The organism is Alkalibacillus haloalkaliphilus, from assembly GCF_007991275.1.
GTDB lineage: Bacteria > Bacillota > Bacilli > Bacillales > Alkalibacillaceae > Alkalibacillus > Alkalibacillus haloalkaliphilus.
This window is the reverse complement of record NZ_BJYA01000010.1, coordinates 57,672-115,342: the sequence shown is the minus strand read 5'-3', so window position 1 is coordinate 115,342 and position 57,671 is coordinate 57,672. Positions and strand designations below refer to the sequence as shown.

Here is a 57,671-nt window from a genome sequence, read left to right as displayed (position 1 = left end):
AGAAAATGACATAAAATACACACTCTTAGCTCACAATATAGGTGAGTGAAAGGGTGTGTTTATTATGAGAATCTTTTTTTATATTTTGATGGCATTAGTCACTATGACCATTGTTCAAATTCATCCTTCTGAACAAAGCCACGCTGATTCAGTAGATATATATACTGTACAACCAGGTGATACGTTATGGAAAATATCTCGCACTTATCAAATTGGGTTAAGTGAGATTATTAATGCGAATCCACAATTTGATAACCCAGACCTCATTTATCCTGGGGATGATGTAACAATTCCACTTAAAACTGAAGTGAAGTCTATAGAAGATGAAGTCATTCGCATTACTAATGAAATGAGACAACAACACGGGCTCCAACCGTTAGAAGGTGATTGGCAATTATCTCGTGTTGCAAGGTATAAATCACGAGATATGCGGGATCAAAACTATTTCTCTCATCAATCACCAACATATGGTTCACCTTTTGAGATGATTGAGCAATTTAACGTTTCATATCAAAGAGCAGCTGAAAATATAGCCGCTGGTCAACAAAACCCCCGATCAGTTGTCGATTCGTGGATGAATAGTCAAGGTCACCGAGAAAACATATTAGACCCTAATATGACACATATTGGTGTTGGGTATGCAGAAGGTGGTCAGTACAATAATTATTGGACACAAATGTTCATTGCGCGATAACCATTTTAACCCTGCTTTTGCCTGTGAAACCAGTAAATTACTACGTTTGTCGAAATGCCATATTTTTTCTTGAAAATTTATTGTATGATGATTGCGTTTTCATAAAGTACTTGGTAAAATGCAATAGCGTCAGTCAAAAAATATATAACTCTTATGGGGTAGGGGGACTAGAAAATGGATATTATTTTAGGTTTGTTAGCGATTGCATCTGTTATTGGACTAGCAATGCTAATGTCTAACAACCGTAGCAATATTCCTTTTAAAGGTATCGGAATCATGCTATTGCTACAAGCATTAATTACATGGTTCATGTTCAACACTGAAGTCGGTCGCATAATTATTGAAGCGATTGCAGTAGTTTTTGATAAGTTAATTGAGTTTGGTCGTAACGGTGTAGAATTCGTTGTTGGCGGAATTACAATAGTAGATCCAGAAGAAGGCGTCTTCTTTTTTGATGTATTATTAATCATTATTTTCTTTGCAACTATTCTTTCTGTATTAACTTACTTGAAAGTGCTTCCATTTATCATCAAATATGTTGGTGGTGCACTATCTAAAGTAACAGGTTTACCGAAGATTGAATCATTCAATGCTGTAAACAGTATGTTCTTTGGTCAGTCTGAAGCGTTAATTGCAATTAAATCACAGTTCCACAGAATAACAGAAAACCGTTTATATATCGTATCAGCTTCAGCGATGGGTTCTGTTTCAGCATCCATTATCGGTGCTTATATGACAATGATCCCACCAGAATATGTATTAGTGGCTATTCCGCTAAACATGTTCAGTGCACTAATTGTTGGTTCAATTATTGCTCCTCCTGATGTTGAAGATGAAGATGACGAAGTAGATGTGAAGAACGTATCTGAATCTAAGAGTATTTTCGAAGCGATGGCAAATGGTGCGATGGACGGTGGTAAGATCGCGCTAATCGTAGCAACAATGTTAATTGCTTTCTTAGCAGCTCTTGAATTAGTTAACTTCATTGTCGGTGCTGCTATTCCTGTTGAAGGTGCTTCATTAGAAGCAGGTTTAGGTTACCTATTACTACCACTAACTTTCTTAATGGGTATTAGCCCAGGCGAAATGCTTGAAGCAGGTAGTTTAATGGGACTAAAGATTGTAACAAACGAATTCGTAGCAATGGGACTATTTCAGGATATGATGGATGAAGGTGTGTTCTCTGATAAGACAGTTGGTATTGTATCTGTATTCTTAACAAGCTTTGCGAACTTCGGTTCAATTGGTATTGTAGCAGGTACAGTAGCTGGTATTGATGCAGAGAAAGGTAAGACAGTATCTCGTTTCGGTATGAAGCTTCTAGTTGGTGCGACATTAGCATCAATCCTATCTGCAACAATCGCAGGTTTATTCCTATAAGTTAAATAAACAAAATCCACAATCAGATTTTAACTCTGATTGTGGATTTTTTTATGGACTAGCTTCAAGTTTTAATCTTTGAATTAACCGTACAATCAAGATTATAGCTCCAGTCGCTAAGCCGATAATTAGTCCTACCCAATACCCAAATGGTCCCAAACTCGTAAATTGAGCGATCAGTATGCCAGATGGTAAACCAATAATCCAAAAAGAAATAAAGGCAATGACTAAAGTGACATTAACATCTTTATAACCTCTTAAAGCCCCTTGAATTGGTGTACCAAAACCATCGGAGAGTTGGAAAAAGATCGCATAAATTAAAAAGTGTTGCATGAGTTGGATAACGTCAGGATCATTACTGTATAGTTGTGATACTTCTTCCCGAAATACAAAGATTAATACGCCACTTAATATTGCAAAAAATAAACCTGAACTAATGCCAATTAAGCTGTAAACCTTTGCATCATGAATACGTTTTCCACCAACTTCAAATCCGACTGAAATCGTTAATGCCATTGCAATAGCAAGTGGCAGCATATAAAAGATTGAAGCAAAATTCATTGCGGCTTGGTGAGCAGCAATCGTAATAGTGTCATAGACGCTAATGAACAACGTAACAGCAGCAAAAATACTCGTTTCAAAAAAGATCGTAAAACCAATCGGAACGCCGATTTTTAGTTGCTCTTTCCAAGCTGAAAGCGATGGCCGCACAAACTGCTTAAATACTTGATAACGTCTAAATGGCTGTACGTTGTGTACAATGATAACTGATAGGAAAAATGAGATCATGTACGTAATCGCTGAAGCAACACCAGCCCCAACACCACCAAGTTCAGGTGCACCAAAATTTCCGAAAATAAACATATAGTTAAAAAATGCATTTAAGGGTAACGCAAATAGTATAATGAGCATGGAAGTCTTTGTTTGACCTAAGGCGTCGATAAAAGAACGCATTAAGTTAAATGAAAATAAAAATACCATCCCAACCCCGAGTGCTGTTAAGTAATACTTTGCGACATGATAAACATTAGGATCTATTGATAACAGTGACAAAATCGAATCAAGGAAAAAGAAGCCTAACATAAACATAGTAAATGAAATTGCTATCGCTAAGTATAATCCTTGTTTAACAGCAAAAGGAATACGTTCTCGCTTATTTGCTCCAGTTAACTGTGCGACAATAGGTGAGATCGCTAATAAAATACCATTAATGCCAGTTAAGACAGGTATCCAAATGGAAGAGCCAATTGCCACACCAGCTAAATCTTCGGCTGAAGCTTGACCAGCCATAACTGTGTCGAATACATTCATTAAATAAATCCCAACTTGTGTTATTAGTATGGGAATTAAGACTTTAGTAAAAAGTGCTATTTTCTCTTTCATCGTTTGAGTTTGATACATTTTTAACGCCTTCCCTATACTCTAACGTGTAATTGTTTGCTAATATGTCATTATAGCGTAAATTGTATGAACTAGACAGAAAGGAAGTTTAATAAATATGAGTCAGAATAAATTAGTTTTTACAGGCGGTGGGACAGCAGGTCATGTTGTCGTTAATTTAGCATTAATGCCACAGTTCATTAATGAAGGGTACGAAATACATTATATTGGATCCTATGAAGGAATCGAGCGCGAACTAGTAGAAGGAATGAATGGCGTTACTTACCACGGCATAGCAACAGGTAAGCTGAGGCGTTATATGTCACTAGAAAATATGAAAGATCCATTCAGAGTACTTAAAGGGGTCATGCAAGCTCGTAAAATTATTAAACAAGTTAAACCAAGGCTTGTCTTCTCTAAAGGTGGCTTTGTATCAGTACCAGTTGTTATGGCTTCTCGAATGGCTGGTGTTCCATCAATTATTCATGAATCAGACTATACACCTGGATTAGCGAATAAGATCGCTACTAATTTTGCGAAGTATATTTTAACGACATTTCCTGAAACGAATGAACATTTACCACAAAAGAAAGCGATAAATATTGGCGCCATTGTGCGTGATGAGTTGTTTGATGGCGACTTAAATCGTGCAGAAGAGTTTACGGGATTCACACGAGAAAAACCAACATTGCTTGTGATGGGTGGAAGTGCTGGTGCGCAAAGCATCAATGAAGCTGTTCGAAGCGCGTTACCTCAATTATTAAATCAATATCAAGTAATCCACTTGTGTGGGAAAGGTAAATTAGATGATTCAATTAATCAAGAAGGGTATGTTCAGTACGAATATGTAACCGATGAATTAAAAGATTTATTAGCACTATCCAACTTTGTTATATCACGAGCTGGTGCTAATGCTATATTTGAATTTTTAGCTTTAAAGAAACCAATGGTGTTAATTCCGTTATCTAGCCAAGTAAGTAGAGGAGATCAAATATTAAACGCTAAGTCATTTGAAAAACGTGGCTATGCTCAAGTGCTAGAAGATGAGGAAGTGACAATGGATTCATTGGTTCATGCTATACAAGAACTTAAACAAAATGAAACGACATATAAACAAAATATGGAAGCTTACCAACCGTTAAAAACTAAAGATGATGTCGTCGATTTAATTAAAAATACAATGATTTAACAAGAAGGTGTTGCCTAATTATTGGCAACACCTTTGTTATTAGGCAGATATTAGAGTTATTTAGTATGATCTTGCTATTTTCATATGTTAACTATAAATAATAGAAATATTTGTACAAATATAGCTGAATATCAAGCTAAATCGAAATTGATAGAATATTACCAACAAAATATAATGAAATGTGGTTTCGACAAAATGTACAAAACTTCGTCCGATCAAGGACTTTAAAAAGGGAGAGTTATTGATGAAAAAGTGGTTTAGTTTAGTCATCATGACAAGCTTACTTGTACTTGCTGCTTGTGGTGATGATAATGGGGAGTTAGATGAAATTGTTTTAGCGGATGCTGATTGGAACAGTATCAAAGTTCATAATGCAATTATGCAAAACATTATCGAGCATGGTTACGGTTATGAGACGGATACAATGAGTGGTTCAACAGCTAACACTGTTCAAGGTTTAAGAGATGGTGATATTAACGTTTACTCTGAAGTTTGGACAGACAATATTCGCGAAGTGTATGAAGAAGCAATTGACACAGGTGAAATTATCGAAGTATCTGTAAACTTTGATGATAATGAACAAGGTCTTTACGTTCCAACATATGTTATTGAAGGTGATGAAGAGCGGGGTATTGAGCCACTTGCGCCTGGTTTAGAAACAGTTCAAGACCTAGCAGATTATCCAGAAGTATTTGAAGACCCAGAAGACGCTGAAAAGGGACAAATCGTTAACGGTCCTTCAGGTTGGGCAGTAAATGAAACGATTGTTGAGAAGATCGAGTATTATGGTTTAGATGAGATGTATAACATTATGTCACCAGGTTCTGATGCAGCATTAGTATCTTCGCTAGCTTCAGCTTATGAATCAGGTGAGCCTTGGGTTGGTTATTACTGGTCTCCTACTTGGGTGACAGCTTCATATGACTTAACTTTACTTGAGGACGAGCCATTCGATGAAGAAGTATGGCAAGAAACACGTGGTACAGAGTTTCCACCAAATGATGTAACAGTAGCTGTTCATGAAGACTTTCCTGAACAAGCGCCAGAAGTTAATGAGTTTTTAGAGAACTATGAAACTTCTACTGCACTAACAGAAGAAGCTTTAGTTTACATTTTGGAAGAAGACGCTTCTCCTGAAGAAGCAGCAGTTTACTGGATGGAACTACACGAAGATCTTTGGACAGATTGGGTTCCTGAAGATGTGGCTGAAAGCGTGAAAGAAGAGTTAGGTATTTAAATTCTCTATAAAAGGTAGTTAGCCACGGTTGAAGTGGTGGTTAGCTGCCTTTTTTCCATTTATGCCGTATTGAAGTGATCAATAATATTTATTTGAGGTGAAATGATGCAAGATTTTCCCGATATATCAATTCCGTTAGGTGATGGAGCCGACTTTATTGTTAATTTTTTGGATGACAATTTAGGGCCATTTTTTGACTTTATATTTTGGTTAACATCAAGTACGATATCTACATTTGATGACTTCTTGAACTTTTTACCATGGTGGTTAATTTTAATAGTAATATTTGTAATTGGTCTATACTTTCAAAATTGGAAGTCTGGTTTACTATTTAGTACGTTTATCTTTTTAGTAGGTAGTTTCGGTTTTTGGGAAGAGTTAATGATAACAGTGGCCATAGTTATAACCGCCGTTGTAATCTGTATATTTATCGGTATACCAATAGGAATTATAATGGCGTTGTATAAACCTTTCTCCGTATTTATGCGCCCTATTTTAGATGCGATGCAGACGATGCCGAGTTTCATTTATTTAATTCCGGTAATTTTCTTCTTTGCATTAGGTAATGTGCCAGCTGTATTTGCAACAATTATTTATGCAGTTCCACCAGTTATTCGCTTAACTGAGTTAGCGATCCGTAATGTAGATCAAGAAGTCGTTGAGTCAGCAGAATCATTCGGTTCGTCAAGGAAGCAGATTTTGTTTAAAGTTCAATTACCACAAGCTATTCCGACGATCATGGCAGGAATTAATCAAACAACTATGATGGCGTTAGCGATGGTTGTTATTGCATCAATGGTTGGTGCTGGCGGTTTAGGTGAACAAGTCTTAATCGCGATTAACCGTCTTGATATTGCACTAGGTTTTGAAGCAGGTATTAGTATCGTCTTCTTAGCAATTATTATTGACCGTGTGACATCAGGAATCGGTGATAAGTTCCAACGAAATAAGGGGGATCATTAAATGAGTGTAAAAATGAAAATAAATAATGTATCCAAAATATTTGGTCCAAAGCCAAAGTCCGCGATCCCTTTAGTTGAACAAGGAAAATCTAAAGATGATATTTTAGCTGAAACAGGTAATACAGTTGGGGTATACAATGCTAATTTAGATATTGAAGAAGGCGAACTGTTTGTCATTATGGGACTATCAGGTAGTGGTAAATCAACATTGATTCGTTGTTTAAACCTTTTAAATAAACCGACGACAGGGGCAATCGAAGTTGATGGAGAAGATGTCGTTAAGTTTAAAGGTGAAAAGCTTAAACATTATCGTCAAAAAAAGATTGCGATGGTGTTCCAACATTTTGGTTTGTTTAGCCATAGAACAGTGCTAGGTAACGTTGAGTATGGCTTAGAGATTCGTGGTGTACCGACAGAGGAACGTCGTAAAGTGGCAAGAGAAAACTTAGAAAGTGTAGGCTTAAAAGGTTGGGAAGATAAATATCCTGATGAGTTGTCAGGTGGAATGCAGCAGCGTGTTGGTTTAGCAAGAGCGTTAGCAAATGACCCTGACATTCTCCTGATGGACGAACCGTTTAGTGCACTTGACCCACTCATTCGTCGTGAAATGCAATTAGAATTATTAGATTTACAAGAGCGATTACAGAAGACGATCATTTTCATTACACACGATATTAACGAAGCATTTAAAATTGGTGATCGTGTAGCGGTTATGAAAGATGGAAAAGTTGTTCAAACCGGGACTCCGGAATCTATCCTTGAAGAACCGGCTAACGATTATATTTCTGAGTTTATTAAAGATATTGACCGTTCAAAAATTATCCAAGCAGAAAATGTTATGATAAAACCTAATGCTGTTGTCTCTTTGAAAGATGGTTTAAACGTTGCTGTAAGAGAGATGGAAGCAAATGGATTATCGAGTGTGTTTGTTACCGATCGTAGCCGCAAGTTACAAGGCATCGTGACAATCGATGATGCGATTCAAGGGATTAAGGAAAAAAGATCGCTTGAAGATGTTATGGTTAAACAAGTTGAGTCGGTTACGAAAGAAGCTTATTTAGAAGAAATCATTCCTAAAGCAGTTGAAACGAAGTACCCAATTGCTGTAGTTAATGATGAAGAACGTTTAGAAGGTATTATTTTACGTGTACACGTATTGTCTAGTTTGATTTCTGAAGATGGTTAAAAAAAGGTTAAGGCTTTGCCTTAACCTTTTTTATTGAACAATCCCAAATCGTTTAATTTCGACATCAATGTTATAGTTAACATTAATATTTGGAAATAAATCATGCCAGTCATCTGTTGTTAACGATTGACCACGTGTTGCGTTATTATACTGAACACCGAAGCCAAAAATATCTGAACCTAATTCTTGTGATCTCCCCACTACTTCAATTAAGTTCTCTTCAATTTGTCTTTCAATTTCACTTTCCATTTTCTTTAATGGACCGGGTTCGTCCAAGTTAATACGTTGTGACAATTCAATCACTCGACCATTAAGCTTTATGTCAACTTCAAAATTTAAAGCCTCAGTATCTGTGACATTTATTGAAGCTCTACTTCCTAATTGATCTATTACGACGTGCAAGTCATCTTCACTTCGTGGGTCATTAACATACTGTGTAATATACTCGTCAAAGTCATCTAAATTCATCGTCAATTCGACTCTACCTTCCTTAAATCGATCACGAAGTAACCTTGCATAAAATATTTCATCCATCGATAAAGTACCGACAAGAACGTCATTTTGCATCATTCCAATGGCATTAACTTCTACTTTATTATCTTCAACTGTTAAGATGGGTACGACAGGGTCTAAGCCGACGCGAAAGTATGACCGCATAAACTCATGAAACGTACTACTAACAATGACTTCACTTTTAACAGCTGTTTCAATTAATCGGTGTAAATAAATGCCTATATTCGGAGCTTCTTCATAGTTTGAAGCAGACATAAGGTCACGAGTAGGTTGATCTGCGACAGCTACATATAACATGTCTGATACAGCAGCATTACGCTCGATTGTATCTAAGTATGGGAAAATCCCTTCTTCTGAAATAGTAGGTCCGAATATAAGGGTTTGTAGCTGGCCATTTACAATTTGATAACCTGATTGTTTGTTTGCATTAGCTCGAATTGTATCAAATGTTGCACCAGAACTATGAATGATTTGTGATGCATCGGTAATGTCAGGGTTGAATTGGTATAATACGACAGTGCCGTCAATTTCTTGTGTGTCTGGGTTTTGGTCAAAACCGTATGCAGTTACAATACCTAACTCTTCAATAATGTTAGGCTCTATACACGACGACGAAGTTATAAGTATGAAAAAGCTAAGTATTATACCTAAGCAATTAGTTTTTCGCATTAGCTTTTTTCTTCCCTTTCACCCGTTTATAAATTGCAAACGGTAATAATAAGAATGGAAATAGAAACCCTAAATACATTCCAGCCTGACCTACATAGTCAGTAAACATATTAACGTAATGACGATTATCAAAATGGTACTGACAAATAAACGCAATTAAGACAAATAGATATAAGAAGTATTTCTGTTTCCAGCCGAAAACCCGCTTTGAGCTTATACTTAACATCCAAGCAAGCAAGATCAAGTTAGGTAATATAATAATCATCCACAATGCAACAGCTAAAATATCAAATCGTTCAAACATCGGAAATGAGATAATCTTCATCATTGAAAGTAGTGGCCATATTTTAGACTCTAATTGTCCTTGGGCGTAAAAGCCGATTGAGACCATGGTGATGACTGTAATCATAGCAATCGTAAAAGCCATAGCTAACTGGCTATATCTGTGGACCTTTGACTTATCGTGAATATAAGGGTACAAAAACCATAGTAGTTCAAAGCCTAATATAGTGAAGGATGTAATCTTTGCTCCTTCTAAGATAGCACGCATATCTGCTTCGAACATCGGAAAGTAACCATCATAATCTAATAAAGCAATTGGTTCAGTAAGTAGCCCAAGCATCCAAATCGACCCAAAGAAGAATACAATCGATGCTCCAACTGCAACCCGAATTCCCCCTAAAACAGCATATAGAACAAGTGTTAATAAAGCAGCTGATATAAACCAAGATGACATTTGTGGGAAGATGAACACTTGAACAAACTCAATGTAATTTAACATGACACTCAAAAACATAATGAAGAAATAGACAATAAAAACTAATGTAATTAACTTTCCAATAAAGCTACCAAACCAACTTGTTAATATCCCATGTAAATCCGTATCTTTATGTGTGTTTAATATAAAAACGATACATGCAATGGTTAAGTGCAAAACAATAGCTGCAACAATAATGGAAATCCAACTGTCACGTCCTGCCTCCATAAAAACGAGCCGAGGATATCCTGCAATCCCAACACCGATCTGCATCGTGTGTAGGACGATAAATAAATAAACAGCTTTTATTTTTTGATCTAGTGGAATCTGCAGTTGTGACATAATAGCACCTATTCGTCAATATCGGATTTTTTTGGTTTCTTAGGCTTAGGGAAGCGTTGGATCTTTTTCGGCTTGTTTGAGTAAGCGCGCTTATTGCTGTGTAGAAAAGGTATTCGAAATATTGAATTGTCAAGATCTCTAGGTTGAAATGGGTACACAGGTACAAAATATGGTCGATTTAAAGAACGTTGTTTCACTAAGTGAATGGCAATAAATGCAAAGCTAAACACTAAGCCGACAAACCCCCAAAGTCCAGCGAAGATCATAAGCGGGAAGCGGATGATACGAATAGCTGACCCCATTAAATAACTAGGTGTCGTAAAGGATGCTAAAGCACTTAAGGCGACAATGATAATTAAAATGTTACTTGTAAAACCGGCTTGTACGACAGCTTGCCCAATAACGATTCCACCTACGATACCCATTGTCTGACCGACCTTTGTCGGTAATCGTGCCCCGGCCTCACGGATTAGCTCGATTAAAAACTCTAGTATGAGTGCTTCCAATAGAGGTGGAAACGGTACGCGTGTTCTTGAATGCCCTAGAGATACGAGTAGTGCATCAGGTATAATTTCATAATGATACGTGAGAGCTGCGACGTATGTAGGTGTTAAGGTAATCGAAATGAACATGGCGATTATACGTAATAGCCGTGTAAAAGCCCCCATATTCCAACGTGTATAGTTATCTTCTGTTGTCTGGAAAAAACTAAAAAAGGAAGCTGGAGTTACAACCCCTGATGCACTCTTGTCTACTAAAACACCTAACCTTCCTTCTTTAAGTGAATAACAAAAACGATCGGGCAATTCGGTTGTGATAAATTGTGGAAATATAGAGTAAGAATTGTCTTCTATATATTGAGTTAATGTTGAGGCATCGAGTACATCATCAACATTAAGGACGCTAAGTCGGTCTCTTAACTCTTTAACATTGTCCCCATTAGCGATATCTTCTAGATAAACTATTCTTACTTCGGTAGGAACAGTGTTTCCAATGACAAATTTCTCAACTTTTAGTGAACTTGTATCCATTCGTTTGTGAACCAAGTTTAAGTTCGTATCCATCGACTCTGTAAAAGAAACTTTCGGACCGAATATGAGTGATTCAGTTTCTGCTCGATCAGGTTCACGTTTTTCTACACGAGGTATGAGGAAGGTTAAACAATCTTTTTCGCCTTCAATGTATACACAAGCAGCACCTTCTAATAACTCATCACCTATTGGATTTAGTTCTGTATGTTGTTTTGAACCTGTAATTGGAATCGTATCTTTGAAAGTCTCATGATCCCAACTTGGCGTATGTTGAATCTCACCAACTACTTGATCATATAGGTGGTCTTTATCTACTAAGTAATCAATGAAAACAACTATACATCTTTTCCCATCGTGATGGATGATCTTAGAAGCCAAATCTGGTGATGCTTGAAAGTATTGGTTTTTCAGATCTTGTTCTAGCTGTTCTAATTTGCACGGAAAATAGCATGATTTTTTGAACCGACGTTTCATAGATTTCTCCCTCACAAACGTTTAAACATAGTATGCGATTGTTTGGTGAAAATATGTAAATACTAAGGAAAACATTGTGAGGGGAATGAAACGACAGGATGAGTATGCAATTAATAGAAGTTTATATCCCGAAGCATAAGTATGAAGATGTAAAACCTGCTTTAGACAAGTTCTCTCAAGAAAGTGTCTGGAAGGAATATGAGATTAACGACCGTGTATTAATGCGAATGATTGTAGCTGAGGAAGAAGTAGAAGAGGTGCTTGACTATTTAGAAGCCGTTTCAAGTATGTCAGAAGGGTTCGAAACTATTCTTTTCCCAGTTCATACTTACTTTTCTCGTGAAACGATTAAAGAAAAGGAAACTGAAGAGAAGAGTAATAAGAAAAATGTGAGTAATGAAGAGAAAGGTAGGTTGCTGAGGGCAAGTCGCCAAGAGTTAACGCATACGATTGATAAAAAAAGCCACCTTACAATGAATTACACTTTACTAATAATATTTTCTGCTATAGTTGCAGCCGGCGGTTTTATTAATGATAGTGAAGCGGTTGTGATTGGGGCAATGGCAATTGCTCCATTAATTGGTCCTGCAATTTCAGTCTCTTTTGCGGCGGTACTAGGTGACTTAAAAAAATTGTGGCAAGCATTTTCAACATTAATGATCGGTTTTGCTATAATTGTGGGTATTGCAAGTTCTTTCGGTTACTTTTTTGAAGAAGGAACTCAAACGACACAATATACGTCTAGAACAACTGTGTCGATTGCGGATATATTTATTGCATTAGCCTCTGGTGCAGCAGGAGCTCTTGCATTGCTTAACCGTGTATCTAGTGGCATGGTTGGTGTTATGGTCGCAGTCGCCTTACTTCCTCCAACAGTCACATTTGGGATATCAATTGGACAAATGTTATGGGTAGATACGTATTGGTCTTTCTTACTTATTATGACCAATGTAACGTGTATTTTCTTAAGTGGCATTATAATCTTTTTTGTTAGTGGTATACGACCAGTTAAATGGAAAGAAGAAGTTACAATTAATGTCTCTCGAATTCTTTCTACTGGTATAGTAGCTTTATTGTTTATCACCTTAGTCGTGGTGCTAATTTTGAGTATGTAATCATTTGTAATCTAATTGTTATTAAAGGCTAGCTCATCCTTTGGTATAATGCATATGTTAAGGTATTGCGTCGAAATCGTGTATACTATATGATGTAACAAACGACGTGGGACCTTAATTGAGGGGAATATAAATGACTGATGAATATAAGCGACCTGAAACAGAAGATGAAGTTGATTTATATGAAGACCTTGAAGAAGAAGAGATTGAAGAATTACTAAATGAAGAAAAAGAACGAATCAATCAAAAAAGAAAAGAAGAGAGAATGGAGCCGAAGCGTCCGTTTCCAAAATGGGTGTTTTGGCTAATTGCTATTTTTCTATTTTTTAATATAGCTGCGACATTACCAGCAATGTATCCTATTCCAGCGATCGATTTTTTAAGAACGTCAGCACAGCTCATGATGGATGAGGAAGTCCAATCTTATCGAGAATCGGTTGTAACAGTTGATACAGGAATCGGGAGAGGGACTGGTTTTGTCATTTCAGAAGATGGTTATGTCATTACTAATGAGCATGTTATTAGTGAACGTGAACGGTTATGGATTTATTTTGATGGAGATGGACCTTACGGCGCAACGATTGAAGAAGCGGTACCGGAAATAGACTTAGCTTTATTAAAAGTTGACGGAGAAGGATTCCCAGAACTTGAATTGGCAGAAACTGCGAGTTATCAACCGAATGAGCCTTTCTATTTTATCGGTAGTCCGCTAGGGTTTAGTGGCATTGCTAATGAAGGAACAATTATTGGTGAATCTGCGGTAGGAAATATCGAAGGAGATGTGCTTGTTTTAGACGCACCAATTTACAGTGGTAATAGTGGTAGCCCAGTTATTAACCAATCAGGAGAAGTTATAGCGATCATTTATGCTACAAGAACAGAAGATGAACATGGGCGCGTAGGCTTAGCAGTGCCGATTGATTTATTTTATGAACATTTAAATGAATAACGACGGTCAAATATTACAATTTGATTACGAAAAATATTAATAGTTGGGGGTGATGAGGGGTGTTACAACGTCTGAAAAACAGAAAGGACGTTCCCCTCGAAGAACAGGTCCGTGCTGTTCAGCATGGGGATGAAGATGCCCGTCATCATCTGTTGTCGAGCTATCAACCTTTCATAGCAACATCAGTATCGAAGGTTTGTAAACGTTATATAGACCCTGAACGTGACGATGAATTTAGTGTAGGTTTTATGGCTTTTAACGAAGCGATTGATTCTTACTCTGAAGAGAAGGGTAGTTCCTTTTTAACGTTCGCACGTCTCGTTATTACACGAAAGGTTATTGATTACATTAGAAAAGAATCAGTTGATGTAACAACAGTCTCGCTTGATCAATCAGATGATGAAGAAGAGCAAACGAATGCAGCTGATTGGAGGCTTTCTCAAGTTTCTAAAGATGCATTTGAAGAAGAGCAAGTAGCTTGGTATCGTCAAATGGAGATCGAAGAGTATAATCGTAAATTGGAAGAATATAAGTTATCTTTCTCAGAATTAGTCTCTGTCTCTCCTAAACACCAAGATGCTAAAGAATCGGCTAAAGAAGTTGCTCGATTCGTCTATGAGAATAAAGAGTTTAGGGAATATGTCTTAACTAAAAAACGATTACCTATTAAAAAGATTGAACCCCATGTTAATGTCAGCAAAAAGACAATCGAACGTAATCGTAAATATATTCTCGCTGTCTTTGTTTTACTTGTAGAAGACTTTACTTATTTAAAAGAGTATGTACAGGGGGTGAATGAATGAAGAAGGGAGTTGTCGTTGAAGCGAAGCGAAGACATTATATTATGCTGACGCCGGATGGGTCTTTTTATAAGGCTAAAATTGACCAAGGAGTCCAAATTGGTGAAGAGGTTAGTTTTACGCCGATAGAAGAAAAGTCAGTTGTGGCTTCAGCTTTAAACTTACTTCAGTCGCGAAGTCAGTGGAAAGCACTAGCAATGGTAGTATTATGTCTCGCTTTGATTTTCCCATTCTTTACTTGGTTCAACCAAAATGAAACTCATGCCTATGCTTATATTAATTTAGATATTAATCCGAGTATTGAGTTTACGGTTGATGATTCATACGACATTATTGATGCTGAACCTTTAAATGATGACGGTAGTAGTATGCTGAGTGAAATAGGTGATTATAAAGGGGAATCGCTAGAAACAGTTTCATCAAGTGTCATTTCGTTAAGTCGAGATTTAGGATACTTAGATAATGACCGACAAGTCTTACTAGGCGTTAGTTATGTAGATCAAGTTGATGAGAGGCAATTATTAAATTCATTATCCAATCAATTATTAGATGAATTTGATCAAGACATAAATATAGCGTCGTTTGAAGTTTCAAAAGACTTAAGAGATGAAGCGATTAAGGAAAATACCTCAATGAATGTTATGTATGCAACTGAAGTACTATACGGAGATTCACGTGAAGAACAAGAAGACCAAGGTGAAGCAGTAGTCTCTGAACAAGTTAGTACAGATGACGAAACTGGTGAGCAAGAAAATAAGTCTGAACATAATGAACGGATTGAAGAAGTTTTGGCACGATTTTTAGATCGAACAAATCGTGATGAGTTACCACCAGGGTTAAAGAAAAAAATCGATGAAGATCGCTTAGAGAAACTATTAGAAGAAGCTGATCGCGAACAAGATGATGAGCAAGAAGATCGTTCAAATGAAGAAGATTCAAATAACGATGAGCGAGAAGAACAAGCAGATGAGAAAAAAGAAGAAAAAAGTAATAATGGAAATAATGGAAAGCAACAAAGAAATGAAAACCAGGGAAATGGAAACGGAAACGGAAACGGTAATAATAATGGACAGTCACAAGATGAAGATGAGTCCAATAAAGATGACGAACACCCTGTATTTGGAGAAGATGGTCCTCCCGGTCAACGTGACGGGGATGACCACCCTGGCCAAGGGAAAGGCAATAATGGTTTCACACCACCAGGGCAAGATGATAACTTTGTCCCACCAGGTCAACAAAAAAAGAATGATGATTAATGAGTATATGAGTAATAAAAACCACTGGATTCACTAGAATTCAGTGGTTTTTAGTGTCATGGCGAGAATTTGATGCTTAACTGTCGCTAACTTTAATAGTATAATATTAACAATATTAATCGTCAGGAGAATACTATGACACGTAACCAAAAGTTAAGGGAACGTTTTTTAAAAACACGTTTTCAAAAAGTGCTATTAGGGGTATGTATACTTATTATACTTGCTGTAATAGCGGTCTATTATTTTTATACAAATCATCCTGCTATGCAATACGCAGAAATTGAACAAAATACCGTTGAACAGCTAACACAATACACTGATCAATATACGCAAGAAGAGCATAAGCTAATGAACTCATTATCAAATACACCTTCAGAAGCAGGTTTTGTTATAAAAGGTAATGTCAACTCAAGTAGTGGAGGCCGCCAACTAGATACGATCAGAAGTCTGTTATTATCATCAGAAATAAGTGGGACACGCTTTTTGTCCCCAAATACAAGTGAAGTTGGTTATAATTTTCAGTTGGAAGCAATGGGGATTCACTTGATGGATGGTATACTTTATCAAAATGACAGTTACACACAGTTAAAAGCTGATTGGCTTCCTCGTGTTTATGGAGTGAAAAACCGTCTTGAACTCCCTAATGCTGAGGACTATTTTTTAGAAGTTCCTAAATGGTATGACGCACAAAGTAATTGGTTTGAACGTCATTCAATAACTCAAAGTTCTGATCGATATGGTCTCATGTTTGCTCAACTCATTAGTAATTTAAATTTTGATGTTGAAGACTTATCAGGGGATCAACGAAAACTTACAGTTGAATTGCCTGAACAAGAAGCAAATTCGTTTTTATCAGAAGTCGTTGAGAACGTTGAAGCAAATGATGAAGTTAACCAAGACTTGTTAAATACAATTGAAAAGGTTCAAGTAAAAGATGATGTACTATACGAAGCAACGTTTAGCGATCAGTTCGTTGAAAATCGAGAGTTATTTGCTGTCATTCAGTATGAGGAAGACTTATATGACGTTCATTTAAGCTTTAATACCTTCTTACAGAATCACAGCTTCGAAACTGAACTTGTTCTAAAAGTTCAAAGTCAGGATCGTCAACAAGACTTTGAAGTTCGTCACACATCAAGCGGTGTTGAGGAAGGCAATCAGCTAAACATTGAGCAAAACGCCTTCGTACAATACGAATTTAACGGAGAGTATGATGCAGCAAGGTTAAATTGGCATACAATTCACGAAGACGGATTAAAACAAACAAATTTTGAATTATATTTAGCTGATGACACGACCCAAAATCCGTTACAAGGTAAGTTGACGAATGAGTATCAACATAGTGACCAAAGAGGTGTGCATAACACATACATTAATTTAATTATTGATGAAGAGTTGTTAGGGCAACGGGACATTCCATTTAACGAAATCGAATTATCAATAGAAAGAGATATAAACTTTGTAGACAATGTTGATGTACCAATTATAGAAGAAGAGGAAACACAATGGATTGAATGGGACACTCTATATGAACTCGAAAGGCTGTATCAACAAGCTAAGTCAATCGCGACTGACGAAGTTGATGAACTCATTAGAGAAATGTGGCCATTTTAGTATAGAAAGGGGAGGGGAACTTGATCTTTACTTACAGTTTGTTTGAGTTAAAACGAATATTAAAATCACCCGTTCTCCTCCTTTTTGTCATTAGTTTGCCGATTGCTATAGTTTTAATTGTTGGGATGGTGATCTATCAGTCTGTTCAATCAGAGTTAGAAGACGTTTCGTTAATCGTTATAGATGAAGATCAAACGTTTGAAACAAATACGTTAATACAACAATTAGAAAATGATGAAACTTTAGCTGAACATGTTGAATTTCTTCGCAAAGATGGAGTTGTAGATGATTATGTCGGTCAGCAAAATGTCGCAGCGATCATCCGTGTTCCTGAAGGCTTTACTTCACAGTTAAGAAGCGGTGTAAACGAACCTATAGATGTTTATTTAAATGAGCGTCAGCCATTTGCTTCACAACTTGGTTACTTACTGTTAAAGAGTGGACAAGATTATATTACAGCTGCCCAAAGTGGTGTTAATACGGTTAATCATTATTTAGGTTCACAGATGTCTGATGATGAACGTCGTGATCTAGTACAACAAATGACTGTACATTTCACTCTATTAACATTAGGTAGAAACAGTTTATTTGTTGAGCATAATTTAGCTGAAATGAACACTTTATCTTGGGAGCAACAAGCCTATGTGGGAGTAGTATCGCTTTTATATGTTTTAACGCTTCTCTTCTTTAACTTTCTTTTCAAACCTAAGGCTTGGCACGGGATTGAAGAAAGGTTTACTATAATTCGATTAACCGAATGGAAACGGTCCGTATCTGAATTCATTGTTCTATTTAGCATGAGTATTTTGTACATGATTATATTTGCTTTAATTATTCCAAACTTAGTAACGGAAATAAACATGTTTTTATTGCTTGTGCAGTGGGGGACGATTGCAGCTATTTTTTGTCTTTTATACTTACTGTTAGATCGTGTAATTAAAGTGCCAGCCTTCACATTAATGATTTTTAGTTTCCTTAGTATAGGCTTATTATTTATTAGTGGTCTTATTTTGACAAACGCCTTTTTACCAGAATGGGCACAGAGCAGTGTAGCTTATATTATGAACCAATCGTTTTATACCATAATTAATGTAGGCGAAATTCCGATCATTGAATGGCTTGTAATGGGAGCAGTAGTCTTTTTACTGTTTATACTGTTATGGCTTGGGACAAGAAGGGGTGAGGCTTTAACATGATCTTATGGAAATCGATATTAACGAAAAAAACGACACTGTTACTCCTCATTCTAATGCCAATCATATTGTTAATTAGCATCTCATTGTTTCAGCAAACAGCCGACGATTTTCGTGTATCGGTACAAGTTGTAGACCCTTATGAACAGAGTGAGTTCAATGAGTTGATGGAAAGAGTAGATGAACCAGAGCCTTTCTCAGTTCAAGTAAATAATGAATTAGACTTACAAAGCTTGGCAAGGGGTGATGTAGAGGCGATTTTTGTTGTTGAAAATAACTTTGAGAAGAAAGTTCAAAACGGCAACATAGATGAGTTGTTCACGTGGTATCGATATGATCACAGTATTGTTGACGGTCTGTTTAAGGAATATATTGCGGCGACGTTAATGGAAACAGTTGTTCGTCATGAAGCAGCACGTTATGTAACAGATGAACTTGAGCAAGTTAGTAGGCAGGAAGTGTTTGATTTTGGACTTCGTTATTTTGAACCGGATCCATTATTCCAAATGAACTTTCAATCTTATGGGCATGGCAGTCAAGTTGATGAGCGTCATGAAGTGAAACATGGTCCTATACTTTTATTTATTTGGGCATACATATGGCTACTTATAATTTATTTTACATCGTTTATTGACCAATATCGTGAAACACAATTACTGAACCGATTGTCGGTCTATACGTTTGGAAAGGTGAAGTTATATCGAAGCTGGTTGACGTTAATGCTTGTGCTGATTAGTGTTTTATTAAGTGGAGTCGGTCTAATAAGTTCACAAATGAACATTCAATTGGAAACAAATGCTCTTATGAGTTTATTTTTCCTTTGTATTATTTCTGTGTTATTGTTATTAATCTTTAATTTGCTGTTAAAGAACCGTAAGACGTTTTTAGCGTTAACTATTATGTATTGGATCGTCTCTATTGTAATGTTTATGTTAGTCGATTGGCAGATCGTTGATGAAGCATGGTGGGGTTATTTCTTAATTCCAGTGTGGCTAAGTTGATGGAAAGAGGTGTAAGTTTATGCTTCAATTAAATAACATCATATATAAAAATAAGAACAAAATGATATTGAATGGTATATCAGCTGAAGTAAAGCAAGGAGATTCAATTTGTTTATTCGGCCCAAATGGTGCAGGGAAATCAACATTATTAAAAATGTTGGCTGGTTTAATTGAGCCGGATCAAGGTGTTTATAAACAAGACAAACTCACGTCTAAGCCTGTTGGATATATCCCACAACAACTAGCGCTCTTTCCTAATATGACAGTAAAAGACCACTTATCCTTCTACAAAAAAATGACGAAACAAAAAGACCGTGAATTTATCGAAGCGATGTCGAATGCGCTAAGTTTAAATGAGATAAAAAAGAAAAAAGTTGAAGAGTTAAGTGGAGGGATGGCTAGAAAATTAAATTTAGCAGTCGGATTAATTCATGAACCTGATATCATCTTTTTAGACGAAGCATTTGTCGGTGTAGACTTAGCAGCGAAACATGATATGTTGCAATGGTTACGTCTACTTAATGAAGATGGGGTGACAATTGTTTTAATTACACATGATTGGCACGTCATCCATCATTTAGCTAAAACGTTGTGGGTATTAGAAGATGGACGAATGGTTGATCAATTCTCAATTGAAAACTTACCACAAAAAGCTGAGGAATATAAGTTGGTTGATAGCCCATTAAACAAGATGTTTGCAGTACAAAATTAATATAGTAATAAATGGTAATATAACTTCGACACGAAGAAGCATATTATTTTACGTCCCTTTCCATACTAAGACTAGATTAATGAGGAAAGGAGGCTGGAATATGCGCTTTTGGGTAGTTCCGTTCATGCTTGTATTATTTTTAGCAATGGCTGCTTGTCAACCTGGAGATACTAACTTAATGGGTGACAATCAAACAGGTAACCAACAATCAGGTGACAGAACAGGTCAACAAGATGGTCAAATGAATGTAACTGATCGTCAAGGACAAATGGATCGCCAAGGCGACCGTATGGGTCAACAAGGTGGTCAACAAGGCAACCAAATGGGGACTGGAACAGGTACAACTGATCGTAATAGAGGTCAAGATGGTATGATGCGTTTTGACGTTGCAGAAGAAGCAGCAGATGATGTAACAGACCAAGTTGATGAAGTGAGTCAAGCATATGTAATGACTGGAGATAACAATGCATATGTGGCAGTTGTACTTCATAATAATGATAATGGTACTGACGATTTAAGTGATGAAGTAAAAGAAGAGGTTGCAGACGTTGTTAATTCGACTAAGCAAGATTTAAATAATGTATACGTCTCCGCTAACCCTGATTTCTTCAACATGGTCAATGATTATACGCAACGTGTCAATGAAGGGGATCCAATTGAAGGATTCTTCGAAGAGTTCAATGCGATGTTAGATCGTGTTTTCCCTAATTTAGAACGTTAATAATTTTTAGAAGATGGAGCTAATAAGTAGCTCCATCTTTTTGCATACTTGAGCGCTGATTAATTCGATCGAGCGCCGATAAATTTGTCTGAACGCTGATAAAAGTTGACGAGCGCCGATAAAGTTCATCTGAACGCTGATAAAATTTTGCAAGCGCTGATAAATCATTCTGAGCGCTGATAAATTCACCACATAAACAATCGTCAAAAAAGGTGGAGGTTTCATTGAATAGCTCTTATGAAAAATTGAAGGAAAGTTGCTCACTTGTTGGCTTGGAGCCTGAACCATTTAAAATAATTACAATTGATCGTGAAGAACTTGACTTATTACAGGCAAAAGGTTATCAAAAACGACTGTACCAGCCTAAGAAAACAAGTCGTGAGCACTACGTAGCAGAGATGTTCGATCAAATAGATAAGACCGCATACATAAATGAAAGCAACGATCAAATACTTAATTTACTGATTTTAGCTCACTCATTTGGGCACTCTCACTTTTCACACTATAACAAGTACTTAAAGGACCAGGCAGAAAATATGAGGAAGAAACTTTTCCACCATCGCCGTATATTTGATGAGGCAATAAGAATATATGGTTATGCAGAAGTTGTTTCATTTTTATCTAAAATGAATGAGCTTTTTGATTTAATTCATGTGACAACATTAAATTTAGACAGCTTAATCAACAGACTGAATTTATGCAGACACAAAAGAGAGCTTGCTAATATGGTGGCTAATGAAGCGAAATACTTTGAAGCAGTAAGTCAAACGAAAATCATGAACGAAGGCTGGGCTACGTATCATCAAATACCATTAATTAAAAAGGCAGGATTAATGAATTTAGAAATTGGTTTAACCGAGTTACAACTTTATGAGCGGCCACGTTATGGGTTGAATTTATATAAATTAGGTAAAGCGATGTGGGAGGAGGTTGATCCTAACAAAAGTGGGAATGTTGTAAAAACTTATCGTGACGCACATTTTATTAATCGCTATTATAGTGAAGCTATACATAATGAACAAAAAATCGCCTTTGTTAAAGGGAAGCAAATCGAATCAGACTATATTAAAGTAAAACAGCAACTTATTCATTCAGCTTTATACAACGGAAAGGTCAGAGTGCAGGTCGATGATGCTTTATCCGATTCAACCGAAAGCTTAACGATTAGGTTTCAACCAAGCCCAAATAGTAGTAAGCAAATATCTAAGTTGAAAGGTGTCATGCGGAATTACTTTAAAACTAAATTATATATAAAGCCAAATCCTGTAAAGATATAAGTCAAAAGGTTGATTAGGAAACGAGTTACAGTAAGGTTTTGGTTAATTATAAGTCATTTATACTGTGAATCAAGACTTAATTTTTATGTAAATATTGATAATATAACGTTGTTTTTTGTCGAAGCCTATGCTAATCTAAAATTAATATTTTATTGTGAAAATTCATGTAAATAAGGAAACTCTTGTTGGATTTTAGGGGGATTAGCATGGGAAAGAATGGGCAGAAGAAAGTGAAGTTACCAAAGGATAAAAAAGAGAAAAAGAGTCAAAAAAAGTCAAAACGTAAAGGTACCTTACTTAACATGTCAATTGGAAAAAAGTATGGTCTCGTTTTTGCTATCACATTATTATTATTTTCTGCAGCTTCAGGGCTTGTTTTTCTACAAGCGTACTTGTCTGACCAGACGATTAATGAGCAAGTAGAGTTAAGTGAAGAAGCGATTACCGTAGGGGAAATGGCTTCTGTCTTTAATGAAAAAGATATAATGATTAGTGATTATGTGCTTTTGAAAACTAATAATTATGTCAATGGTTATAGAGATCTAAATGAAGAGTTTATTGCTTTAGAAGAACAGGTGCGCCCTGGTTTAAGTAGTGAACAAAACGCCATGATGGATGAAATTATGACTAACAATGAACGCATTACTGAAATAGTTAATGATGAAATTGTTGTCGCGATCGGTAACCGTGATGAACAAGATGCATTAGGTTCAAGGGCTGTAGTCACAAGCCTTCGAGGAGATACAGTGGACATGCTTCAGGAACTTAGAGGTATGGTTGTGCAAGACTTTAATGCTTCTGCTGTTGAGACGAGAAATGCGATGTTTCAAATTCAAGCATACTTAGTCGCTGGCTTAATTGCCTCTGTCATTATAGCGATTATTTTACTAACGATTATAAGCCGTAACGTTAAAAAGAATATTAACTCTGTCGTTAAAGTTGCAGACCAAATTGCAGAAGGTGACTTATCAGTAAATGATGTGAATTACAAAGGCCATGATGAAATTGGCAGTCTTGCTAACTCAATGAACACAATGAAAGCAAACCTTCAAAATATTATTGGTAAAGTTTCAGACGCTTCTGGTTCACTGACGAACCAAAGTGAGTTAGTAAACCGTTCGGCTCAAGAAGTGAGTGAAGGTAGTGAACAAATTGCATCAACTATGCAAGAGTTATCATCAGGTTCTGAAACTCAAGCTCAAAGTGCTTCATCCATTTCTGAAATGATGGATCAATTAGTGAAAAAGGTGCAAACGTCTTATGAAAATGGAGACAATGTGTCACATGCCTCAGAAGAAGTCTTGTCAATGGCTGACGAAGGCCGTGAGCTAATGACGCAGTCAGTATCACAAATGCAACAAATCCACTCTATAGTTGAAGATTCAGTTGAAAAAGTTAAAGGGTTAGACAAGCAATCTAATGAAATTTCAAAACTTGTACAAGTAATTGAAGATATTGCTGAACAAACAAATCTACTTGCGTTAAACGCTGCAATTGAAGCAGCAAGAGCTGGTGAGCACGGTAAAGGGTTTGCAGTTGTAGCGGATGAAGTGCGCAAATTAGCAGAACAAGTAAGTCACTCAGTTGGTGATATTACAACTATTGTAGATTCAATTCAAACTGAATCGAAAGAAGTGACGAAATCATTAGAGTCAGGATATACAGAAGTAGAAGAAGGTTCTGAACAAATTAAAAATACACAACAAAGATTCATTAAAATTAATGATTCAATTAACGAAGTTGTTGGTAAAATTCAAGAGATTACATCTAGCTTGAAAGAAGTTATGAACGATAGTCAAGAAATGAATAAATCAGTAGAAGAAATTGCTTCAATATCTGAAGAGTCAGCAGCTGGTGTTGAAGAAACCGCTGCATCAGTAGAGCAAGCTCATAGCTCAATGGATGAGATCACAAGAGCAGCTAACGATTTATCTAAACTAGCAGACGACTTAGATGGTCAAGTTCAGAAGTTTAAACTATAATTAAACAAGTAAACATCAATATAGCATTATAAGTTTTTGCAAGATATAATGAAAAGAGGCTGTATAAATATGCAGTCTCTTTTCTTACATTTAATATAAACAAGATTTAATAATTGGGGGATCTTAGTTGGAACGGTTATCAAGATACATAGAAATTTTCTTAATTGCAACCCGCTTAGGTTTCACATCTTTTGGTGGACCAGTCGCTCATTTAGCCTACTTTCAAGAAGAATATGTCCAAAGGCGTAAGTGGCTTTCAGATCAAATGTATGCCGACCTCATAGCATTATGTCAATTCCTACCTGGTCCAGCTAGTAGTCAAGTTGGTATATCTATTGGAATGTTACGTGGAGGTTTAATCGGTGGTTTATTAGCGTGGATTGGCTTTACTTTACCATCAGTGCTTATACTTACGATCTTTGCTTGGTACGTTATTCAACTAGACCTAGCTGATGCAGTATGGATCGGTGCTCTAAAAGTTGTAGCAGTAGCGGTAGTGGCACATGCCGTTTTGAATATGGGGAAAAAGCTTGCACCTGATTTACCCCGTATAGCCTTATTAGTAGGTTCTGCTACGGTGTTACTCTTATTTCCATTTGCAATAACACAATTAGTCGTAATAGCGTTAGCGGCATTAATCGGTGCGATTTATTTTAAAAATATAGCTAAGCCTAATGAAGCAGAAACGGTTATGACCTTCTCTAAGAAGTTAGGCGCTATTTCTTTATCAATTTTTGTAGCGTTATTGGCGTTGTTGCCAATTATTAATCACTTTTATAACCATATTTACATAGAGTTGTTTGATATCTTTTACCGAGTAGGTTCAATTGTTTTCGGTGGAGGTCACGTTGTCTTACCATTGCTTGAGCGTGAACTTGTCCCAAGCGGTTTAATTAGTGAAGACATGTTTTTAGCAGGTTATGGTGCAGCTCAAGCGATTCCAGGACCACTCTTTACATTTTCGAGCTACTTAGGAACGATTATTCATGGTATACCAGGTATGTTAGTAGCAACGATTGCTATTTTCTTACCATCCTTTTTACTGATTATTGGAATACTGCCGTTTTGGCAACAGTTACGTCAGATGAAATATGTAGGAGCTGCACTACTTGGGGTTAATGCTGCTGTTGTTGGTATTTTAATAGCTGCGTTTTATCATCCGATCTTTACGAGTGGAATTATGACAGAGTTAGATTTTGCTGTTGCTTTGTTAGGTTTTAGTTTATTACAATTTTGGAAACGTCCAGCTTGGCTTGTCGTAATTATCGTCGTTGTCGTATATATTTTATTAAGTCTCTTAATGTAGGGGTGTTAACATGCGTATTGTATCGATTTGTCCAAGTAATACTGAGATTTTAGCTTATTTAGATGCGATCGATTTACTCGTTGGTGTAGATGATGATAGTGATTGGCCACAGTCGATTACTAAACTTCCAAGAGTGGGGCGGGATTTAAATATTGATATAGATAAAGTGAAAGCATTACAGCCAGATTTAGTGTTAGCCTCTTTAAGTGTTCCAGGTATGGAGAAGAACATTGAGCGGTTAGAAGAAGAACAAATGCCGTATATCATTTTAGATCCTAATTCATTAGATGAAATAGCAGATGACCTTTTAACAGTAGGGAAGAAAATTGGAAAAGAACAAAAGGCGCAACAAGCTTATGATGATTATTATCAAGTGATTAATGAGTACCGTACAATTGCTAATTCAATTCCTAATAAAAAGAAAATCTACTGGGAATGGTGGCCGAAACCGATTTTTACACCTGGGCAGAAAAACTGGCTGTCTTATATAAGTGAGTTAGCTGGGGCGTCAAATGTCTTTTCAGACTATGAAGAAGCTAGTATTCAAGTTGAGTGGGATGAAGTCATTCAAAGAGATCCTGATGAAATTTGTATGGTGTGGGTTGGGGTGCAAGAGAAGAAAATGAACCCAGACATTTTGAAAAAACGTGAAGGAGCAAACCAGCTTAGAGCGGTTCAGAGTGATCAAATTCACATATTAGAGGAGTATTTGTATTGCAGACCATCCCCTCGCTTGTTAGAAGGATTAAAGAAACTTGCTCACTTACTGCATCCAACATATTATCCAGCGTCTTGATCAACTGTAGAGGAATAACAAGAGAGAAGGTATAAGCAGTGGGAAATATAGAAACAGCAGTTAACTATTCAGAAGAACAGACGAGATATACAGCCATTAAAAATGGCGCTGTAGCTGGCTTTCCAATCTTTCTAGGGTATTTACCGATTGCCATTGCTTACGGCGTTCTAGCAAAGCAATCAGGGTTAACCACCTTTGAAACAACGATGATGAGTGTGCTTGTTTTTGCTGGGGCCGCTCAGTTTATGGCAGCGAATATGATTGCACAAGGAGCCTTGTTTTTACAAATTGTTGTGGCAACGTTCGTGCTAAACTTTCGTCACTTTGTCATGAGTATGTCGTTTATGAATAAAATACGAACATTGCCTCTTAGGTCAAAGTTTGGTCTATCATTAGGTCTTACTGACGAAACGTTCGCTGTCTCATCTTTAAATGGAGAGGAATCAAAAAAACAACACGGTATGTATTTCTTTGCTTCACTAATTTTAGTTGCTTATTTTTCATGGGTGTTTGGAAGCTTCCTAGGTGCAATTATTGGAGATGCGTTGCCAACTACATTAAGTGACAGTATGGGAATAGCGCTTTATGCAATGTTTATTGGTCTACTTGTACCATCTGTAAAAAAAGAATGGCGAGTCGGGATTATTGCCATTTCTGCTATGTTAATTAATTACATATTAATGGAACAAGTTGGTCTGGAAGTTGGCTGGGCAATTGTAGTATCGACTATATTAGCTAGCTTTCTAGGAATTGTGCTGTTAAAGGAGGAAGAAGCATGATTATGGCAACGATTATTGGGATGGCCATTGTAACTATGGTTCCACGATTCATCCCAGCTTTTATTATGGAAAAGATCTCGCTAAGACCTTGGCTCAATCGTTGGTTAAATGCGATTCCTTTTGCAGCATTAGGGGCATTGGTATTCCCGGGTATTATGACGGTTATCCCAGAACAACCATGGATTGGATTGCTAGGCGGTTTAACGGCAACCATTATTGCATTATTTAATTTAAATGTTATCTTTGCTGTAGTGGGTGCAATTTTAACGGTATTTTTATTAACTATGTAGCTGTAAAGGTGGGGTTGTATGGTCAAGGTTAGAAAAGCAACTGTGATCGACGCAGAGCAAATAGCAAGCGTACATGATGAAACATGGAAATTAACATATGAACCAATTATACAAGAAGATGACTTACAACAAGTTACTTCATTTGAGAATAGAAAAATTATGTGGGAAACGACTTTACGCTCATCTCATCACCATGTGTTCGTTGTCGAATCAACTGAAGGAGACATTGTTGGATTTATTTCAGGTGGTAAGTCACGAACAGAACATACGCAGCTTGATGGCGAAATTTATGACATTTATATTTTGCCATCTCATCAACGAAAGGGATTCGGTCAAAAGTTGTTGTACACATTTATTCAAGAATGTGAAGAATTAGGTTATGAATCATTGTTAGTTTGGATTTTAACTGATAATCCATATGGTCAGTTTTATGTTCGATTAGGAGCAAGAAAAATCGAAGCAGATAACGTTACGATAGGAAAAGGTACTTATGAAGAAACAGCATACGGCTGGGAAGACTTAGAACAGCTAAAAGGAGCTCTTGCCTCTTCAGAAGTTCAATAATCCGTTTAAACATCCTTCTTTATGGGCACATTTATACTGACAATCAGAAAATGTTCTCTTAAGGAAGGGTGTTTTTTATGACGAAGATGGCAGTATTTTATTATAGTTCAACTGGTGCCAATTATAAAATGGCTCAATGGACAGAAGAAGCGTTAAAACAGGCCGGTGCAGAAGTTAAGTTAGTTAAAATTCCTGAGACGGCACCAGAAGAGGCGATCGCTCAAAACCCAGCATGGAAAGATCATTATGACAGTACGAAAGATGTACAAGAAGCTCAAGTAGAAGACTTAGAATGGGCTGACGGTTTTATTTTTAGTTTACCGACTCGATTCGGTAACGTTCCAGCACAAGTAAAACAATTTATGGACCAAGCAGGTGGCCTTTGGATGGAAGGCAAACTTGCTAACAAAGTTGTAAGTGCGATGACAACAGCTCAAAATGCACATGGTGGCCAAGAGCAAACCATCATGCACTTTTACACATCAATGTACCATTGGGGTGCTATTATTGCACCACCTGGTTATACGGATGATTCGATCTTTGCCTCAGGAGGGAATCCATACGGGACGAGTGCTCAAGTGGATGGAGAAGGGAATTTACAAGATGATGTGGAGCAAGCTGTGAAGCATCAAGCGAAGCGAACATATGAAATAACTCAAAAAATCTCGCAATAAAATCAAAGCCTTTGCTATAACAATGTAGCAGAGGCTTTTTTAATTAATTTTTCAAAAGATTTGTTTAAAAACCCCCACAAAAACACCAAGCCTATACGTAATGATGTAGCAAATAAATAAAACAAAGGGTGAGCAGATGAATTCAAAAAAATTATTCTACTCGTTAACTGCAACAACATTAACAGGTTCGCTATTTTTGAGCCCATTAGGAATTACAGCTAATGATGAAGATGCAGAAGAAGTAGACACAGAAGAGGTTGCAGAACAACAGCAATCCCTAGAAGAGCAATTATTTACATACTACACGATGTTATCAAATGAGTTAGCAGTTGCCATTGAACAAGGTGATGGAGAGTTAGCACAAAGTATTTTAGAATGGTCAGTAGAAGAATTAGAGCAAGCATTTGAGGCTTATCAAGCTGGCGATTTAGAGAGTGCTGAAGCCCACCTTGATGCGGTCGTAACCGTATTAGAAGAAGCAAATGAACACCGTGAAGAAGAAGGGTACGAAGAGGAAGAAGGCTTAGAAGAAGACGATGAAGAAGGTTCAGAAGAAGACGAAGAATCAACTGAAGAAGATGAAGAGTCATCTGATTCTAAGCAAATTGGCCAAAACGTACTATCATTAGCTAAAGCAATGGAAGATAAGAAAAATCCAGTAGCGAAAGCAGCTTTAAAACGTAATATTGAGCGTTCTCTTGAACGTTTAGAAAACAAATATAGCGAAGAAGAAGTCGAAAGCTTGCTTGAACAATTAAACGAGATTACTGATGAATTTTCAGAAGAAGGAAATGAAAATGACGATGAATCAGTAGAGGAAGATTCATCTGAAGAGTCTTCTAATGAAGAACAAGAATCTTCTAATGAAGAGTCTGAAGAAACAGATCAATCAAGCAAAGAAGATGAAGTAGAAGCTAATAAGGAAGACCGTTCTAATGATGGTGGTCCTGGTAATAGTGATCAAGCACCTGGTCAAAACAAAGACCGCGGTGGTCCTGGAAACAGTAATGGCAAAGGTCCTAACAATGGTGATGGACCAGGCAATGGAAACGGAAACGGAAACAGTAACGGTGGACCTGGTAATGGAAATGGCAATGGCAATGGAGGTCCAGGTAACGGTAACCGTTAATGAATTTGGTGAACCTTTGTGTTCTTACACAAAGTTCATATACACCTCTCTCCCAACAAGAGGAATTAGCCCTGACGTATCATAACGTCAGGGTGTTTTTTTACATATGATGTATAAGAAAGACCCTCATAAGAAAACTCCCGAAATTTAAACTTTTTCTTAAAAAGCACAAACACATTAGTACACTAAATGAATAAATTACATTAAAGGTTCAGAAAATTGTTGCAATTCGAAGTGAAATTTAGGATAATAGAAAAAAGGAGTAAGGGGGAAGGGACATGAAGAATCAAGTTACCTCTTATGTACTAATTAGATATCAGTTTCCGAAAACGATCGCGATTAAAGCTAGACGTGAAGTTCCATATGAATTTAAACTAGCTTCAAGATTGTTGCTTGATGAAATGGTATTCGAATTTAATAAACATCGACTTGAAGAACAAATTAATGATGCAATTGACCAACAAGACATTGAACAATTTAATGCATTAAGTGAGCAATATGCGAAGTATGTTAAATAAATAAGTATCTACTGAGACTAAAAGCTGCCATTAAACGGCAGCTTTTTCTTGTTTTTGCTATATTACAATTCACATAGTTGTATTATAATGGGGACAAGAAAAATTTTAGAATGGGGAATTAGATGTCTTCAAGATTATTACACACCACGTTTATTGTATGCATGTTATTAATTATTAGTGCATGTCAAAACAACACAGTTGATTTAGATAACTTAGTAGGCCAAGATTATAATTCGATTGAAGTAGGGCTTGAAAATAAAGATAATATAAATGTTCTTGATGCTTCTAGACATGAAGGGGAACCTACTGAAGATGGTGAAGCGGTTATTGTCCCTGACCCAAACGCAATCGATGTCATAGTTAATAAAGATCGCCGTTTGCCTGAAGGTTATGAACCGCCAGATTTAATGGTACCTGATGTTGATTTTCATGTTGTAGCTGAAGAGAGAATGTATATGCGTGAAGAAGCTGCTCATGCTTTAGAGGAATTGTTTGAGGGAGCTAGCGAAGATGGTTATGAATTATATGCCATTTCCGGCTATCGTTCAGAACAAACGCAAGAAGTCGTATTTGCTTCAAATGTAGATCGACATGGAGAGGAGCATGCCGAGCAATATTCTGCTCAGCCTGGACATAGTGAACACCAGACAGGTTTAGCGATGGACGTATCAGCCGAATCGTTTAGTTTGCGACTAGGTGAAGGTTTTAGTGATACGCCTGAGGGTGAGTGGGTTGCAGACAACAGTCACCATTATGGATTCATCGTACGTTACCTTGAAGGAAAAAGTGATATTACAGGTTATAATTACGAACCGTGGCATTTAAGATATGTTGGTGAAGAATTAGCAACAAGTATTTACGAATCTGGGTTAACAATGGAAGAGTATTTTGGATTAGTTGATTAGTATTAAAAGGCCTATCATGTTTTAGGCCTTTTTTTAGTGGCTATTCGTTTAAATTCTTCAAATTTATTATTATAATAATAAGTGGTTTAAAAAGTTGTCTTTTTATATGGAGGAGGATTTTTAATGGATTATCGTATTGAACGAGATACGTTAGGTGAAATGAAAGTACCTGCAGACAAATATTGGGGTGCTCAAACGCAACGAAGTGTTTTAAATTTCCCGATCGGTAACGAAACAATGCCGAAAGAAATTATTGAAGGGTTTGCGATTTTAAAGAAGAGTGCAGCACGTGCTAATGAATCTTTAGGTTTATTAGAGAGTGATAAAGCAGATGCAGTAGCTCATGCTGCTGATCGTGTATTAGCAGGAGAGTTATTTGACCACTTCCCTCTTGTAGTTTGGCAAACAGGTAGTGGAACGCAGTCTAACATGAATATGAATGAAGTGTTAGCTTATGTTGGTAATGAGTGGTTAGAAGAGCAAGGCAAAGAGGTAAGACTACATCCGAATGATGACGTTAACAAGTCACAAAGCTCCAATGACACTTATCCAACTGCATTACATATTGCAGCTGTTAAAAAGGTTGAAGACCATTTACTACCTTCATTACGTCAAATGAAAGATACATTAAAAGAAAAAACAGATGCTTACTATGATCTAGTGAAAATTGGTCGTACACATTTACAAGATGCGACACCTATTACACTTGGACAAGAAATTAGCGGTTGGCACCGTATGCTTGTTAAAACGGAATCAATGATTGAAGATTCGTTAAAGTATGTCCGTGAAATAGCTTTAGGTGGTACAGCAGTTGGAACTGGTATTAACGCACATCCTGATTTTGCCGAAACAGTAGCACAGAAAATTAACGATGAAACGAATGGCCAATTCGTTTCAGCTGAAAATAAGTTTCACGCTTTAACAAGTCATGACGAATTAGTCCATGCTCATGGTGCTATTAAAGGTTTAGCAGCTGATGTTATGAAGATTGCTAACGATGTTCGTTGGTTAGCTAGTGGTCCTCGATGTGGTATTGGTGAAATTACAATCCCAGCTAATGAGCCAGGTAGCTCAATTATGCCAGGTAAAGTTAACCCAACTCAAAGTGAAGCAATTACAATGGTAGCAGCTCATGTTATGGGTAATGACGCTGCAATTGGCTTTGCTGCAAGCCAAGGAAACTTCGAGTTAAACGTTTATAAGCCGATGATTGCTTATAACTTCTTACAATCTTGTCAGTTACTTGGCGATAGCATGATATCATTTGACGAGCGTTGCTTAGTAGGCCTTGAGCCAGATGAGAAAGAGATTGAAAAGTATTTAAATGATTCACTAATGCTTGTAACAGCACTTAACCCACATATCGGGTACGAAAATGCTGCAAAAATTGCTAAGCATGCACATGAAAACAATCAAACGTTACGTGAAGCGTCAGTAGATACTGGCATTCTATCTGGAGAAGATTTTGATCGTTTAGTAGTGCCAAAAGAAATGACAAAACCGAACGCTAAATAACATTATTTACCTAGAAAATTAGGTCATATTCTACCGCCTCCTGTTAACAATAATGATTACACAGGAGGTGAACAAAATGGCTCAAAACAACAATTCAAACCAATTAGTAGTTCCTGGTGTGGCACAAGCTCTAGACCAAATGAAGACTGAAATCGCACAAGAATTTGGTGTACAGCTTGGTCCTGATTCAACTTCACGCTCTAACGGTTCAGTTGGTGGTGAAATTACAAAGCGTTTAGTACAAATGGCAGAGCAACAGATGGGCGGTCAGTAAGCTGATCAGCTTATGAAACTCAAAAATTAATCATTAAAGTTAAAAGAGGGTCTTAATTGAGGCCCTCTTTATTAAATTTGTAGTAGTTTCTAATTAGGTGCGTTCTTTTGTCCGACACTAATTGCCACTCGTCCGGCAATAAAGTGTGTTTGTCCGGCACTTATGACCACTTGTCCGGCAATAAGGTGTGTTTGTCCGACACTAATTGCCGCTCATCCGACAATAAGGCGTGTTCGTCCGACACTAATTGCCACTCGTCCGGCAATAAGCCACCTTCATCCAACAATAATAAAAACAGAGGTCCGGCTTATGCCAAACCTCCATTTTTAGCGGTTATTTTGTCTCGTTTGTTGTTTCAGCTTCTGCAAATGGTTCACCGTTTCTTCTTATTTCATGTGCCTCTTCAATTTGCACCTTGTCATATCTCGGTGTTACATAACCACCTGCTAAACCTTCGTTCATCATACGATCGACATCTAAATCGTATTCGCTTCTCACGTCACCTTGTTCTTTAGATGGTTTTGCCACTGCAGGAACCTCCTTTTGTAAGAAGCCTTCTTCAGGTTTCTCACAGTTTTATTATTTGTTTTTACTTCATGAACATGTGTGGAAACTGTTGACTATAAGTAATAATTTGTCGATAATTTGAACAGAGTATGCTATTTTAGAACTGGTTAAATAAGAGAAGAGGTCGATGATATGAATGTAGTGCTAATAATGTTAATGATGATTGCAATTGGTGCGATCATTGGTGGAATGACAAACTTTTTAGCCATTAAAATGTTATTTAAACCATACAAAGCTTTATACATAGGGAAGTGGAAAGTCCCATTTACTCCAGGCTTAATTCCAAAGCGACAAGAGGAGTTAGCTGAACAATTAGGGAAACTCGTCACTAATCACTTAGTAACGGCTGATGCGATTAGTGATAAGCTAAAAGAGAGTAGCCTTCAAAATCAGGCAACAACGATGATTCAGTCTCGCTTGAATGAATATTTAAAACAAGACCAAACAACAATTAGACTGCTTCAACAATTTCATGATGGCCTTTCAGTTGAATCAATAGAAAGTACTGTTAAACATAAAGTACATCATGAATTAACGAATCTATATGATGAAAATCAATCACGGACATTAAATGATGTTTTACCTGAAGACTTAAAAGAATCGATTGATCAGCAACTGCCACTAGCTGCAAAGTACATTTTGCAACAAGTCGATGATTACATTAATAGCCGTGAAGGACAAAATAAATTATCTGAATCAGCATCTTCTTTTCTTGCTACACAAGGGTTTTTAGGTAGTATGGTGTCGTCTTACTTAGGGGAGGAAGGCTTAGTTGAAAAAATCACCCCTGCGATTAACCAGTTTATTCGTTCTCATGATACTGAAGAAACGGTGGAGACATTACTACGGGCTGAATGGTTGAAATGGCAGCATACAGAACTTTCGGTTATAAGAGAGCGTTTTTTTGACGACACTTTAGAAGATAAGGTTTCCGACTACTTACTAAACCATTTGAATATCGAGCAGTATTTAAATGAACCAGTATCAACGTGGTATAATCATTTCGAGCATGCGATCACATCGCGTGTAATCCCAAATGGTGTGGAAATGTTATTTGACCAATTAGCTGGTAAAGTTACGGACATCATGGAAACATTTAATATTGCAGGAATGGTGCAGAGGGAAGTTAATCAGTTTGACGTTGCCCGCTTAGAAAAAATGGTGTTAGAAATAACGAAGCGCGAATTCAATATGATCACTTACTTAGGTGCAGTTCTTGGTGGTACTATCGGATTTGTTCAAGGAATCATTGTCCTGTTTATTAGTTAAAAAAGATTATACTATACAGCTTGGGTATTCTCTGATACAGTAGTAGTCGAATATGTGTTAGTCAATTTAGGAGGTATATTGTGTCAAACTTATATGATTTAGCTTACGATTTAGAAAAAGGTCTTCGTGAAAGTGAAGAATTCCAAGGTTTAAAAGATGCTTATGATAAGGTTATGAATGACCCTACAACTAAGCAAATGTTCGATAACTTCCGTGACACTCAATTAAATCTACAGCAAAAGCAAATGCAAGGTGAAGAGATTTCTGAAGAAGAAGTGAACAAAGCAAAGCAAGTCGTTGAGCTTGTTCAACAAAACGAAGATATTTCTAAGTTAATGGAAGAAGAGCAACGTTTAAATACTGTAATCGGTGATATTAGTAAAATTATTACGAAGCCACTTGAAGATTTATACGGTGAAGAAGAACAGTAAATATAAAAAGGCTATCGAGCTTAAGTTCGATAGCCTTTATTTATTAGCGATGGAATAATACAAGACGCCCATCTGGTGATACACAACGGTGTGTCAGTTCTTGATAATCTTGCTCTTCTAATTTCTTTGTACCAACATCTTTAGCTTCTTGATCATCTTTAGCTTCAAACGTTTCATCTAATAAGTTTTCACCTTTTTTGGAATATACCGTTAAGTAGTACGTCTTCATGTCAGTTCCTCCCTATGTATCTTCTTATCTTAACTATATGGATTTTGTTGACTTTTGTAAATAGTCTGACGTCATAATTTTTATTATTCACCGAACGTGCATTCGTATATAAAATTTGATAAAATAATACATACATTATATCTATTGGAGGAACAACGATGCATCAATCTGTTCGATTTTTACATAGCGCTGATTTACACCTCGACAGTCCGTACAAAGGTATGCGACATTTACCAGGAAATATATTAACAGATGTTAAAGCAAGTACGTTTAAAGCTTTTAAACGACTTATTGACTTAGCGATCGAACAACGAGTTGATTTCGTATTATTAGTCGGAGATTTGTTTGATCAAGACTCAGCATCTTTAAAGTCATTAGTCGCATTAAAAGATGGCTTAAAAAAATTAGAACAACATAACATAAATGCCTTTATTAGTTTTGGTAACCACGATTATCAAATGTTGAACAAGGTGGATTTAACTTTCCCAAGTAATACATATGTTTTTACACAACAAAGTGTGATGTCATTTCCGTTTGAGAGAGATGGAGAAGTACTAGCCGATATCCATGGGTTTAGTTATGAAAGTCGAGCAGTTACTGAATCAAAAGTTCATGAGTATGATCCTGTTAGTCATGACCGACTTCAAATTGCGACATTACACGGTAGTTCAAAAACGAACAACGAGCATGATCAATATGCGCCGTTTTTGTTAGAACAGTTAAAGGCGACATCTTTTGATTATTGGGCGCTTGGACATATTCATAAACGTGAAGTTTTATCTTACCAACCTTACATTGTTTACCCTGGTAATATTCAAGGGCGACATATAAAGGAGACAGGCGAGAAAGGTTGTTATATCGTTGATTTGAGTCAAAACCAAACACAAATCCAGTTTCACCAATTACATGACATTTTGTTTGTAGAAGAAGAGTTAACTTACATGAATTGTCATACCTTTGATGATTTAATCGAACAGTTAAAAGCATACAAGGATCGCTTGCGTCATGAGTCAGGAAAAGTATGGCTTAGAATAACAGTCTTCGTACAAGATCAGTTACGACAGTATGAGGAAGAGTTGTTCTATTTACTCAACGAGGGTGAAAATGATGAAGAGGATTGGGTATGGATACAATCATTAAAACTTGATCAAGTCGTGCAATACGATCGCAAACAATTAAAACAATCGAACCAGTTTGTTGGTGAAGTAATAAAAATGATAGATGAAGCGGATGACAGTAAACGGTATTTAGATGATCTTCTAAATAATCGTCATTTCAAACAACAGATTGGAACTTTAACGAAACACGATTTAGAACAAATTGAAGCAGAAGCAGAACAACTTATAATCGAAAAGCTATTGAAAGATGGAAGGGATTAATGTGTATTTAAAGCGATTAGAGATCGTCTCGTTTGGTAAGTGGAAAGATGAAGTGATTGAGCTAACCAATGGGTTTAATTACTTATATGGCCCAAATGAGTCTGGTAAATCATCAATTAGGATGTTCATAACGTATGTGTTATTTGGCTTGTCCCCTGCAGAACGAAAGCAGTACACGTCATTAGTAGACGGTCAACTAGGTGGTCGGGTTATTATTCATGATGAAGGAAACGAGTATACAATTGAGCGTTTTGCCCACATTCATCGTGGTAAAAGAATAGCCTATCATCTTGGCGAAAAGTTAGATGAAGAAAAGACTGACCGTCTATTAAAGCAAGTGGATCAATATTTATTTGAATCAATTTTTTCTTTTAAAGACCGAGACTTACACGCCATTCGTCATAAACAAACTGAGGATATTGGGAAAGTTTTATTTAACTTAGGCTTAACGGGTTCTGATTACGTTGTAAAACTTGAACAAGATTTAACGAAAGACAGTGACAAACTGTTTAAGAAACAAGGAAGAAAACCACCTGTAAATGAAAAATTGCTTCAGTTAAAGTCACTTAATGAAGAAATCGAAAAAGTTCATGCCCGTGAACAGCAACACCAAACACTTTATCAAGAAGCTAAACAGTTAGAACAAGATATTCAAAACCTTAAAATAGAAAAGAATCGTCTTGATACCAAAATTGGTGAAGCCCAAAAGTTATTACAAGCTAAATCATCTATTGAACAAGTGCAGAAGCTTGACCGTGAAATGGAGGAGCTATTAACTCATTCTAATTTAACTGAAGGTTTGATTGAGCGTTATGAACAAGTAAAAGCCAAAAGGCAAGAATACGATGAGCGTGCTAAAGTTTTAATTAATAAATTAAGTAGTGTAAAAGATGAACGAAACCGTTTAATGGAACAAGCTAAACAGGAGCATTTTCCTTTTACTTTAGAGGAAGTTCAGCATTGGGCTGTTCAACTCGAACAAAAGCTTGATCAAAAAGAAGACTTACAAGCAAAAATCACTGAGCAACAATTTAAACTAAACAATTATTTACAATCTGTAGGGATTACCTTAAGTGAAGAAGAGCTGAATTCTTTAGAATTAACAGACTACACAAAACAAACGTGGGCAAGACTCGCACAAGACGTTTCTCTTAATGCCGAAAAGCTAAGTGACTTTGAAAGACGAAAACGTTTAAAGTTAAACGAATTAAAAGAGTTAGAAGAGAAAAGGGCGAAAGTAGACCGACAAGCTAAACCATCCGAAGAAATAGAAACACATCAACAACAATTAGAACAATTAAAAGAAAAGAGAGCGTCTCAATATTACGAACAACAGCTGAAAGACCAAGAATTAAATCAGAAGAAGGAACTGAAAAGATTTGGACAAATCGTTAATGTCTCTAAATGGAGTGTGGGAGTAGTAACGGCCATTCTCATCACTTTATTATTAACAGATGTTCTATTTCAACCCAGTTTATTGTGGACTTCTGTTGTAGCAATCATCGGAATGTTCATCGTTTTTTTATTGCATCAACAAAGCCGTAAGATTTCAACAAATGCTGATGGGGATCGTGAAGAATTAGACAATAGTGATGAAGTTGAGTTGAACCAACGTATTCAAAATCTGGAACATGTAATTCAAGAACAGAGCGAATTGCAAGATCAGCTAAAAGAAATTCAAATGAAGATTGATTATCTGAATGGAGAGCTTCGTGAAATTGAATCTGAACGTTTAAAAATAGAACAACAACTAGAAAAAGATGAAACAAAGCGTCTAGAGGAAATTGAGGCACTACCGTTACTGGAATCATATGAATTAGAGCAATGGGAAGAAGTGTTTGAAGTACTAACGAAGGTTCAAAACTTAATTACGCAACAAAGAGAATTAAGGAGCGAAGTAGACGGGTTACAACAATCAATTGGTCAACTAGATGACCAACTGAAACGTTTTTTATCATATTATATAAACAATGAAGAACTTAACGAACATGCATCAAATATCAAACTGGTTCGTCATTACTTGAAGTATGAACAAGACTTGAACGAACAAATTAATTATCAACAAAATTGGGCAACAGAATTAGAAAACCAACTTGCAGAACTAAAAAATGATTACCAACCTTACGAAAATGAAATGCGTCATATGTTAACGGAAACTAATTTTGAAAATGAAGAAACGTTAGGACAAGCGGTTCAAGATTTTGAAACTTATCAATTGAAAGATGGACAAAAGCAAGAAGCAACACAATCTGTCTACAATATATTTCAAGATCAAGCAGATTCCATTATAAAACAATCTTATAATTGGATTGAAATTGAAGAGCAGTTAAGTCAAGATGGACATAACAATGATGAAATTCAAAACAAGATCGAGAGCTTAAGGCAACAATTGGCTGACTGTACAGCTAATATTCGTCAGTTAGAAGAGGATGGGAAGTTGTCTGATCTAATCCATGAAAAGTCGATGGTTGAAGGGGAAGTCATTGAGCTTGCTAAGCAGTGGGCTGTGTTCCAAACAGCTAAAGGATTATTGCAAGATACGAAAGCTCGATATCAATATGAATATTTACCAAAAATATTAAATTTCACAACGAAAATATTTAATGAAGTTACGCGAGCTGCTTATATTGATGTTAGGTTTTCTCAAGAAGAAACGTTAATCGTACAACATCAAAATGGAAAGTGGTTTGATGTGAAGCAATTGTCAGATGGTACAGCAGACCAATTGTATATTGCATTGCGCTTAGCTTTAAATGAATCACTAAATGAAGCACATGGATTTCCTTTCGTGTTAGACGATGCTTTCGTTCACTTTGATGAAGAACGTAAAGAGCAAATGATGAACATCTTGCTAAATCAAAGTGAAAACCAACAACTTATTTATTTTTCTTGTGAGCCATACCAATTTGTAACTAATGTTAATGAAGTAGCACTGTTAGAAAGACAAGCTTCGAATTTATAATTTTAAACAAAAGGGGAGAGTTTAATGACGATGACACAAGGAATTGCTCATCGCCAAGTAGGGGATCAATTTGAAGGATTTTTACTCATTAAATCCGTAGATAAAGGTGTAACGAGTTCTGGTAAGCCATTTTTAACGATTATTTTCCGCGACCGTACTGGTGAAATTGAGGCAAAGCTATGGGATTCGACGAAAGAAGATGAAGAGACGTTTATGCCAGAAGCAATCGTTCAAGTCCACGGAGAAATCCGACAGTTTCGTGGTAAGAACCAACTAAACATTAGACAAATTAGACTATCGAATGAGATGGACGGTGTTCGTGTCGACGATTTTATTGAAAAAGCGCCAGTCGAGTTAGAAGAAATGCAAGATTATTTAACGCAAATGATTTTTGCGTTAGAAAACCCGAATATCCAAAGAATTGTTAGAGCTATTTTGAAGAAGCACAATGATGAACTATTAACTTATCCTGCTGCAACGAAAAACCACCATGAATATGCGTCAGGTTTAATTCATCACATTATAAGTATGTTAAAGATCGCACGACAAATGAAAGACCTTTATCCAGAAATTAATACAGACTTATTGTATGCAGGTATTATTTTACACGACGTTGGTAAAGTTAAAGAGCTTTCAAGTCCAGCATCTCCCTCATATACATTAGAAGGTAAGATGTTAGGACATATCTCGATGATGGTAGATGAAATAAAAGTTACTGCAGAAGAGTTAGGAATCGAAGGAGAAGAAGTGATGTTACTTCAACATCTTGTGTTAAGTCATCATGGAAAAGGTGAATGGGGTAGTCCGAAAGCGCCGATCGTTCGTGAAGCTGAGTTGCTTCATTTAATCGATATGATTGATGCTAAAATGAATATGATGAATCGTGCTTTAGAGTCAGTTGAACCAGGTGAATTTACTGATCGTATTTTCCCATTAGAAAACCGTCAATTTTACAAGCCGACGATTTAAAAGATCCCCCGAAGGTAGATTGATACTCTACCTTTCGGGGGATTGTTTATAATTTAGAGCAGCTAGAAAATATGATTACTTAGCATCCAACCTAAAAAGACTAGAATAAATAAAATGAATAAAATGTCAAAGAAGAGACTTATTTTTTTATTATCTTCTTTAAGTGATTTATAAAATTGGTATAAACCTTGAACAAGCATGATAACTATAAGTGAAATCTGACCGTAAATATTAGTAGAGTGTTGGTCATCGCCTAAAAAATTGATAGCAGTTAATAAAAGGATCGTAACGGTAATGCCATAAACCCATTTGATCACTTCGCTTTGTTTTTCTGTTTGTTCTGTTTGTTCCAATAAAAACCCACCAATACAAATATGTAAAAAAATAGTACAACGAGGTATGACCAAGTTGTACTATTAAATGTTTTTATGATTCTTCAGAGCCGAATAAATGATTTAAATCTTCATCATGAATTGTCACATCAGCGTCGTTAATGACTTGTTCAATAATAAGCTGTAATTCACTAGGATCTACTTGTGCTGTTAGTAAGTCTTGACGAATTTGGTCTTCCATCTCTTCAAGTGAATCTAGTTCAACTTCAGCATCACGGATATTTTCAACTAGAATGACATGCCAACCGTATTGCGTTTCGACTGGTTCACTAACTTCACCTTCATTAAGTGAAAATGCGGCACGTTCAAATGGCATAACCATATCGCCACCAGTGAAGTAGCCTAAGTCGCCGCCTAATTGAGCTGTACCATCAGTGGAGTGCTCTTCGGCTAATTCAGCGAAATCTTCACCACTTTCATACTGTTCAAGAATTTCTTGTGCTGTCTGTTCATCATCAACTAAAATATGGCGAGCTTGAACTTCTTTTTGCATATTTTCATAGCGTAATTCAACATCTTCTTCTGTCACATCTAAATCTTCTGTTGCTGCTTCAAACTCTAAGCGGCTCATATATAACGCTTCTCTAAATTCAGCTTCATTTTCGAATCCTTGTTGAGCTAAAAATTGTTCAAACTGTGGTCCAACTTCTGCCTTGAAATCTTCAATTTCTTGATCAAGTTCTTCTTCTGAAATGTCATATTGTGATTCCAAGATCATGCGAGTAGTCATTTCGCGTAACACAGCTTCCCCGTGTCGCTCTTTTAACTCTTCATAAAACTCATCTTTAGTAATATCACCGGCTGCTGACTCCATTACAGTGTCATCGCTGTCACCATTACATGCCACTAAAATTAATATAGATGTAGTCAGTAAGGCTAGTACAACTTTTTTCATCAATCTTCCCCCTAAAAGTATGTAATCGTACAATCATAAATATATCATAATTTTCTTTAAGTTACACCAATCAAATTGTTATGTGCCTAAACAAACGAGGAAACGAACACATAGTATATCGTAGTTAATGTTTAGGAGGTGAATCAGGTGAGTTACGGTAAAGGTTATTCAGGAGGTTTCTCTTTAATTGTAGTGCTGTTCATTTTGTTAATCATTGTTGGAGCATCTTGGTTCTAAGGTTGATTTAGGACGTCACAAAAAAGGTTGATCCCCACTTGGAGGATCAACCTTTTTTTATTAATATAGATAATTCATTTCATAATACGATGAAATGAGTAGTACTAACATTGAAATATTAATCGTACGATAAACTTTTGCACTTTTCTCATTAGACATTTCTGATTTAGTACAGAATTTTTGAGTCATGGAGTTAAATGCGTAAAAAATAAATATGGCAAATGGAACATAAAAAAGTAACAATGTTTCCCCTCCTAAATCCCTTCACATTATAACACGTTTAAGGAGATTGCACTAATATATCGTAGTTGTTTTTTGTCTTTTCTACGATACATTTTTTTGGCGCCTTAACGAAAAATGAGAGTATTAACCAATCTGTCAGTGAAATTCCGATATGAATGGATGCAAATACAATTAAAATTGGGTAGAACATAGGGAATACCGTTGCACCAATTAATAAAGGAATTGTAATGACGACTGTAGGCGCTAGCATCATTATAATCGAAGTGCGCTTAGATAAACTTGAACGCACCTTTAATTTTAGTAAAGGAATATATCTATATTTAAAATACCATTTTAACTTAAATTCTTTACTTGTAAAAGTAATCGGAAATGCATGTGCTAACTTATGCAAGATCGGTAATATTAAAAGCCCTAACATGACTTGCCACAACGCTGGGTCATGTAATGGCGCATTTTGATGTAAAATTGAAAATGGTATATATAAAACAATAAAAGATATAATACCAAGAAAGATTGATAGAATAGTCAGCCGATGTTGACCGTATTCTTTAGAGATGTTTAACGTTTTCCAGCAAGTCATATTAGGGCCTCCTTTTCTGCCTATATTCAGCGATTACTCACTATTAATTATGCTGTTACAGAAGTGATAATACGCCCTACACAGAAAAAATTCAACCCTTTTCTAGAAAAAACTCTTAATTCGTCAATATTCCTCACGAATGCTAGCGATTGAACGGTCTAAAATCTCTAAATAGTCGTCTCCATATATGTTTTTAACGATCGCTTCTAAGTCTTGAAACTCTGGAAATCTTCCATATAAATCTTTCAATGGAAGAGAAGCTTGCATAACAGTGTTTTTATCAGTGCCACTTGCATGAGCTTCCATTGTCTCCTCAAATAATTTCTTACCTGCATCCGTTAATTCTACATACGTATTACGTTTGTCTTCTTCGCGTTTAGAGAAAGTTAGTAGTTCACGCTCTTCTAGTTTTTTCGAAAAATTGAAAGCAGTAGACACGTGCATAATTCCAAACTGTGAGATCTCTGATATGCTCGCACCGTTTAAGTGATAACATATCCATAAAATATGATGCTCATTTAAATTGAGTTCAAATGGTTTGACCCAATTTTGCCAATCTTTTTCGATTTGTTTCCAAATGGCCTTAGATAATTGTGCCATTTTGTGTGAATATAGAATGGCTTCCTGTATTGAATACGATTCTTTACTCACAAGAACGACTCCTTTTTAATAATATTTTGATAACTTAAATAATAGTTTACCCTATTAATTTTGTTAAATAACGTGCTTGTCTAATTATATAGGTAGAATGACTATTTTTACATGTACTAATATTTTAACATAATATATTAAAAGAGTTGCAGGAAATTATTGATCCCTGCAACTCTACTATTAATATATGTCTTTTTCGTTTATATCGTTGAAAACATCTTCTAGTGCATCATGAAATCGAATCGCTTCTTTTAACTTTACACTAGTTTGTCTGTCACTTTGAATTTCGTCTTCTTGAATGTGTTCTTCGATTTGTTTTAAGTTCGACTTTTGTCGATCAATTGCATCGAGCCAACGATTGACATAAGCCTTCATAAATTTCCCGTATAAATCTTTCTCTGCCTTATAAAGGTCTTTTCTCACACCTCTAATCCAGACGCGCTCTACGAGATTGTAGTCTAATAATGTACGAATTGAATTACTCATTGCGGTTTTGCTTTTGCCTAGTGCATTTTTCATATCATCCAATGTCATTGGTTCATCACTTAAATAGAGAATGACGAAAAGTTGAGACTCGGTCGTGTTTAATGAAAACATTTCAAGTGTCTTAGAGAATTCACTAATCATCGAATGATGCAAGTGATCAAGCGTTTCTTCATTATGTCTCGTCTGCATATAATGAACCTCCTTAGGTCATCTACACTCAATCTACACTAGATTATGGAAAAAACAAAATAAGAGATTTATGAGTATTTTGTAGTATTATAGAGAAATTTAAAAGATTTCGTCTGATAAGTTTGTTCAGTTCAAACTTTACGGAATATATGAAACTATGTCGCTCTATTTGTTGTTTGAGAATTCTATCAGAAACTAATATAGTTATAAAAGTGATTGTTACAAAGTGATTTCAACTAAGTTCAGATTTAAAGTGATTTAGAAAGAGGTGTAAACCAGTGCCTATTAAAGTCGAAAACTTATCGAAGATTTTCGGTAAAAAAACAAAAGAGGCAACGAAATTATTAGATGAAGGGTATTCTAAAGAAGAAGTCCTTGAGAAAACTGGTTGTACAGTAGGTGTTAACCGTGCAACTTTCGAAGTAGAAGAAGGCGAAGTTTTCGTTATTATGGGGCTTTCAGGAAGTGGTAAGTCTACTTTAGTACGTCTGTTAAACCGTTTAATTGAACCAACTGAAGGTAGTGTTGAAATTGACGGCCAAAACTTAGCAACGATGAACAAAGAAGACTTACGTGAAATTCGCCGTACTAAAATGAGTATGGTATTCCAGAAGTTCGCACTGTTCCCGTTTAGAACGGTTTTAGATAATGCTGAGTTCGGTTTAGAAGTACAAGGCATTGAGAAAGAAGAAAGAACACAAAAAGCTAAAGAAGCTTTAGATCTAGTTGGATTAGGCGGTTATGTTAACCAGTATCCTAGTCAGCTATCGGGTGGTATGCAGCAACGTGTTGGTTTAGCTCGTGCATTAACTAATGACCCAGAGGTTCTATTAATGGACGAAGCATTCTCTGCGTTAGACCCATTAATTCGTAAAGATATGCAAGATGAATTACTAGATTTACAAGAAACGATGAAGAAAACGATCATCTTCATTACACACGACTTAGATGAAGCGTTACGTATCGGTGACCGTATTGCATTAATGAAGGATGGTTCAATTGTACAAATTGGTACACCAGAAGAGATTCTAATTAATCCAGCTAACGATTACGTAGAGAAGTTCGTTGAGGACGTTGATCGTTCTAAAGTATTAACTGCCGATAAAATTATGAAGCGTCCAGAAACTGTTGATTATGATAAGCACGGTCCTCGTGTAGCATTAGAAAGAATGCGTGAACAAGGCTTATCTTCAATCTTTGTAACAGACCGTTCTCGTAACTTAAAAGGTTATGTTACAGCAGAGGATGCTCGAAAGGCTCGTGAAGAAGGTGTATCTCAGCTAAGTACAATTATGAAAGATGATATACCAACAGCTGATTTAGAAACGAGCATTCAAGATATCTTTAATATTATTCATGATGCTCCGGTGCCAGTTGCAGTAACAGAAGATGGTAAGCTACGCGGTGTTATTGTACGTGGAGCAGTCATTGCAGCATTAGCTGATGGAAATGAGGTGAACGGAGATGGTGCTTGATAACATACCATATATACCAGTAGCTGATGGGGTAGACTGGTTTGTTGATCAAATTACGGATTGGTTTAGTTTCGTATTTGATCCGATTAAAGATGGCTTCGGTTGGTTACTTGATGTTTCCGCTGATTCTTTAGCGATGGTGCCACCGATTTTCATTATTATTTTAGTTGCTATTCTAGCATTCTTCCTAAGTGGCAAAAAGTTTGGTTTAGCGACGTTTACAATTATTGGTTTAATCTTTGTTCATAACCAAGGATTGTGGGAAGAGTTAATGTTTACATTTACTCTCGTCTTTTACGCCAGCTTAATTTCTGTTTTAGTAGGTATTCCAGTGGGTATACTAATGTCGAAGAGTAAATTAGCAGAAAATATTATTACGCCAGTATTAGACTTCATGCAGACGATGCCGGCATTCGTTTACTTAATTCCGGCAGTAGCATTCTTCGGAATCGGTATGGTTCCAGGTGTATTTGCGTCATTTATTTTCGCGACACCTCCTGTTGTTCGTTTTACTAACTTAGGTATCCGCCAAGTGTCTAAAGAGCTAGTGGAAGCATCAGATGCATTTGGTGCAACAGGTAACCAAAAACTATTTAAAGTAGAACTGCCGATGGCGAGGCGTACAATCATGGCTGGTGTTAACCAGACGGTAATGCTTTCATTATCAATGGTTGTTATTGCATCGATGATCGGTGCACCAGGTCTAGGTCGTGAAGTACTATCAGCTCTACAACGTGCTGATGCTGGACCAGGTTTCGTAGCAGGTTTTGGTATCGTAATTTTAGCGATTATCATTGACCGCTTTACGCAAAACTTAAATAAAGAAAAGTAATAACTTAGGGAGCTTCTTCTCTCTCCAATATTGGGGAGAGAAGTTCCAATAAAACATACACAAATAAGTAAAGGGGAGTTGTTTTAACATGTTACAAGAAACATGGAAACGCTTAGGTTTAATCGCAGTACTTGCGCTTACACTAGTAATCGCAGCATGCGGTACTGACGAAGAAGATGCCACTGAAGACCCAGAAGGTGCAGATGGCGAAGAGACAACAGAAGAAGAAACAACAGATGAAGATGCAGTTACTCACGAAGGTGAGCTTGAGCTAGTATACGTTGAGTGGGACACTGAGATTGCTTCAACTCACGTAATTGGTCATGTATTAGAAGATTTAGGTTATGATGTAGACGTTACACCATTAGATAACGCTGTTATGTGGCAATCAGTTGCCAATGGTGAAGCTGATGGTATGGTAGCTGCATGGTTACCAGCAACACATGGTGAACTTTTTGAAGAATATCAAGACGACTTAGTTGAACTAGGACCTAACTTTGAAGGTGCTAAAATTGGTGCAGTTGTACCTGAGTATATGACAGTAGATTCATTAGATGAGTTAGATCAATATGCTGATGAATTAGGTGAATCAATTACTGGTATCGAGCCAGGTGCTGGTGTTGTACAGGCTGCTGAAGATGCAACTGAAACTTACGAAAATCTTGAAGGCTGGAGTGTAGACACTTCTTCTTCAGGTGCTATGGCAACTGCATTAGGTTCAGCAGTTGAAAATGAAGAGCCAATCGTTGTAACTGGTTGGTCTCCACACTGGAAGTTTGCTGAGTATGACCTTAAGTATCTAGAAGACCCAGAAGGTGCATTCGGTGATGCTGAAACGATCGAAACAATGGTTCGTGAAGGTCTAGAAGAAGACTTACCTGGTGCTTACCAAGTATTAGATAACTTCTTCTGGGAAGAGGAAGAGTTTAACAGCGTAATGGCTGAAATCCAAGACGGAGTAGACCCTGCAGAAGCTGCAGCTAACTTTGTTGAAAATAACCCAGAATTAGTTGAAGAGTGGACAGACGTTCAATAATTTAACTTTTTAAAAGAACCTACCAGGAATTAGTTCTTGGTAGGTTTTAATTTTGAAGAGGAGTCTTACAACATGAACTTTAAAAGGTATATGTTACTATTAGTCATTTCATCTGTACTCGTGCTTGCTGCTTGTGGTGAAGATGAAGAGACTAGTGGTGATGACACTAAAATTAATTATAGTGAAGTAGTTGACTACACAATTATCGGAATTGAACCAGGTGCTGGTATTACAGTAACAACTGAGACAGCAATTGAAGAAGGATATGATAACTTGGCAGGTTGGGAGCTTGAACAAGCTTCAACAGCTGCAATGGTTACAGAGTTAGAGTCTGCTATTGCTGATGAAGAGCCAATTATTGTTACGGGATGGAACCCACATTGGAAGTTCGCGCAGTTTCCAGATATGAAGTACTTAGATGACCCTGAAGGTATTTACGGTGATGCGGAGAACATTCAAACACTTGTACGCAATGACTTTGAAGGTGATCACCCTGATGCATACGAAATTATTGATCGCTTTTACTGGGAAGTTGAAGACATGGAAGAGATTATGTATGAAGCGAATGAATCAGATTTAGATATTAATGAAGTAGCTCAACAATGGGTAGAAGAAAATGCAGACACAGTTGCTGAGTGGACAGATGGTGTTAATGAAGGTGACGGCTCAACAATTGAGTTAGTTTCAACACCGTGGGATTCTGAACGAGCTTCAGCAGGCGTTCTTTCAGCAGCATTAGAGTCTCATGGATTCGATGTTGAAGTAACACCAGTTGACCCATCAATCGTCTTTGAATCATTAGCAAGTGGTGATGCAGATGCTACAGTAGCAGCATGGTTACCATTCACTCACGCTGATTTCTATGAAAATGTTCAAGATGATGTCGTTGATTTAGGCCCTAACTTAGAAGGAGCTAAAATCGGCTTAGTCGTACCAGCGTATATGGATATCGATTCAATTGAAGATTTAGAACCAGCTGAATAATTTTGTATAAAAGCCTATCAAAGTGGGATCATCCTGCTTGGTAGGCTTTTACTTTGTTTAAGGAATCGCCTAATTATTTATTAATTAGGCGATTCCAGCGATAATTAAGCGAAATTTTAATTTTTTAAGCGAAATCTAAAATAATTAGGCGAAATCAAAAATAATTAGGCGAACGCCTAATTAAATAAGCGTTCGCCTGATCTGTCAGTCCATTTACTTGCTATAATTTTGCTCTTTTATTTTCTCTTCCAATTCTTTAATGCCTTCTTCAATTTGAAGTAAGTGCTCTTGTAGGCTTTCTTGATGAGGCTCGACTGTTTCTTTCCAACTTTCAACAGACTCTTTAATGTCTTGTGATAAGTCCTTTAACAGTGCGGCACCTTCTTTAGAAGTTTGTGTTAATTGATCTTTAAGGTCTAATCCGTTTTCTTTAATTTCTTGTGTAAGGTCGCGTAAACGGTCAGTTTGATCTTTCATTCGGCTGCGCATTTCTTCGCCTGAAGTAGGTGTTGTTAATAATGATACTGAAGCACCGACCACACCACCGACTAATACTCCTAAAAATAACGATTTACCATTTGGCATGATTTATAACCCCTTTCGTTACTTACTGCTATTATAACCTGTTTTCCCTATAATGTTTAGTGCTAATCTTCTGTCAAAATACCTTATAGTTTTCTAAAGGGTGACTGTCATTAAATCTTACTTGCGATCTTACCTGCAATATCTTGAAGTTTTTCTGGTGTGTAATCATCACCATGTACTTCCCATTGTGATTTAAATCCATCGTTTTCGTCATAACGAGGAAGAAGGTGGATATGGATGTGGAATACACTTTGGTCTGCAAATGAGCCATTGTTGTTTAATGTGTTTAATCCTTTCGGTGCATATGCAGCTTTAATACCATTTGCGATTTTTGGTACCGCTTTAAATAAATTGGCTGCAGTTTCCTCATCAAGGTCGAAAACGTCTTGACAATGCTTCTTGGGAATGACTAACGTATGCCCCTCTGTTACTTGACTAATGTCTAAAAAAGCGTATACATGCTCGTCTTCATAAATTTTTGCTGAAGGAATTTCACCATTGATAATTTTACAAAAGATACAATCTGACATCGTCATCCTCCTAAATGTTCTTTTATTAGTATTGTAACGTAATCATTTGTCGAATGTAAGAAGAAAAGGTCTAAGCTATTAAATCTGATGAAATTTTTGGTATGATAATTATAGAGTGTATAGATAGAAGAGAGGGATAACATGAGTAATTTATTAAAGGTAGAAGACCTCGTTGGTGGTTATACGAAGCAAAATGTGTTACATGGTATTTCATTTGAAGTAAAAAAAGGAGAAGTCATAGGCTTAATCGGGTTGAATGGTGCTGGTAAAAGTACGACGATAAAGCACATTATCGGCTTAATGAACCCGAAAAAAGGTTCGATTAATATTAATGGAAAAAGTATTGTAGAAGATCTAGAAAGTTATCGGCGCGAGTTTGCTTACATACCAGAAATGCCAATGCTTTATGAAGAGTTAACTTTAGAAGAACATTTAAGTTTAACGGCAATGGCTTACGGTATTGATGAACAAACGTATAAAGAACGGACAGACTTTTTATTAAAAGAATTCCATTTAGATAAGAAGCGCAAATGGTTTCCTGTTCACTTCTCTAAAGGGATGAGGCAGAAGGTTATGATTATGTGCGCATTTTTAGTAAAACCTTCTTTATATATTGTTGATGAGCCTTTTGTTGGTTTAGACCCTCTTGGTATTCAGTCTTATTTAGATACGATGAATGAGATGAAAGAGCAGGGGGCTGGTGTGTTAATGTCGACACACATTTTAGCAACAGCTGAAAAATATTGTGATCGTTTTGTCATAATTCATCACGGTGAAATTCGTGCTTACGGTACGTTAGAACAATTAAGGCAAGAGTTTAATATGCCGCAAGCTAGCTTAGATGACATTTACGTACAATTGACAAAGGACGATGCGTAAAATGGATACGAATCAGTTTTGGAAAGAACGTTTAAATAGTCATTTAAAAATGGTAAGCCGTTATATGCGGTTAATATTTAACGATCACTTAGCGTTTGCGCTTATTTTCTTTGTTGCTGGATTCGCATTTTTCTACCAGCAATGGTTAGAGACAGTTACGGATACATTTCCAGTAGCATGGATCATGGCCATTTTAGTAGGATTACTCTTAAGTTATAGCCCTGTGCGAACGTTTTTCAAGGAAGCCGACACAGTGTTTTTATTAAGTGTAGAAAATCGCTTGAAACCTTATATTAAAAATTCGATCGTTTATAGCTTCATTATGCAAAGTTATTGGATTGCGATTTTTATATTTGCTTTATCCCCGTTATATTTTACGGTTTATGAGGAAGTTAGTTCTGCTTATTTATTATTTGTTTTAGTTTTTGCTTTAGTGCTTAAAGTAGGAAACTTACTTGCAACATGGTTCATCCAAAAAACGCGAGAACAAGGTCTTCATTATTTGGATATGGCCATTCGACTCGTTATTAATGTGTTTGCGGTGTTCTTCTTGGCGATTGGACAACCGTATTATTCATTTATAGCAGCGTTGTTGATAGTTGGAGTTGTATTTTTAAATTATCACAACGTCTATAAGAAGTTTAGTTTGCCGTGGGATGACCTTATAGAAAAAGAGGAAGCGAGACTACAATTTTTCTATCGAATTGCTAACATGTCAACAGATGTTCCTGACTTAAAGCGTAAGCCGAAGAAACGTCATGGACTTGTCCGTTTTGTAACGAGGAGAATGCCTTTAAGACAGAATCAAACTTTTATTTATTTGTATAGCATTACATTTATTAGAAGTGGTGATTACTTAGGCATGTATTTAAGGCTTATGTTGTTAGCGGTATTTTTCGCATTTTGGATTCCTGCATTTTGGGGAAAAATTATTTTTGCTATGTTGTTTTTATTTTTAACAGGTTTTCAATTTATTACGATTTACAATCATCACCGATCACTCGATTGGATTAAGCTATATCCAGTGCCACATGTGTTAAGAACAAAAGCGGTTCATCAGTTAATATTAGTTTTGATGTTACTTAAAATTATCGTTATGGGAGTAGTTTTCTTTTTCGCCACAGACTTAATGGGCGCATTGATTTACAGTAGTTTAGCTATTGCGTTTGCTGTGTTGTTTGAAGCCTTTTACGTGAAAGGACGCATTCGCAAATTAGGGACTTAAAATAGTGTTGAATTAAAAGGTTATGCTAAGAATTAAATTTAGCATAGCCTTTTTTCTTTTAAACGGTGGGTGAATTTTCACTTTTGTCTGATAAAGCGTTCACACGCTGATGTTCACAAACGATAAGAATAGTGTTAAAATCATCACGGTTTAATGATAGAGATAGAATAGAAAGGTTCGATCATCAATGGTAGGACAGAAACGAAAAACACATTTATCTAGAATAGAACAAATGCTTTATATTATAGTTGGTTCTGCGATTGTGGCGGTAGCCTATAACGGTTTTTTACTTCCGAATTACGTCGCTGCAGGTGGAGCTAGTGGTATTAGTACGATTACTGAAGCTTTATTTGGACTGGAGCCTGCATATGTTATTTGGGGATTAAATATACCATTATTATTTCTCGCTTATTATTTACTCGGAAAAGGTTCTGCATTTCGCTCGTTGTCAGGTTCGTTAATTTTACCTTTTTTCGTATTTTTAACACGAAATATAGATGCGTTTGTGCAAGACCCTTTACTGGCGGCGTTGTTCGGTAGTTTAGGTGTTGGTGTCGGTTTAGGGATCGTCTTTTTAGGTGACGCATCAACGGGTGGAACGGCGTTATTAGCACAACTGATTAATAAGTATACCAACTTATCGTTAGGTGCTAGTATTGCTGTTGTCGATGGTATGATCGTATTAACGGCTATTATCGTATTTGATATTGAACTCGGTTTATATGCTTTAATTGGTGTTTATATGACGAGCAAGTCGATTGATTTAGTTCAAACAGGCTTTAATAAGACGAAGACGACGCTCATTATTTCAAATGAATATTTGGACGTACAAGAAGCGATCTACACTAGAGTAGACCGAGGTGTTACACGTTTATCAGCCCAAGGTGGCTTTACAGACAAAGAGCGCCCTGTCTTAATGTGTGTTGTCAATTCATCTGAATTAGGTGTTTTAAAACGTACTATTAAAGAGGTGGACCCTGAAGCGTTTGTTATCGTCACAGATTCAGCAGAAGTCGTAGGCAGAGGGTTTTATGATCCAGCATAAAAAGAAGGAGATGATCCTAAGTATAGGGTCATCTCCTTTTGCTTATTTATGATCTTCTTGATACTTTTTATAACCGTGAATTAACGCTTTTGCAGCTGTTGATAGTGCGCGTTCATCAAAGTCAAATTTAGGGTGATGGTGCGGATAGGCATGCCCTTCGATTTGTGCACCAGTGAAGAAAAACGCGCCAGGTCGCTCTTCTAAATAGTAAGCAAAATCTTCGCCACCCATAATCGGGTCAACTTCTTCATAACCAATAACGCCAGGAATCTCTTCAGCGTTTTCTAAATAATACTCTGCTTCTTTTGCATGGTTAACGACCGGTGGATAACCTTTAACGTAATCTAGCTCATAGTCAGCATCATAGCTAATCGTAATGCCTTTTAAAATTTTATGCATTTCATCAATTACTTCATCTTGAACTTCTTTATCTAATATACGAACAGTTCCTGTTAATGACGTAGTATCAGGGATGACGTTAAACGCATTTCCGCCTTCGATTTTACCAATTGATAACACAGCTGGTTGTAACGGGTTAATGCGACGGCTAACGACTTGTTGTAATTCCACAATCGCTTGGCCAGCCATCACAACAGGATCTTTCGTTTGTTGTGGAAGTGCACCATGTCCACCTTTTCCTTTAAACGTAATGGTGAAACGGTCAGCACCTGCCATGAATGGACCCTTTGTCGTTTCAATTTTATTTAACGGTGTACTAGCCCATAAGTGTGTACCAAATACAGCATCAACGCCTTCTAATGCACCTTCGTCGATCATCGGTTTAGCACCACCTGGGGCATATTCTTCAGCTGGCTGGTGTAAAAAGACTAACGTACCAGGTAGTTCTTCTTTAAACTGTAGTGCAGCTTCAGCGACAGCTAGAAGTGATGCTGTATGGCCATCATGACCGCACGCATGCATCACACCGTCAACTTTTGATTTATAAGGAACATCATTTTCCTCTTGAATCGGTAACGCGTCAAAGTCGGCGCGTAATGCAACTGTTTTACCAGGCTTACCACCTTCAAGGGTTGCAACAATACCGTAACCCCCGATATTGCTCTTGTATGGAATTCCTAACTCATCATAACGATTTTCAATATATTTTGCTGTTTCTTTTTCATGAAATGAAAGTTCGGGATGTTGGTGAAGATAGCGACGATCTTCAACCATACGTTCGTATAGCCCATCAATTTTTTCATAAAGCTGTTCCCACATGATTGTTTCCCCTTTCTCGATTTAAAATTAATTCAATTATAACAGAATTTTCGAGAAACGTAATAAATGAAACCGGGGAGATAAAAAATAGGCCACGCGAATTATGCGTGACCTACTTAAAGTTATTGAAAGCTACGGTCTTGAAGTAAGCGTTCGATTTCTTCTTTATGGTGCGTTTCGTCTGCGATTAAATCTTCTAATTTGACAGCTAGTTCAGTATACCCTAAATTCTCAGCTTGTTGTTTACGTTGTTCGTAACGGTCAATCGTGTCTTTTTCTGCTTGTAATGCTGCTTCAAGCATGTCTTTTACATCTGTCAATTGCTCAACAGGTGCTGGTGTGGTCGTTGGTGTTCCACCTAATGTTTTAATTTTCTCTGATAAGTATAATGCGTGAGAGGTCTCATCTTGTACCTCACTTTCGAAAAACGGCTTTAACACTTGGCGATAAAGTCCAGTAACGACTGAAGCGTTGTACGTATACATAATGATTGCACCGTACTCGTGAGCCAAATCCTCATTTAAACCATCAATCAGTTGTTTTAATTTTTGTTCCATAGAAATCACCTCTCAATTAGTGTTCTTACTTATACCGTACCCGTCTTAATGTGAGTTGAAACAAATGACTTTATGCTCTCAGTCTATAGTCTGAGATATAAACATACTGTAGAATGTTACATAAAGATGGAAATGCCACTATAATAAAGATATCAATTCATTTAGAGTATTTAAACTGATCGATTAAAGGTGTGAGTGATGTGTTTCGTTTCTTAAAATGGTTATTCGCAGTTTCACTGATCTTTTTCGGTGTGACATTAATCTTGCAAAATCTACAAATTATTACCCTGGAAATATCAGATGCGTTTTTAGGGGCATGGCCGCTCATATTTGTCGTGTTAGGTCTTATGTTATTTGTTAATTATTTTAGGACAACGCCAGGTGGTAGCTGGTTTTGGGGGCTGTTTTTCTTAATTTTTGGTTCATTATTACTAGCAGGCAATTATGGTTATGCTGATTTTTCTTTTAGTGACTTTTGGAAGTTGTGGCCGCTTATACTCGTTTATATAGGAGCGAGTTTAGTAACTGAAAAAAAAACTAAAGGCATCCAAGTTTATTCTAATGGCGATCGCAACGGTAATAACCATCGATCTAAAGTTGTAGACAAGTTCGATGATGATTTTTTCGAGGATTCGAATGATTATGTTGATAATGAAAGAGATTTTACTTTTGAAGATGAGGAAGAAGTGGGAGAAAAGCGCGCCGGTCGTTATATCCACCATGTTCATAGAGGAAAAAGTTTTATTACAGATTTGAATTTGTCACAAGAGAATTGGTCTTTAGAACCAATGGATCTATGGGCATTTATCGGTGATATTTATATCGATTTCTCTAAAGCTTATATACCTGAAAAAGAAACAAAAGTCGTATTACGAGGGTATATTGGAGATATCGTTTTAAAAGTACCTGAACATGTTGCCGTTAAAGTGTATGGTCAAGCGAGTATTGGTGATATAACAGTGTTCGGTGAAAATCGTTCGGGCATGTACAGCTCACTTAGTTACCAGTCTGATGACTATAAAGAAGCAACACGAAAATTAAACATTTATGTGAAGTGCCAAATCGGTGATGTGAAAGTGATTTCAGTATAGGGTGTGGAATATGTTTAAAAAGTTAGAAGGTATTCGTTATCAATTAATCGGTAGTTATTTGTATGCTGTTTACTTTTCTTTATTAATAATCGCTTTAATACTATTTTTTACACACTCTGTCATTCAGCCAATCTGGTTGTCAGTCGAGGCGATTATTCTCGCTCTTATTGTGACGGCATTAACGTTGTCTTTAGTTGGTCTTTATGTGATGTTTCGTCAAGGTGGTAATGTCAAAGATCGATTGCAAGAGCTTTCTATTTTTATAGCGACATTATCTGAAGGAAAGTTCAATGCTACTCTTCTTATGAAAGAGTCAAAAGATGAGTTTAGTACATTAGGTCATGAATTAAATGATTTAGCTCATAAAGTTAAAGGGCAAGTAAAGTCGTTAGAGAGAATGGCTGAAGAAAAGTCAGAGTATGCCAAACAAGCACACTTAGCAGCGACTGTTGAAGAGAGGCAAAGGTTGGCTCGTGATTTACATGATGCGGTAAGCCAACAGCTATTTGCATTGTCGATGATGTCACAAGCGACGAGTAAAATTATTGATGAAAAGCCAGAACAAGCTAAAGAGCAAGTAGAGGAAATCTCGCAAATGGCACTTCAAGCACAAAATGAAATGCGTGCCTTGTTGTTACATTTACGTCCTGTTCATTTATCAGGTGAGTCATTACATGAAGGAATTGATCGACTAATTGAAGAATTAAAACAACGTTGCTCTATTCAGTTTAAAGTCGATGTTGATTCAGAATTACAACTTTCACAGGCGAAAGAAGAGCATATTTTCCGCATTGCACAAGAATCTTTATCAAATGCATTACGTCATGCAAATGCATCGAACATTGAATTAAGAATTAAAGAGAAAGATTTAATATATATATATATTAGTGATGATGGCGATGGTTTTAATTTAGATGAACAGATGAATGCGAAAGCTTCATATGGATTGAACTCGATTAAAGAACGGTGCGAAGAGATCGGTGGTACGTTTGATATTAAATCAAAACATGGTGAAGGGACTTATATCGATATTCGCATTCCAAAGTAAAGGGTGATGGAAACTGATGAGCCAGATCAGGTTAGTTATTGTAGATGACCATGATGTTGTTAGAAAAGGGATTAAGACTTATTTAATGACTGAAGATGAGATTGATGTCGTAGGAGAGGCTTCAAGTGGGCATGAAGGAGCTGACCTCGTATTAAAAGAAAAGCCTGATGTCGTGTTAATGGATTTAATTATGGATAATGGAACTGGTATTGAAGCGACTGAACGAATTGTTGAGCAATTGCCAGATTGTAAGGTTATTATTCTAACAAGTTATTACGATGATGAAAAGGTATTCCCAGCGTTAGAAGCAGGTGCGTTTAGCTATATGTTAAAAACTTCTTCTGCTGATGAGATTGCTGAAGCGGTGAAAAAAGCTGCAAACGGAGAAAATGTCATTGAACCGAAAGTTGCAGGGAAAATGATGACACGCATGCGAGCACCTGAAAAACAACTTCACGAAGATTTAACTCAACGTGAACTCGAAGTTTTAATTTGTATTGGAA

General features: G+C 36.6%; 60 protein-coding genes (2 of these 60 cut by a window edge). 45 read left to right on the top strand and 15 right to left on the bottom strand.

What is annotated here, in order from left to right:
* From AHA02nite_RS07795 to AHA02nite_RS07785, 3 genes are all read left to right on the top strand, one after another.
* Positions 1-49: the final stretch of a vWA domain-containing protein gene (locus tag AHA02nite_RS07795; protein ID WP_146816038.1), read on the top strand. It extends 662 nt beyond the left edge of the window; the window shows 49 of its 711 coding nt (coding positions 663-711); its start codon lies beyond the left edge, outside the window; it ends in the stop codon at positions 47-49.
* Positions 50-64: 15 nt separating this feature from the next.
* The gene (gene safA / locus AHA02nite_RS07790; RefSeq protein WP_146816036.1) at positions 65-694 is read left to right on the top strand and encodes a SafA/ExsA family spore coat assembly protein; all 630 of its coding nucleotides are present in this window, start codon (positions 65-67) and stop codon (positions 692-694) included.
* A 174-nt stretch (positions 695-868) separates the two neighbouring features.
* Positions 869-2,074, top strand: coding sequence for a NupC/NupG family nucleoside CNT transporter (locus tag AHA02nite_RS07785; RefSeq protein ID WP_146816034.1), 1,206 nt, complete (start codon positions 869-871; stop codon positions 2,072-2,074).
* A 51-nt stretch (positions 2,075-2,125) separates the two neighbouring features.
* Here AHA02nite_RS07785 and AHA02nite_RS07780 read toward each other — a convergent pair whose 3' ends face one another.
* Positions 2,126-3,475 carry an MATE family efflux transporter gene (locus tag AHA02nite_RS07780; protein ID WP_146816032.1) on the bottom strand — a complete coding sequence of 450 codons (1,350 nt, stop codon included), beginning with the start codon at positions 3,473-3,475 and terminating at the stop codon, positions 2,126-2,128.
* Between the two features lie 97 nt (positions 3,476-3,572).
* Here AHA02nite_RS07780 and AHA02nite_RS07775 point away from each other — a divergent pair, with 97 nt between their 5' ends.
* The 4 genes from AHA02nite_RS07775 (at position 3,573) to AHA02nite_RS07760 (ending at position 8,028) form a co-directional block, all read left to right on the top strand.
* Positions 3,573-4,643 (top strand): undecaprenyldiphospho-muramoylpentapeptide beta-N-acetylglucosaminyltransferase, encoded by a 1,071-nt coding sequence (locus AHA02nite_RS07775; RefSeq protein WP_146816030.1) that lies wholly within the window; start codon positions 3,573-3,575, stop codon positions 4,641-4,643.
* A gap of 244 nt (positions 4,644-4,887) precedes the next feature.
* A complete protein-coding gene (locus AHA02nite_RS07770; protein ID WP_146816028.1) occupies positions 4,888-5,880 on the top strand; it encodes an ABC transporter substrate-binding protein in 993 nt (330 codons plus the stop codon).
* Between the two features lie 105 nt (positions 5,881-5,985).
* A complete protein-coding gene (locus AHA02nite_RS07765) occupies positions 5,986-6,843 on the top strand; it encodes an ABC transporter permease (protein WP_017186048.1) in 858 nt (285 codons plus the stop codon).
* A complete protein-coding gene (locus AHA02nite_RS07760) occupies positions 6,844-8,028 on the top strand; it encodes a quaternary amine ABC transporter ATP-binding protein (protein ID WP_146816026.1) in 1,185 nt (394 codons plus the stop codon).
* Positions 8,029-8,058: 30 nt separating this feature from the next.
* Here AHA02nite_RS07760 and AHA02nite_RS07755 read toward each other — a convergent pair whose 3' ends face one another.
* Genes AHA02nite_RS07755 through AHA02nite_RS07745 form a run of 3 tightly spaced genes read right to left on the bottom strand, consistent with a single transcriptional unit; the run spans position 8,059 to position 11,814 of the window.
* Positions 8,059-9,210: a Ger(x)C family spore germination protein gene (locus tag AHA02nite_RS07755; RefSeq protein ID WP_017186050.1), complete on the bottom strand. Its 1,152-nt coding sequence runs from the start codon at positions 9,208-9,210 to the stop codon at positions 8,059-8,061.
* Entirely contained in the window at positions 9,197-10,309 is a 1,113-nt protein-coding gene (locus tag AHA02nite_RS07750; protein ID WP_146816024.1) for a GerAB/ArcD/ProY family transporter, read from the bottom strand. The genes AHA02nite_RS07755 and AHA02nite_RS07750 overlap by 14 nt, the downstream gene beginning before the upstream one ends.
* An 8-nt stretch (positions 10,310-10,317) precedes the next feature.
* A complete protein-coding gene (locus tag AHA02nite_RS07745; RefSeq protein WP_146816022.1) occupies positions 10,318-11,814 on the bottom strand; it encodes a spore germination protein in 1,497 nt (498 codons plus the stop codon).
* Between the two features lie 98 nt (positions 11,815-11,912).
* Here AHA02nite_RS07745 and AHA02nite_RS07740 point away from each other — a divergent pair, with 98 nt between their 5' ends.
* The 22 genes from AHA02nite_RS07740 (at position 11,913) to AHA02nite_RS07635 (ending at position 33,184) form a co-directional block, all read left to right on the top strand.
* On the top strand, positions 11,913-12,929 hold the full coding sequence (locus tag AHA02nite_RS07740; RefSeq protein ID WP_146816020.1) for a TIGR00341 family protein: 1,017 nt from the start codon (positions 11,913-11,915) through the stop codon (positions 12,927-12,929).
* A gap of 133 nt (positions 12,930-13,062) precedes the next feature.
* The gene (locus tag AHA02nite_RS07735) at positions 13,063-13,878 is read left to right on the top strand and encodes a S1C family serine protease (protein ID WP_146816018.1); all 816 of its coding nucleotides are present in this window, start codon (positions 13,063-13,065) and stop codon (positions 13,876-13,878) included.
* A gap of 59 nt (positions 13,879-13,937) precedes the next feature.
* Positions 13,938-14,681, top strand: a complete 744-nt coding sequence (gene sigI, locus AHA02nite_RS07730) for an RNA polymerase sigma-I factor (protein WP_146816016.1) — start codon at positions 13,938-13,940, stop codon at positions 14,679-14,681.
* A complete protein-coding gene (locus tag AHA02nite_RS07725) occupies positions 14,678-15,934 on the top strand; it encodes an anti-sigma-I factor RsgI family protein (protein WP_146816014.1) in 1,257 nt (418 codons plus the stop codon). Before sigI ends, AHA02nite_RS07725 begins: the two co-directional genes overlap by 4 nt.
* Positions 15,935-16,069: 135 nt before the next feature.
* Positions 16,070-17,548: a hypothetical protein gene (locus AHA02nite_RS07720; protein ID WP_146816012.1), complete on the top strand. Its 1,479-nt coding sequence runs from the start codon at positions 16,070-16,072 to the stop codon at positions 17,546-17,548.
* A 20-nt stretch (positions 17,549-17,568) separates the two neighbouring features.
* Complete coding sequence (locus AHA02nite_RS07715) at positions 17,569-18,744, top strand: ABC transporter permease (protein ID WP_146816010.1); 1,176 nt, start codon at positions 17,569-17,571, stop codon at positions 18,742-18,744.
* Complete coding sequence (locus AHA02nite_RS07710) at positions 18,741-19,742, top strand: ABC transporter permease (protein ID WP_146816008.1); 1,002 nt, start codon at positions 18,741-18,743, stop codon at positions 19,740-19,742. The genes AHA02nite_RS07715 and AHA02nite_RS07710 overlap by 4 nt, the downstream gene beginning before the upstream one ends.
* A gap of 19 nt (positions 19,743-19,761) precedes the next feature.
* The gene (locus AHA02nite_RS07705; RefSeq protein ID WP_146816007.1) at positions 19,762-20,454 is read left to right on the top strand and encodes an ABC transporter ATP-binding protein; all 693 of its coding nucleotides are present in this window, start codon (positions 19,762-19,764) and stop codon (positions 20,452-20,454) included.
* Positions 20,455-20,554: 100 nt separating this feature from the next.
* Positions 20,555-21,175 (top strand): YhcN/YlaJ family sporulation lipoprotein, encoded by a 621-nt coding sequence (locus tag AHA02nite_RS07700; RefSeq protein WP_170236018.1) that lies wholly within the window; start codon positions 20,555-20,557, stop codon positions 21,173-21,175.
* Positions 21,176-21,399: 224 nt separating this feature from the next.
* Positions 21,400-22,452 (top strand): SpoVR family protein, encoded by a 1,053-nt coding sequence (locus AHA02nite_RS07695; protein ID WP_146816003.1) that lies wholly within the window; start codon positions 21,400-21,402, stop codon positions 22,450-22,452.
* Between the two features lie 206 nt (positions 22,453-22,658).
* The gene (locus AHA02nite_RS07690) at positions 22,659-24,434 is read left to right on the top strand and encodes a methyl-accepting chemotaxis protein (protein WP_146816001.1); all 1,776 of its coding nucleotides are present in this window, start codon (positions 22,659-22,661) and stop codon (positions 24,432-24,434) included.
* A 127-nt stretch (positions 24,435-24,561) separates the two neighbouring features.
* Positions 24,562-25,740: a chromate efflux transporter gene (chrA, locus tag AHA02nite_RS07685; RefSeq protein ID WP_146815999.1), complete on the top strand. Its 1,179-nt coding sequence runs from the start codon at positions 24,562-24,564 to the stop codon at positions 25,738-25,740.
* Positions 25,741-25,750: 10 nt separating this feature from the next.
* Complete coding sequence (locus tag AHA02nite_RS07680) at positions 25,751-26,536, top strand: cobalamin-binding protein (RefSeq protein WP_146815997.1); 786 nt, start codon at positions 25,751-25,753, stop codon at positions 26,534-26,536.
* A 38-nt stretch (positions 26,537-26,574) separates the two neighbouring features.
* A complete protein-coding gene (locus tag AHA02nite_RS07675; RefSeq protein WP_146815995.1) occupies positions 26,575-27,315 on the top strand; it encodes an AzlC family ABC transporter permease in 741 nt (246 codons plus the stop codon).
* Complete coding sequence (locus AHA02nite_RS07670) at positions 27,312-27,605, top strand: AzlD domain-containing protein (protein ID WP_146815993.1); 294 nt, start codon at positions 27,312-27,314, stop codon at positions 27,603-27,605. Before AHA02nite_RS07675 ends, AHA02nite_RS07670 begins: the two co-directional genes overlap by 4 nt.
* A gap of 18 nt (positions 27,606-27,623) precedes the next feature.
* Positions 27,624-28,169: a GNAT family N-acetyltransferase gene (locus AHA02nite_RS07665; RefSeq protein WP_146815991.1), complete on the top strand. Its 546-nt coding sequence runs from the start codon at positions 27,624-27,626 to the stop codon at positions 28,167-28,169.
* A 77-nt stretch (positions 28,170-28,246) separates the two neighbouring features.
* Positions 28,247-28,843 carry an NAD(P)H:quinone oxidoreductase gene (wrbA, locus tag AHA02nite_RS07660; RefSeq protein ID WP_146815989.1) on the top strand — a complete coding sequence of 199 codons (597 nt, stop codon included), beginning with the start codon at positions 28,247-28,249 and terminating at the stop codon, positions 28,841-28,843.
* 136 nt (positions 28,844-28,979) lie between these two features.
* Positions 28,980-29,972, top strand: coding sequence for a hypothetical protein (locus tag AHA02nite_RS07655; RefSeq protein WP_146815987.1), 993 nt, complete (start codon positions 28,980-28,982; stop codon positions 29,970-29,972).
* Between the two features lie 278 nt (positions 29,973-30,250).
* Positions 30,251-30,490 (top strand): IDEAL domain-containing protein, encoded by a 240-nt coding sequence (locus AHA02nite_RS07650; RefSeq protein ID WP_146815985.1) that lies wholly within the window; start codon positions 30,251-30,253, stop codon positions 30,488-30,490.
* A 122-nt stretch (positions 30,491-30,612) separates the two neighbouring features.
* Positions 30,613-31,395, top strand: a complete 783-nt coding sequence (locus tag AHA02nite_RS07645) for a M15 family metallopeptidase (RefSeq protein WP_146815983.1) — start codon at positions 30,613-30,615, stop codon at positions 31,393-31,395.
* 123 nt (positions 31,396-31,518) lie between these two features.
* Positions 31,519-32,910, top strand: coding sequence for a class II fumarate hydratase (fumC, locus tag AHA02nite_RS07640; RefSeq protein ID WP_146815981.1), 1,392 nt, complete (start codon positions 31,519-31,521; stop codon positions 32,908-32,910).
* A gap of 76 nt (positions 32,911-32,986) precedes the next feature.
* Complete coding sequence (locus tag AHA02nite_RS07635; protein ID WP_017186732.1) at positions 32,987-33,184, top strand: alpha/beta-type small acid-soluble spore protein; 198 nt, start codon at positions 32,987-32,989, stop codon at positions 33,182-33,184.
* 333 nt (positions 33,185-33,517) lie between these two features.
* Here the strand turns inward: AHA02nite_RS07635 and AHA02nite_RS07630 are convergent, their stop codons facing one another.
* Complete coding sequence (locus tag AHA02nite_RS07630) at positions 33,518-33,712, bottom strand: hypothetical protein (protein WP_146815979.1); 195 nt, start codon at positions 33,710-33,712, stop codon at positions 33,518-33,520.
* A 171-nt stretch (positions 33,713-33,883) separates the two neighbouring features.
* Here AHA02nite_RS07630 and AHA02nite_RS07625 point away from each other — a divergent pair, with 171 nt between their 5' ends.
* Together AHA02nite_RS07625 and AHA02nite_RS07620 are read left to right on the top strand one after the other, a co-directional pair.
* Complete coding sequence (locus AHA02nite_RS07625) at positions 33,884-35,020, top strand: DUF445 domain-containing protein (RefSeq protein ID WP_146815977.1); 1,137 nt, start codon at positions 33,884-33,886, stop codon at positions 35,018-35,020.
* Between the two features lie 80 nt (positions 35,021-35,100).
* A complete protein-coding gene (locus tag AHA02nite_RS07620) occupies positions 35,101-35,451 on the top strand; it encodes a YlbF family regulator (RefSeq protein ID WP_146815975.1) in 351 nt (116 codons plus the stop codon).
* Between the two features lie 43 nt (positions 35,452-35,494).
* On the opposite strand, the gene AHA02nite_RS07615 is transcribed toward AHA02nite_RS07620, so the two are convergent.
* Entirely contained in the window at positions 35,495-35,680 is a 186-nt protein-coding gene (locus AHA02nite_RS07615; protein ID WP_146815973.1) for a YhzD family protein, read from the bottom strand.
* 158 nt (positions 35,681-35,838) lie between these two features.
* On the opposite strand from AHA02nite_RS07615, the gene AHA02nite_RS07610 reads away from it, so the two are divergent.
* Genes AHA02nite_RS07610 through yhaM form a run of 3 tightly spaced genes read left to right on the top strand, consistent with a single transcriptional unit; the run spans position 35,839 to position 40,990 of the window.
* Complete coding sequence (locus AHA02nite_RS07610; protein ID WP_146815971.1) at positions 35,839-37,059, top strand: metallophosphoesterase family protein; 1,221 nt, start codon at positions 35,839-35,841, stop codon at positions 37,057-37,059.
* A 1-nt stretch (position 37,060) separates the two neighbouring features.
* On the top strand, positions 37,061-40,021 hold the full coding sequence (locus tag AHA02nite_RS07605) for an ATP-binding protein (RefSeq protein WP_170236017.1): 2,961 nt from the start codon (positions 37,061-37,063) through the stop codon (positions 40,019-40,021).
* A gap of 30 nt (positions 40,022-40,051) precedes the next feature.
* On the top strand, positions 40,052-40,990 hold the full coding sequence (gene yhaM / locus AHA02nite_RS07600) for a 3'-5' exoribonuclease YhaM (protein WP_146816056.1): 939 nt from the start codon (positions 40,052-40,054) through the stop codon (positions 40,988-40,990).
* Positions 40,991-41,052: 62 nt separating this feature from the next.
* Here yhaM and AHA02nite_RS07595 read toward each other — a convergent pair whose 3' ends face one another.
* Both AHA02nite_RS07595 and AHA02nite_RS07590 read right to left on the bottom strand, forming a co-directional pair.
* Positions 41,053-41,343: a hypothetical protein gene (locus AHA02nite_RS07595; protein WP_146815967.1), complete on the bottom strand. Its 291-nt coding sequence runs from the start codon at positions 41,341-41,343 to the stop codon at positions 41,053-41,055.
* A 73-nt stretch (positions 41,344-41,416) separates the two neighbouring features.
* Positions 41,417-42,277, bottom strand: a complete 861-nt coding sequence (locus AHA02nite_RS07590) for a peptidylprolyl isomerase (RefSeq protein ID WP_146815964.1) — start codon at positions 42,275-42,277, stop codon at positions 41,417-41,419.
* A gap of 147 nt (positions 42,278-42,424) precedes the next feature.
* Between AHA02nite_RS07590 and AHA02nite_RS07585 the strand changes: the two genes are divergently transcribed.
* On the top strand, positions 42,425-42,514 hold the full coding sequence (locus AHA02nite_RS07585) for a YjcZ family sporulation protein (protein ID WP_017186741.1): 90 nt from the start codon (positions 42,425-42,427) through the stop codon (positions 42,512-42,514).
* A 280-nt stretch (positions 42,515-42,794) separates the two neighbouring features.
* Here the strand turns inward: AHA02nite_RS07585 and AHA02nite_RS07575 are convergent, their stop codons facing one another.
* The 3 genes from AHA02nite_RS07575 to AHA02nite_RS07565 all read right to left on the bottom strand — a co-directional run bounded on the left by AHA02nite_RS07575 (position 42,795) and on the right by AHA02nite_RS07565 (position 44,663).
* Positions 42,795-43,337 carry a DUF3267 domain-containing protein gene (locus AHA02nite_RS07575; RefSeq protein ID WP_146815962.1) on the bottom strand — a complete coding sequence of 181 codons (543 nt, stop codon included), beginning with the start codon at positions 43,335-43,337 and terminating at the stop codon, positions 42,795-42,797.
* 123 nt (positions 43,338-43,460) lie between these two features.
* Complete coding sequence (locus tag AHA02nite_RS07570) at positions 43,461-43,988, bottom strand: HTH-type transcriptional regulator Hpr (protein ID WP_017187112.1); 528 nt, start codon at positions 43,986-43,988, stop codon at positions 43,461-43,463.
* A gap of 180 nt (positions 43,989-44,168) precedes the next feature.
* On the bottom strand, positions 44,169-44,663 hold the full coding sequence (locus tag AHA02nite_RS07565; RefSeq protein ID WP_246118831.1) for a GbsR/MarR family transcriptional regulator: 495 nt from the start codon (positions 44,661-44,663) through the stop codon (positions 44,169-44,171).
* A gap of 278 nt (positions 44,664-44,941) precedes the next feature.
* On the opposite strand from AHA02nite_RS07565, the gene AHA02nite_RS07560 reads away from it, so the two are divergent.
* The 4 genes from AHA02nite_RS07560 to AHA02nite_RS07545 all read left to right on the top strand — a co-directional run bounded on the left by AHA02nite_RS07560 (position 44,942) and on the right by AHA02nite_RS07545 (position 48,990).
* Complete coding sequence (locus AHA02nite_RS07560; protein WP_146815960.1) at positions 44,942-46,138, top strand: quaternary amine ABC transporter ATP-binding protein; 1,197 nt, start codon at positions 44,942-44,944, stop codon at positions 46,136-46,138.
* Positions 46,128-46,970 (top strand): ABC transporter permease, encoded by an 843-nt coding sequence (locus AHA02nite_RS07555; protein ID WP_146815958.1) that lies wholly within the window; start codon positions 46,128-46,130, stop codon positions 46,968-46,970. The genes AHA02nite_RS07560 and AHA02nite_RS07555 overlap by 11 nt, the downstream gene beginning before the upstream one ends.
* Before the next feature lie 88 nt (positions 46,971-47,058).
* The gene (locus AHA02nite_RS07550; RefSeq protein ID WP_146815956.1) at positions 47,059-48,006 is read left to right on the top strand and encodes a glycine betaine ABC transporter substrate-binding protein; all 948 of its coding nucleotides are present in this window, start codon (positions 47,059-47,061) and stop codon (positions 48,004-48,006) included.
* A gap of 72 nt (positions 48,007-48,078) precedes the next feature.
* Entirely contained in the window at positions 48,079-48,990 is a 912-nt protein-coding gene (locus AHA02nite_RS07545) for a glycine betaine ABC transporter substrate-binding protein (protein WP_146815954.1), read from the top strand.
* 213 nt (positions 48,991-49,203) lie between these two features.
* Here AHA02nite_RS07545 and AHA02nite_RS07540 read toward each other — a convergent pair whose 3' ends face one another.
* Both AHA02nite_RS07540 and AHA02nite_RS07535 read right to left on the bottom strand, forming a co-directional pair.
* Positions 49,204-49,575 (bottom strand): YtxH domain-containing protein, encoded by a 372-nt coding sequence (locus AHA02nite_RS07540; RefSeq protein WP_146815952.1) that lies wholly within the window; start codon positions 49,573-49,575, stop codon positions 49,204-49,206.
* A 110-nt stretch (positions 49,576-49,685) separates the two neighbouring features.
* Complete coding sequence (locus AHA02nite_RS07535; RefSeq protein WP_146815950.1) at positions 49,686-50,105, bottom strand: HIT family protein; 420 nt, start codon at positions 50,103-50,105, stop codon at positions 49,686-49,688.
* Positions 50,106-50,246: 141 nt separating this feature from the next.
* On the opposite strand from AHA02nite_RS07535, the gene AHA02nite_RS07530 reads away from it, so the two are divergent.
* The 3 genes from AHA02nite_RS07530 (at position 50,247) to AHA02nite_RS07520 (ending at position 53,254) form a co-directional block, all read left to right on the top strand.
* The gene (locus AHA02nite_RS07530) at positions 50,247-50,984 is read left to right on the top strand and encodes an ABC transporter ATP-binding protein (RefSeq protein WP_146815948.1); all 738 of its coding nucleotides are present in this window, start codon (positions 50,247-50,249) and stop codon (positions 50,982-50,984) included.
* 1 nt (position 50,985) lies between these two features.
* Positions 50,986-52,209: an ABC transporter permease gene (locus AHA02nite_RS07525; RefSeq protein WP_218025409.1), complete on the top strand. Its 1,224-nt coding sequence runs from the start codon at positions 50,986-50,988 to the stop codon at positions 52,207-52,209.
* 187 nt (positions 52,210-52,396) lie between these two features.
* Entirely contained in the window at positions 52,397-53,254 is an 858-nt protein-coding gene (locus tag AHA02nite_RS07520) for a YitT family protein (protein WP_146815944.1), read from the top strand.
* 42 nt (positions 53,255-53,296) lie between these two features.
* On the opposite strand, the gene AHA02nite_RS07515 is transcribed toward AHA02nite_RS07520, so the two are convergent.
* Positions 53,297-54,472: a M20 metallopeptidase family protein gene (locus tag AHA02nite_RS07515; RefSeq protein WP_146815942.1), complete on the bottom strand. Its 1,176-nt coding sequence runs from the start codon at positions 54,470-54,472 to the stop codon at positions 53,297-53,299.
* 122 nt (positions 54,473-54,594) lie between these two features.
* Entirely contained in the window at positions 54,595-55,029 is a 435-nt protein-coding gene (locus AHA02nite_RS07510) for a ferritin-like domain-containing protein (protein WP_146815940.1), read from the bottom strand.
* A gap of 200 nt (positions 55,030-55,229) precedes the next feature.
* On the opposite strand from AHA02nite_RS07510, the gene liaF reads away from it, so the two are divergent.
* The 3 genes in view from liaF to AHA02nite_RS07495 are tightly spaced (at most 16 nt apart) and all read left to right on the top strand, a layout consistent with a single transcriptional unit that may run on beyond the window.
* Positions 55,230-56,120 (top strand): cell wall-active antibiotics response protein LiaF, encoded by an 891-nt coding sequence (gene liaF / locus AHA02nite_RS07505; protein ID WP_218025408.1) that lies wholly within the window; start codon positions 55,230-55,232, stop codon positions 56,118-56,120.
* 10 nt (positions 56,121-56,130) lie between these two features.
* Positions 56,131-57,168, top strand: a complete 1,038-nt coding sequence (locus tag AHA02nite_RS07500; protein ID WP_146815936.1) for a sensor histidine kinase — start codon at positions 56,131-56,133, stop codon at positions 57,166-57,168.
* A gap of 16 nt (positions 57,169-57,184) precedes the next feature.
* Positions 57,185-57,671: the 5' portion of a response regulator gene (locus AHA02nite_RS07495; RefSeq protein ID WP_146815934.1), read on the top strand. The gene runs 149 nt beyond the window's last position; 487 of the gene's 636 nt are visible here — the first part of the coding sequence; the start codon lies at positions 57,185-57,187; its stop codon lies off the right edge, out of view.

Coding starts and splice junctions, on each gene's coding strand:
- AHA02nite_RS07770 (WP_146816028.1), top strand. CDS start 4,888: ATGAAAAAGTGGTTTAGTTTAGTCATCATGACAAGCTTACTTGTACTT.
- safA (WP_146816036.1), top strand. CDS start 65: ATGAGAATCTTTTTTTATATTTTGATGGCATTAGTCACTATGACCATT.
- AHA02nite_RS07650 (WP_146815985.1), top strand. CDS start 30,251: ATGAAGAATCAAGTTACCTCTTATGTACTAATTAGATATCAGTTTCCG.
- AHA02nite_RS07680 (WP_146815997.1), top strand. CDS start 25,751: ATGCGTATTGTATCGATTTGTCCAAGTAATACTGAGATTTTAGCTTAT.
- AHA02nite_RS07535 (WP_146815950.1), bottom strand. CDS start 50,105: ATGTCAGATTGTATCTTTTGTAAAATTATCAATGGTGAAATTCCTTCA.
- AHA02nite_RS07520 (WP_146815944.1), top strand. CDS start 52,397: ATGGTAGGACAGAAACGAAAAACACATTTATCTAGAATAGAACAAATG.
- AHA02nite_RS07515 (WP_146815942.1), bottom strand. CDS start 54,472: ATGTGGGAACAGCTTTATGAAAAAATTGATGGGCTATACGAACGTATG.
- AHA02nite_RS07540 (WP_146815952.1), bottom strand. CDS start 49,575: ATGCCAAATGGTAAATCGTTATTTTTAGGAGTATTAGTCGGTGGTGTG.
- AHA02nite_RS07525 (WP_218025409.1), top strand. CDS start 50,986: ATGGATACGAATCAGTTTTGGAAAGAACGTTTAAATAGTCATTTAAAA.
- AHA02nite_RS07735 (WP_146816018.1), top strand. CDS start 13,063: ATGACTGATGAATATAAGCGACCTGAAACAGAAGATGAAGTTGATTTA.
- AHA02nite_RS07500 (WP_146815936.1), top strand. CDS start 56,131: ATGTTTAAAAAGTTAGAAGGTATTCGTTATCAATTAATCGGTAGTTAT.
- AHA02nite_RS07755 (WP_017186050.1), bottom strand. CDS start 9,210: ATGCGAAAAACTAATTGCTTAGGTATAATACTTAGCTTTTTCATACTT.
- yhaM (WP_146816056.1), top strand. CDS start 40,052: ATGACACAAGGAATTGCTCATCGCCAAGTAGGGGATCAATTTGAAGGA.
- AHA02nite_RS07745 (WP_146816022.1), bottom strand. CDS start 11,814: ATGAAACGTCGGTTCAAAAAATCATGCTATTTTCCGTGCAAATTAGAA.
- AHA02nite_RS07760 (WP_146816026.1), top strand. CDS start 6,844: ATGAGTGTAAAAATGAAAATAAATAATGTATCCAAAATATTTGGTCCA.
- AHA02nite_RS07645 (WP_146815983.1), top strand. CDS start 30,613: ATGTCTTCAAGATTATTACACACCACGTTTATTGTATGCATGTTATTA.
- AHA02nite_RS07555 (WP_146815958.1), top strand. CDS start 46,128: ATGGTGCTTGATAACATACCATATATACCAGTAGCTGATGGGGTAGAC.
- AHA02nite_RS07780 (WP_146816032.1), bottom strand. CDS start 3,475: ATGTATCAAACTCAAACGATGAAAGAGAAAATAGCACTTTTTACTAAA.
- AHA02nite_RS07510 (WP_146815940.1), bottom strand. CDS start 55,029: ATGGAACAAAAATTAAAACAACTGATTGATGGTTTAAATGAGGATTTG.
- AHA02nite_RS07740 (WP_146816020.1), top strand. CDS start 11,913: ATGAGTATGCAATTAATAGAAGTTTATATCCCGAAGCATAAGTATGAA.
- AHA02nite_RS07550 (WP_146815956.1), top strand. CDS start 47,059: ATGTTACAAGAAACATGGAAACGCTTAGGTTTAATCGCAGTACTTGCG.
- AHA02nite_RS07710 (WP_146816008.1), top strand. CDS start 18,741: ATGATCTTATGGAAATCGATATTAACGAAAAAAACGACACTGTTACTC.
- AHA02nite_RS07565 (WP_246118831.1), bottom strand. CDS start 44,663: ATGCAGACGAGACATAATGAAGAAACGCTTGATCACTTGCATCATTCG.
- AHA02nite_RS07775 (WP_146816030.1), top strand. CDS start 3,573: ATGAGTCAGAATAAATTAGTTTTTACAGGCGGTGGGACAGCAGGTCAT.
- AHA02nite_RS07655 (WP_146815987.1), top strand. CDS start 28,980: ATGAATTCAAAAAAATTATTCTACTCGTTAACTGCAACAACATTAACA.
- AHA02nite_RS07635 (WP_017186732.1), top strand. CDS start 32,987: ATGGCTCAAAACAACAATTCAAACCAATTAGTAGTTCCTGGTGTGGCA.
- AHA02nite_RS07575 (WP_146815962.1), bottom strand. CDS start 43,337: ATGACTTGCTGGAAAACGTTAAACATCTCTAAAGAATACGGTCAACAT.
- AHA02nite_RS07610 (WP_146815971.1), top strand. CDS start 35,839: ATGCATCAATCTGTTCGATTTTTACATAGCGCTGATTTACACCTCGAC.
- AHA02nite_RS07670 (WP_146815993.1), top strand. CDS start 27,312: ATGATTATGGCAACGATTATTGGGATGGCCATTGTAACTATGGTTCCA.
- AHA02nite_RS07590 (WP_146815964.1), bottom strand. CDS start 42,277: ATGAAAAAAGTTGTACTAGCCTTACTGACTACATCTATATTAATTTTA.
- AHA02nite_RS07545 (WP_146815954.1), top strand. CDS start 48,079: ATGAACTTTAAAAGGTATATGTTACTATTAGTCATTTCATCTGTACTC.
- wrbA (WP_146815989.1), top strand. CDS start 28,247: ATGACGAAGATGGCAGTATTTTATTATAGTTCAACTGGTGCCAATTAT.
- fumC (WP_146815981.1), top strand. CDS start 31,519: ATGGATTATCGTATTGAACGAGATACGTTAGGTGAAATGAAAGTACCT.
- AHA02nite_RS07530 (WP_146815948.1), top strand. CDS start 50,247: ATGAGTAATTTATTAAAGGTAGAAGACCTCGTTGGTGGTTATACGAAG.
- AHA02nite_RS07700 (WP_170236018.1), top strand. CDS start 20,555: ATGCGCTTTTGGGTAGTTCCGTTCATGCTTGTATTATTTTTAGCAATG.
- AHA02nite_RS07690 (WP_146816001.1), top strand. CDS start 22,659: ATGGGAAAGAATGGGCAGAAGAAAGTGAAGTTACCAAAGGATAAAAAA.
- AHA02nite_RS07725 (WP_146816014.1), top strand. CDS start 14,678: ATGAAGAAGGGAGTTGTCGTTGAAGCGAAGCGAAGACATTATATTATG.
- AHA02nite_RS07765 (WP_017186048.1), top strand. CDS start 5,986: ATGCAAGATTTTCCCGATATATCAATTCCGTTAGGTGATGGAGCCGAC.
- AHA02nite_RS07720 (WP_146816012.1), top strand. CDS start 16,070: ATGACACGTAACCAAAAGTTAAGGGAACGTTTTTTAAAAACACGTTTT.
- AHA02nite_RS07615 (WP_146815973.1), bottom strand. CDS start 35,680: ATGAAGACGTACTACTTAACGGTATATTCCAAAAAAGGTGAAAACTTA.
- AHA02nite_RS07705 (WP_146816007.1), top strand. CDS start 19,762: ATGCTTCAATTAAATAACATCATATATAAAAATAAGAACAAAATGATA.
- AHA02nite_RS07785 (WP_146816034.1), top strand. CDS start 869: ATGGATATTATTTTAGGTTTGTTAGCGATTGCATCTGTTATTGGACTA.
- AHA02nite_RS07625 (WP_146815977.1), top strand. CDS start 33,884: ATGAATGTAGTGCTAATAATGTTAATGATGATTGCAATTGGTGCGATC.
- AHA02nite_RS07750 (WP_146816024.1), bottom strand. CDS start 10,309: ATGTCACAACTGCAGATTCCACTAGATCAAAAAATAAAAGCTGTTTAT.
- AHA02nite_RS07665 (WP_146815991.1), top strand. CDS start 27,624: ATGGTCAAGGTTAGAAAAGCAACTGTGATCGACGCAGAGCAAATAGCA.